This window comes from Escherichia sp. KS167_9B, assembly GCF_030295215.1.
GTDB classification, from domain to species: Bacteria; Pseudomonadota; Gammaproteobacteria; order Enterobacterales; family Enterobacteriaceae; genus Escherichia; species Escherichia coli_F.
Genome location: NZ_AP025754.1, coordinates 1,664,152 through 1,721,822 on the forward strand (window position 1 = coordinate 1,664,152; position 57,671 = coordinate 1,721,822).

Sequence of the window (57,671 nt, forward strand, 5' to 3'; positions counted from 1 at the left end):
TTGCTGGCAACACCGGTTACCAGAATGCGCTTACCGGAAAGAAAACCCATAGCTTTAATCCTTATTGTTGATGCTTGTTGTGCCTGAAAATCAGGCGATTCGTCGTTTTAGTAAACAGTACGAACAGATAAACGGTTATTATAATCAACCTGGCTGTGGGTGGCTATAGTTGCGCTTTCTGTAGCGGAGAGAAGCTGCGGTACAGAGCATTTTGCGTTATCTACTCCTGACGCCTGCAAGGGGGAGGTTGGGGAAATATCTTATAGAATCTGACTTTGAAACTATTCGTATTAGCTCCGATAAGTTTGATGATGAAAACAGAACTGGTGGATTTGCCCCTATATTTCCAGACATCTGTTATCACTTAACCCATTACAAGCCCGCTGCCGCAGATATTCCCGTGGCGAGCGATAACCCAGCGCACTATGCGGATGCCATTCGTTATAATGCTCGAACGCCTCTGCAAGGTTCTTTGCTGCCGTTAACCCGTCTGGTTTGGGCATGATACTGATGTAGTCACGCTTTATCGTTTTCACGAAGCTCTCTGCTATTCCGTTACTCTCCGGACTCCGCACCGCCGTGTTCTTCGGTTCAAGTCCCAACATCCGGGCGAACTGGCGTGTTTCATTAGCCCGGTAGCATGAACCATTATCCGTCAGCCACTCCACTGGAGACGACGGAAGATCGTTGCCGAAGCGGCGTTCCACCGCTCCCAGCATGACGTCCTGTACTGTTTCACTGTTGAAGCCGCCAGTAGTCACCGCCCAGTGCAGTGCCTCACGATCACAGCAGTCCAGCGCGAACGTGACACGCAGTCTCTCTCCGTTATCACAGCAGAACTCGAACCCGTCAGAGCACCATCGCTGATTGCTTTCTTTCACGGCCACTCTGCCTGTATGTGCCCGTTTCGATGGCGGTACAGCAGGTTTTCGCTCAAGCAACAGCGCATTCTGGCGCATGATCCGGTAAACACGTTTGGCATTGATCGCAGGCATACCATCAAGTTCTGCCTGTCTGCGAAGCAGCGCCCATACCCGACGATAACCATACGTGGGCAGCTCTCCGATAACATGGTGTATACGGAGAAGCACATCCGTATCATCAGTGTGACGACTGCGGCGGCCATCCATCCAGTCATCGGTTCGTCTGAGAATGACGTGCAACTGCGCACGCGACACCCGGAGACAACGGCTGACTAAGCTTACTCCCCATCCCCGGGCAATAAGGGCGCGTGCGCTATCCACTTTTTTGCCCGTCCATATTCAACGGCTTCTTTGAGGAGTTCATTTTCCATCGTTTTCTTGCCGAGCAGGCGCTGGAGTTCTTTAATCTGCTTCATGGCGGCAGCAAGTTCAGAGGCAGGAACAACCTGTTCTCCGGCGGCGACAGCAGTAAGACTTCCTTCCTGGTATTGCTTACGCCAGAGAAATAACTGGCTGGCTGCTACACCATGTTGCCGGGCAACGAGGGAGACCGTCATCCCCGGTTCAAAGCTCTGCTGAACAATTGCGATCTTTTCCTGTGTGGTACGCCGTCTGCGTTTCTCCGGCCCTAAGACATCAATCATCTGTTCTCCAATGACTAGTCTAAAAACTAGTATTAAGACTATCACTTATTTAAGTGATACTGGTTGTCTGGAGATTCAGGGGGCCAGTCTAACTGGCGACAATAAGTCGCTGTCTTTCTGATGAATTGACTCCAACTTAATATTGTCAACTATCTTCACAGAATCTCCACAATCTCTTCATTATCAGAATATGCATCATGAATAAATAAAAATACTTTCCATTACTTTGGAGAAACGTATAATTAGCAAAAATGAGAATGATCATTCTCACTAAGTGATAGGCCAGGAGACAGAAATGACCAGCAAGCTGGAGATACGCCACAAACAGCGTCAGGATGAAATCATTAACGCCGCCCGTCGGTGTTTTCGTCGCTGCGGATTTCATGCCGCCAGTATGTCGCAAATTGCCAGTGAAGCTCAGCTTAGCGTGGGTCAGATATATCGTTACTTCGCCAACAAAGACGCCATTATTGAAGAGATGGTTCGCCGTATCATCGACTTTCGTATTGCCCAAATGGACATTGACGCGCGTACCGATCACTTCCCGGAAGTCCTTGCCTTGCGTAAATCCTTAAATGAGGACGACGACGCGCTGATGCTGGAAGTGGCTGCAGAAGCCACACGCAACCCGCGGGTTATGGCAATGCTTGAAGAAGCTGACGCCAGAATGTTCGCTAACGGTTGTGCACATATGAAAAGAATGCATCCCCATCTTAGCGACGAGCACATTCGTTGCTGCGTTGAAGTGTTTGCTACCATGATGGAAGGTACAGTTTATCGTCGTTTAACACCGCAAAAAAGCGATCCACAACATCTGCAGGAAATATATCAGGATATTGTTAGTATGTTGATAAATAAATAAGAACAGAATTAACCAATAGCGGGGGATATTAATCCCCCTTATTTCATTGCGAAATTCATTTTGCGATGCGGGTTCGTTATAACTGAATATCCCTGACATATCCTCATTAATTTTAATGAGGAGGGTATTTCTCACCCTGGAGAAAATAATGAAGTATATAGCAACATCTGTAGTGGCAATGCTGCTCTTATCTGGTTGTGATAATACGCAAAGTAACAATTCATCCCCGTCAGAAACAGAAGTCGGCGTTGTTACAGTCAAATCTCAACCGGTCTCGGTAGTCAGTGAATTAACCGGACGCACCAGTGCTGCGCTCAGTGCCGAAGTACGTCCGCAGGTTGGGGGAATTATCCAGAAACGCTTATTTAAGGAAGGTGATCTGGTCAAGGCTGGACAGCCGCTCTACCAGATTGATGCGGCCAGTTATCAGGCTGCATGGAATGAAGCTCGGGCAGCATTACAACAAGCACAGGCACTGGTAAAAGCCGATTGCCAGAAAGCGCAGCGTTATGCCCGACTGGTGAAAGAGAACGGTGTTTCACAACAGGATGCTGATGATGCTCAGTCTACCTGTGCACAAGATAAAGCCAGTGTAGAGGCGAAAAAAGCCGCACTGGAAACTGCGCGCATTAATCTTGACTGGACCACGGTCACTGCGCCGATTTCGGGGCGTATTGGCATTTCGTCGGTAACCCCTGGCGCACTGGTGACCGCGTCGCAAGATACAGCGTTAACGACTATTCGTGGTCTGGATACAATGTATGTCGACCTCACTCGCTCCAGTGTCGATTTATTACGTCTGCGTAAACAGTCACTGGCGACCAACAGTGACACCATGAGCGTCTCACTTATTCTGGAAGATGGCACAACCTACAGCGAAAAAGGGCGTCTGGAACTCACCGAAGTCGCGGTGGATGAGTCTACCGGTTCGGTGACATTACGGGCAATTTTCCCCAATCCACAACAGCAGTTATTACCGGGAATGTTTGTTCGCGCTCGTGTCGATGAAGGCGTGATGGAAAACGCTATTCTCGCGCCTCAACAGGGCGTCACGCGCGATGCTAAAGGCAATGCAACTGCGCTGGTGGTGAATAAAGACAATAAAGTAGAGCAGCGAACGCTCGAAACGGGAGAAACGTATGGTGATAAATGGCTGGTGCTGAACGGCCTGCACAACGGCGACCGACTGATTGTTGAAGGTTCTGCCAAAGTCACTTCAGGGCAGACCGTCAAGGCTGTTGAAGTTCAGGCTAATGGAGGCAATGCCTGATGTTTTCGCGCTTTTTTGTTCGCCGCCCGGTCTTTGCCTGGGTTATCGCCATTTTGATTATGTTGGCGGGGATTCTGGCTATTCGCACATTACCCGTCGCGCAATATCCTGACGTTGCACCGCCGACCATTAAAATTTCAGCCACTTATACTGGTGCTTCTGCCGAAACGCTGGAGAACAGCGTGACTCAGGTTATCGAGCAACAACTCACTGGGCTTGATAATTTACTCTATTTCAGCTCAACCAGTAGCTCTGATGGTTCGGTCAGTATTAATGTGACCTTTGAACAAGGTACCGATCCAGATACTGCACAGGTTCAGGTGCAGAATAAAATTCAGCAGGCGGAGTCGCGCCTACCCAGCGAAGTGCAGCAAACAGGTGTTACGGTGGAGAAATCACAAAGCAACTTTTTGCTGATTGCTGCCGTGTATGACACCACTGACAAAGCCTCCAGTTCGGATATCGCCGACTGGCTGGTCAGTAACGTTCAGGACCCCCTGGCGCGTGTTGAAGGTGTGGGGAGTCTGCAAGTCTTTGGCGCGGAATACGCTATGCGCATCTGGCTCGACCCGGCCAAACTGGCGTCTTACTCGCTGATGCCTTCAGACGTGCAAAGTGCTATTGAAGCGCAAAACGTGCAGGTTACTGCCGGGAAAATAGGGGCATTGCCTTCACCGGATACTCAGCAACTGACCGCAACGGTACGTGCGCAGTCTCGCTTGCAGACGGTGGATCAGTTCAAAAATATTATCGTGAAAAGCCAGTCAGACGGCGCAGTTGTTCGTATAAAAGATGTGGCTCGCGTTGAGATGGGCAGTGAAGATTATACCGCTATCGGCAAACTTAACGGTCACCCGTCTGCCGGGGTTGCTGTAATGCTTTCGCCCGGTGCGAATGCGCTGAATACGGCGACGCTGGTCAAGGATAAGATTGCCGAATTCCAGCGGAACATGCCGCAGGGATACGACATCGCATACCCGAAAGACAGCACTGAATTTATTAAAATCTCCGTAGAGGACGTAATTCAGACGCTGTTTGAAGCCATCGTATTGGTGGTTTGCGTGATGTATTTATTCCTGCAAAACCTGCGTGCCACACTGATTCCGGCGTTAGCTGTCCCCGTCGTTTTGCTGGGCACATTCGGCGTTCTTGCGTTGTTTGGCTATTCGATTAATACCCTGACGTTGTTTGCAATGGTGCTGGCGATCGGCTTGCTGGTGGACGATGCCATTGTGGTGGTGGAGAACGTCGAACGCATTATGCGTGACGAAGGGTTGCCCGCGCGTGAAGCCACGGAAAAATCAATGGGCGAGATTTCTGGCGCACTGGTTGCCATTGCGCTGGTGTTGTCAGCCGTATTCCTGCCGATGGCCTTCTTTGGGGGATCTACGGGCGTAATTTATCGTCAGTTCTCCATCACCATCATCTCCGCAATGCTGCTTTCCGTGGTGGTGGCATTGACCTTGACTCCCGCCCTGTGCGGTTCCGTCCTCCAGCATGTTCCGCCACATAAAAAAGGCTTTTTCGGCGCATTTAACCGCTTTTACCGCCGTACTGAAGATAAATATCAGCGAGGCGTAATTTATGTCCTGCGCCGTGCAGCCCGAACGATGGGGCTTTATGTCGTGCTGGGTGGTGGAATGGCCCTGATGATGTGGAAACTGCCGGGCAGTTTCTTACCCACTGAAGACCAGGGCGAAATCATGGTGCAGTACACGCTGCCGGCCGGGGCGACCGCTGCCCGTACAGCAGAAGTGAATCGCCAGATTGTTGACTGGTTCCTGATTAACGAGAAAGCAAATACCGATGTCATCTTTACCGTTGATGGTTTCAGTTTTAGCGGCAGCGGACAGAACACCGGGATGGCGTTTGTTTCGTTGAAAAACTGGTCTCAACGTAAAGGGGCAGAAAACACCGCCCAGGCTATCGCCCTACGGGCTACCAAAGAGCTGGGCACAATTCGTGATGCCACGGTATTTGCGATGACGCCGCCAGCCGTTGATGGGCTGGGCCAAAGCAATGGTTTTACGTTTGAATTGTTAGCTAACGGTGGAACCGATCGTGAAACACTGCTGCAAATGCGTAATCAGTTGATAGAAAAAGCGAATCAAAGTCCGGAGTTACATTCTGTACGCGCCAATGATTTGCCACAAATGCCGCAATTGCAGGTAGATATTGATAGCAATAAAGCGGTGTCATTAGGGTTGAGTTTGAATGATGTCACCGACACCCTGTCCAGTGCGTGGGGCGGTACTTATGTGAATGACTTTATTGACCGTGGTCGTGTGAAAAAAGTCTACATTCAGGGCGACAGCGAATTTCGTTCCGCGCCGTCAGACTTAGGTAAATGGTTTGTGCGCGGTAGCGATAACGCCATGACACCATTCTCTGCTTTTGCGACCACCCGCTGGCTGTATGGACCGGAAAGACTGGTGCGCTACAACGGCTCGGCAGCCTATGAAATTCAGGGCGAAAACGCGACTGGCTTTAGTTCCGGCGATGCAATGACAAAAATGGAGGAACTGGCAAACAGTCTTCCTGCGGGAACAACATGGGCCTGGAGTGGTTTGTCATTGCAGGAGAAACTGGCCAGCGGTCAGGCATTAAGTCTGTATGCAGTTTCTATTCTGGTGGTTTTCCTCTGCCTTGCAGCACTGTACGAAAGCTGGTCAGTCCCGTTCTCGGTCATTCTGGTGATCCCTCTGGGGCTTCTTGGCGCGGCGCTGGCGGCCTGGATGCGTGATTTAAACAACGACGTTTACTTCCAGGTAGCGCTATTAACTACTATCGGCTTGTCGTCGAAAAACGCCATTCTGATTGTGGAATTTGCTGAAGCGGCGGTTGCAGAGGGCTATTCCTTGAGTCGTGCGGCATTACGCGCGGCGCAGACTCGTTTACGCCCAATCATCATGACCTCGCTGGCGTTTATTGCGGGGGTAATGCCGCTGGCGATAGCAACCGGCGCAGGGGCGAACAGCCGCATCGCCATTGGTACGGGCATTATTGGCGGCACGCTGACCGCTACATTACTGGCCATTTTCTTCGTTCCTCTGTTTTTTGTACTGGTGAAACGTTTGTTTGCCGGTAAACCGCGCCGTCAGGAGTAAGTTATGTTGCGTCGTTCTCTTATTTTTCTGGTGTTGTTGAGTGCGGGATGTGTCTCGCTCGATCCTCACTACAGTACGCCTGAATCCCCAATCCCGGCGACCTTGCCGGGAGCACAGGGCCAGGGGAAGGCAATCAGCCATGACTGGCAGCAGGTGATCCACGATCCCCGATTGCAGCAGGTAGTAACCATTGCACTGAACAGTAACCGCGATGTGCAAAAAGCGATTGCTGATATTGACTCAGCACGGGCGCTCTATGGGCAAACTAATGCGTCGTTATTTCCGACGGTGAATGCGGCCTTAAGTTCGACTCGCAGTCGTTCGCTGGCGAATGGTACGGGAACAACTGCCGAGGCTGACGGCACGGTGTCCAGTTATACGTTAGATCTGTTTGGTCGTAATCAGAGTTTATCTCGGGCGGCGCGGGAAACCTGGCTTGCCAGTGAATTTACAGCCCAGAACACTCGTTTAACGCTGATTGCTGAAATCAGCACCGCCTGGCTGACACTGGCGGCTGATAACAGCAACCTGGCCCTGGCAAAAGAAACGATGGCCAGTGCAGAAAACTCATTGAAAATTATCCAGCGCCAGCAACAGGTTGGCACGGCGGCAGCGACAGATGTCAGTGAGGCGATGAGTGTTTATCAGCAAGCGCGCGCCAGCGTTGCCAGCTATCAGACACAAGTGATGCAGGATAAAAATGCGCTGAACTTACTGGCAGGTACAACGCTTGCGGAAAATCTGCTACCGGGAACACTGGAAAGCCTGCCGGAACAAATGATAAGTCTGGTTCCTGCGGGAGTATCATCTGATGTTCTGCTGCGTCGCCCGGATATCCAGGAAGCGGAACATAATTTGAAGAGCGCCAATGCAGATATTGGCGCGGCGCGGGCTAACTTTTTCCCGACGATTTCGCTGACTGCCAGTGCCGGTGTGGGCAGTGACGCATTGTCGTCGTTGTTCAGCCACGGAATGCAGATCTGGTCATTTGCGCCATCGGTCACATTACCGCTGTTCACTGGCGGGAGTAATCTGGCGCAGCTTCGTTACGCAGAAGCACAAAAGCGTGGGCTCATTGCCACCTATGAAAAAACCGTTCAGAGCGCATTTAAAGATGTCGCTAACGCACTGGCGCGGCGGACCACGCTTGAAGAGCAACTGGATGCACAGCGCCAGTATGTTAAAGCTGAGCAACAAACGGTCGATGTTGGCTTGCGTCGCTATCAGGCGGGTGTTGGTGATTACCTGACCGTGTTGACGGCGCAGCGCAGCTTGTGGAGCGCACAGCAGGAGCTGCTGGCACTGCAACTGACTGATTTTACAAACCGAATCACGCTCTGGCAGTCGCTGGGCGGCGGCATGTCATCACTCAAGTAAGGAATAATATGGCTAGAGTCTCTCTTTCATGGGCATTGATTCTTGGTCTTTTAGCCGGTATCGGCCCGATGTGTACCGATCTTTATTTGCCGGCTTTGCCGGAGATGTCTGAGCAACTGGCGGCAACCACGACCATAACGCAATTAACCCTGACTGCATCACTGATCGGTCTTGGCGTCGGACAACTGTTATTTGGCCCTCTGAGCGACAAAATAGGGCGTAAACGTCCGTTAATCTTGTCGTTGCTATTGTTTATTGTTTCTTCCATTTTGTGCGCGACAACGAACAATATTTACTGGCTGGTGGTCTGGCGTTTTATTCAAGGGATCGCGGGGGCGGGTGGTTCGGTGCTCTCTCGTTCTATTGCTCGTGACAAATATCAGGGAGTAACGTTGACCCAGTTTTTTGCGCTGTTAATGACGGTGAATGGCCTGGCACCGGTGTTGTCGCCAGTGCTGGGCGGGTACATTGTTAGCACTTTTGACTGGCGCACTTTATTCTGGGTAATGGCTGAAATTAGCACCGTACTGTTGCTGGGCTGCCTGTTATTTATTAATGAGACCTTGCCAGAAAATAAAAGGGGCTCATCATTGCTATTAACCGGACGAAGCGTGGTGCAGAACCGCCTTTTTATGCGCTTTTGCCTGATTCAAAGTTTTATGCTGGCCGGTTTGTTTGCGTATATCGGCTCTTCGTCGTTCGTGTTGCAGAAGGAATTTGGCTTTAGTCCAATGCAATTTAGCCTGGTGTTTGGCCTTAACGGCATCGGACTTATCATTGCTTCATGGATCTTCTCGCGCCTGGCGCGACGGATTAACGCGATGACATTGTTGCGAGGTGGCCTGATAGCGGCAATTTTGTGTGCATTGCTCACGGTCTTATGCGCATGGGTACAATTGCCCATTCCGGCACTGGTGGCATTATTTTTCACCATCGCATTTTGTAGCGGCATCGGCACTGTTGGCGGGGCAGAGGCTATGAGTGCAGTAGGGACGCAGGAATCTGGAACGGCGTCTGCGTTGATGGGGATGAGCATGTTTGTCTTCGGCGGTATAGCCGCGCCATTGTCGGGAATTGGCGGAGAAACACTGTTAAAAATGAGTCTGGCAATTACGGTGTGTTATACGCTGGCATTGCTGGTTGCTCTCACCAGAATCGACAATCAAAAGTAATGAACACCTCATCCTGAGGGGGGCCCTGTCAGGATGAGGTGCAAAACACTAACGGTCCTTACGCCACGCATCCGCCGTCAATGCCTCGCCAAAATGACCGGCAATCAGTCGTTTAGTGAGGTCGTGCAGCGGAGAGGCGAGCACATCCGCAGTACTACCTCGCTCGACAACCTCGCCCTGATGCATCACCAGTACCTGGTCGCTAATGTGCTTCATCATCCCAATATGCTGGGTAACATAAATATACGAAATGCCCTGTTTTTCCTGTAACTCCAGCATCAGATTAATCAACTGCGAACGCATCGACATATCCAGTGAGGCGAGGGCTTCATCGGCAATAATGACTTTTGGGCGCAATATCAGCGCGCGCGCCAGACCCAGACGCTGTTTTTGCCCGGGTGCTAACATATGCGGATAGTAACTGACGTGATCCGGTAGCAGCCCAACCATCCGCATCGTTTCAATAATCTGTTTGCGACGCTGTTCAGGTTCCAGATCGGTGTTCAGACGCAGTGGAAAATCCAGAATTTGCGAGATACGTTGACGGGGATTCAACGAGGTCGAAGGATCCTGAAAAATCATGCGAATACGCTGACTGCGGAAGGAATAATCGCCAAAATGCAGCGGATGATCGTCAATCAATAACTCGCCGCTGGTAGGTTCTATCATTCCCGCCAGCATTTTTGCCAGCGTGGATTTACCAGAACCATTCTCGCCAATGATCGCCAGTGTCTGGCCTTCACGTAGCGTAAAGCTCAAAGGTTTTACCGCTTCTACGGTCTGACGACGAAACCAGCCGGTCCGATAACGGAACGTTTTACTTAAATTACGCACTTCAAGCAGCGTTTCGATCATCTCACTCTTTCTCCATGTTCAGCGGGAAGTGACAGGCATAGAGATGATTTTTCGCCCCCGTCAAACGTGGCGTCACAATGCATTCTCGTTGTGCATACGGGCAACGCGGCCCCAGACGACACCCAATCGGTAACTGTTCCAGCAGTGGGATAGCGCCGGGCAGCGTATTGAGGCGACTTTTATGCGGCATCGCGCTGCCGAAGTCTGGTATCGCGCGGATCAGCGCCTGGGTATAGGGATGATGTGGCATTGTCACCAACTCCTTACTCGGCGCGGTTTCCACCGTTTGACCGCAGTAAAGCACGTTAATTTTATCCGCCCATTGGCTAAGCATTTGTAAGTCATGGCTGATAAGCAAAATAGTGGTATTGCTGTTTTGGTTGAGACGCGTCAGCAGGCGAAAGATTTGCGCCTGGGTTGTTGGCTCCATTGAGTTTGTCGGTTCGTCAGCAATCAGCAGACGCGGTTGATTCGCCAGTGCAATGGCTATCATCACTTTCTGACATTCACCTTCGGTCAACTCATAGGGAAAACTGCGCATCGCATCTTTGTGATCTTTAATCCCCACACGGTGCAGTAGTTCAATGGCACGGCGTTTGCGCCAGCCAAAACGCTGCCACCAACGGCCTTTATACGTCCAGGCTGGGATGTTTTGCATCAACTGGCGACCCACACGTTCTGAAGGGTCAAGACACGACTGCGGTTCCTGGAAAATCATCGACACGTTGTGACCAACCAGCTTGCGCCGTTCGCGTGCGGAGAGACGCAGCAAATCGATATCATCAAAACGCATACGGTCAGCAGTAACACGCCAGTTATCTTTATTCACCCCACAAATTGCTTTTGCAATCAAACTTTTGCCGGAACCGGATTCGCCAACAAGACCGCGGATTTCACCTTCGGTTAAGGTCATACTTACGCGGTCGACGGCTTTAACCCACTCATCACCGGTTTTAAATTCAATGGTCAGGTTACGAATATCGAGTAATGGCATTATTCCACCCCCGCAATAATTGCACGACGAACACCGTCGCCAAGGAGGTTAACCAACAGCACGCTAATCATAATTGCCGCACCTGGCAGCATGACAGTCCACGGGGCGACATAAATCAGTTCCAGCGCATCACCGAGCATCGCTCCCCATTCAGGCGAGGGGAGTTGTGCGCCGAGATCGAGAAAGCCCAGCGCGGCGATATCGAGAATTGCCATCGACAGTGCGCGGGTGATCTCGGTGACCAGCCCGGCGGTGATGTTTGGCATCACAGCAAACCAGAGAATATTCAGCGTTGATGCGCCATCCAGACGGGCGGCGATAACGTACTCTTTTTCCAGTTCGTCATGCACCATGCTGTAAATCGAACGTACCATACGAGGCAGCAGCGCCAGCCAGACGGCAAACATGGCGTGCGACAAACTCGGTCCGGCAAACGCTACAACGATAATTGCCAGCAGCAGGGAAGGGATCGCCAGTAAGGTATCCAGAATATGGTTAAGCACCGCTGAGCGTAGACCGTGCGTCGACCCGGCAAAGGTGCCAAGTACCAGGCCACAGATTGTCGCTGCAAGCGTCACCACAAATGCCCCCCCCACGGTTGGTGCAGCTCCACTCAGTAAACGACTTAAAACATCGCGTCCGAGGTCGTCAGTCCCCAGGAAGAAAGAAACTTCGCCATAGCGTGACCATGAAGGCGGCAATAATTGATAGCCGAGAAATTGCTGATCGATGCCGTAAGGCGCAAACCAGCCGCCAAAAATACACAGTACAGCCAGTCCCGCGCAGCCGTACAGACCGACCATCGCAGAGGCATCACTATAAAATTTGCGCCAGGCGGTACGCAGCGTGCCCGGCGGGCGCTTTTCGCTGTATACGCTATCGTAAGGCATACCATTCCTTATGTTTCAGAGGGTTAGCCATGGCACCCAAAATATCAGAAATCACGTTAACAATAATGACCAGTGAGCCACACACCATCACTCCGGCGGAAATGGCCGCGTAATCTTGCTGGCGGATGGCGTTAATTAACCAGCGCCCTAAACCCGGCCAGCTAAAGACCATTTCGGTGATCATCGCCAGCGTCAGCATGGTAGAAAACTGTAAGCCCAGGCGAGGAATAACCGGAGGTAACGCGTTATGCAGAACATGGCGACGCAAAATAGTAAAGCGCGACAAACCGCGGGTCGCCGCCGCTTTAACATAGTTCTGGTCATACACTTCGATTGTGCTGATACGCATCAGTCGGATCACTTCAGTTGTTGGCGCAACCGACAGGGTGATCACGGGCAATATCATATGGCGGATTGCGCTCATGACCATTTCATCCCGCCACGGTGAGTCCGAAAGCCAGGCATCAATCAACGCAAAACCGGTAATCGGTTTCACTTCGTAGAGCAGATCGAAACGCCCTGAAACGGGCAACCAACCTAGCGTGAGTGAACAAAATAGCGTCAACAGAAGCGCCAGCCAGAACACCGGGATGGAAAAGCCCAGTAAGGCGATGGCGTTGATCAAGTTATCCTGCCACTTATGGCGCGTAATCCCGGCAATCATCCCTACGGGGATGCCAACAATCAGCGCAAAACCGAAGGCGAGGATGCACAGTTCCATCGTCGCCGGGAAGACCTCTTTTAACTGTTCGGCAATCGGTTGACCGTTAATGCTGGAAACACCAAAATCCCAGTGGATCAGACCATTAAACCAGAACACCCAGGCATTCCACAGTGACGCGCCTTGTAACGGCGCATGTGGGGTGAAATAGCTCAAGCTGAAGCCAACGAAGGTCAGCAGGAACAAGGTGACAATCAATAACAAAATGCGGCGTAAGGTGAAGATAATCATGGTTTTTTCACCTCATCCTGTTTCTCGCGATACACACCAGCAAAGGAGGCGTTACCAAACGGGCTAAGAACCAGCCCTTTGATATCGTAACGGTAGGCTTGCAAGCGCAATGACGACGCCAGCGGCAAAATGGGCAATTCCTGCGCCAGAATACTTTGCGCTTCGTCATAGGCTTCAATACGCGCCGCTAGCTGCTGCGAGGAGAGCGCCTTACGCAACACGCTGTCGAATTTCGGATCGCACCAGTGGGCGAGGTTGGTCTGGGAATGTATTGCTGCGCAGCTCAGTAGCGGACGAAAGAAACTGTCCGGATCGTTACTGTCTGTCGCCCAACCGGATAACGTCAGATCATGGCTCATATCCATCAACCGCGCCTCCTGAAAACGACCTTCTACCGGCACAATCACCACTTTTACGCCAACCTGCGCCATATCCGCCTGAATCAGTTCGGCGGTTTTCAGTGGACTGGGGTTCCACGCCTGCGAACGTGTTGGCACCCACAGTTTCAGCGTTAAGTTTTCCAGCCCCAACGCCTTCAACTGTTCGCGCGATTTCGCCGGATTGTATTCAGTAATTTTAGCCTCGTTGTCATAGGCCCACGAGGCGCGCGGTAAAATAGAGGCTGCCGTTTCAGCCGTACCATAATAGATGGATTGCATCAGACGCTGGTTATTGATCGCCAGTGCCAGCGCATGGCGGACAGCGGGATTATTTAGCGGCGGTTTAGCAGTGTTAAATGCCAGATAGGCGACATTCATCCCCGGGCGCAGCGTTAAACGCAAGCGTGGGTCGTCACGCAAAATGGATAGCTGACTGGCAGCAGGCCAGGCCAGAACGTCGCATTCACCTGTCAGAAGTTTCGAAAGACGTCCGGTGCCGCCGGAGCCTAAATCCACCACCACCTGCGGCATTAACGGTTTGCCGCGCCAGAAGTCATCATGACGTTGTAGGCGAATAAATTGCCCGGCGCGGTATTCCGATAACTGATACGGTCCAGTGCCGACCGGCTGACGGTCGAGTTGTTCCTGGCGATCTTCTTTCTCTAACTTCTGGGCATATTCTGCCGACATGACCGATGCATAATGGGTCGCCAGGTGCCACAAAAAAGAAGCATCTGGCTGGGCGAGTCGGAACTCAACGGTATGATTATCCAGTTTGCGGACGCTTTTAACGTTATCGGCAAATTGCAGGCTGTCGAAGTAGGGAAAGTTGCTGCCGTTGACGTTATGCCACGGGTTGTTACGGTCAAAAATTCGCTGGAAGGTAAACACCACATCGTCGGCATTCATTTTACGAGTGGGAGTAAACCAGTCGGTTTTTTGAAACGGAACATCGCGACGCAGGTGGAAGCGATAGGTCGCGCCGTTGTCGAGCACTTCCCAGCTTTCGGCAAGTTCCGGCATCAGGCGATAGGTATAGGGATCGACATCCAGGAGTCGATCATAAAACTGGGCGGCAAGGGTATCGACAATTAACCCACTGCTCGCTTTGGATGGGTTAAAGGTGTTGACTTGCCCGCTGACGCAATAGACAAAACCGCTGTCGCGGATATCAGCATGCGGGGGGGATTCAGGCGCGGCGATTGCCTGACCACTCACAAGTCCAGCAATCACCAAAAGAGACGATAATACCTGGCGCATAATATTAAGAGATTTTATGTAAAGAGGCTATCTTACTAATATTTAATGACATTTGCCATTACCGTTTGTGTTCAGGGGTCGTAATGAGGGCCGTGTGGTTGGTCGTTGAACAGGTGACGTCGCCATCTGTTCAACATTCGTACCCGTGATTTCTCTATAACTATAACTCACAGAACAACTTAGCGAGGAGCAGAGCGGTACGATCGTGAGAAACCCATTAAAGCACGCTGCAGTGCGTGTCATTTTTAGCCGGATGCGGCGTGAACGCTTTATCCGGGCAACGATACTGACCGAGCGTCTGCAATGAAATAATTACTCATTACCCCATTGATTCAAAAACTCTGCGATCTCATCAATGCGTACGGGATTAATCCCCGCTTCAGCAGCCATTTCATGTTGGGCTTCTTCGCTGATCTCTTCATTGTTCATCAAACGGGTGAGCAGTAACTGGAAGTAGTGGGCCAGCGGTGTGCGTTCAGCGTCTGCGACAGGCTCTGCGCATTCGGTCGCGTACTCATCGGCAATATCAAAATATTTTAGCGGGATATCGTGGTTCATTATTTGCCCCTGGGGTTAATGCGCTAAGCATAAGGGCGGATGATAGCACTCGTGATCCGGGTCATACATCTTTTTATAGTTAATGGCGCGGCGCATTACCCTCAGGCAGGATAATGCGCCGCGCATCCGACTATTACGTTTCGCTCACCGGCGTTCTGTCACCATCATACAACGGCACTTTGCGATAGCGGCGGATCAGATACCACAAATATGCGCCGCCTAATGAAGCCCATACCAGACCGAGTGTCAGTGACGTTGACTCGAGGTTAACCCACAGCACACCCACCGTCAGCGCGCCAACCAGCGGCATCAGCAAATAGTGGAAGTGATCCTTCCAGCTTTTATTCATTCCTTTACGCCGCCAGAAATGATTAAACACCGACAGGTTAACGAAGGTAAACGCCACCAGAGCACCGAAGTTAATCAATGCTGTCGCGGTGACTAAATCAAAGAACAGCGCTGACAACGCGACAATCCCGACCATAATGACATTCAGTGCCGGAGTTCGCCATTTCGGGTGCACATAGCCAAACACGCGTTCCGGAAACACATTGTCGCGCCCCATCACATACAGCAGACGCGACACGCTGGCATGTGACGCCAGGCCAGACGCTAACGTGTTCACAAACGTCGTGCAGAGGAAAATCGACTGGAACAACTTGCCGCCAACGTACAGTGCGATTTCCGGCAGTGCGGCGTCCGGATCTTTAAAGCGGCTGATATCCGGGAAGAACAGCTGCATAAAGAACGACGCCGCGATAAAGATAATGCCGCCGTATACCGCCGTCAGGAAGATGGCTTTCGGGATCACGCGTGCGGCGTCCGGCGTCTCTTCCGAAAGCGTGGTCACCGCATCGAAACCGAGGAACGAGAAACAGACAATCGTCGCCCCGGTAATAATCGGGATCAGATGTGCGTTCTCGCTGATAAACGGCTGAAGCGACCAGACGGTGCCAACGCCTTCTCCTTTATGCAGCCCCTGAACCACCAGGAAGATAAACACCAACATGATGGAAATCTGCACCAGCACAAACAGGGTATTGAAGTTAGCCACCAGGTTGACGCTCTTCAGATTCGCGGCGGTTAAAATGGCGACGAAGGTTACCACCCACACCCACGGCGGCACTTCCGGGAAGAGGGCGGAGAGATAGATTTTCGCCAACAAAACGTTGATCATCGGCAAAAAGAGATAATCCAGCAGCGATGACCAGCCGACCATAAATCCGACGTGCGGGTTAATCGACTTTTGCGCGTAGGTATAGGCCGAACCGGCCTCCGGAAACTGGCGAACCAGTTTGCCGTAGCTGATCGCGGTAAACAGCACACCCGCCAGCGCCAGCAAATAGGACGCCGGAACGTGACCGTCGCTAATGCCGGAAACAATGCCAAAGGTATCGAACACAGTCATCGGCGTGAGATAGGCCAGACCCATCATCACCACCTGCCACAATTTCAGTGATTTTCGCAGACGGGTTTTGCCGGGTTGCGCAGCAATATTCAGTGGTGAATTAATAGCCATAATTGCTGCCTCCCCTGCGTAATAAGGTTTGCGGTCGTGTCGACCTGAAATCAAACCTGTTTAGCAAGGGAAGCAAAGGGGGCGGAGTCCAGTCAGTCGCAGGAGGGGCGCATACGCAGCCTCCCTCGCCATGCGGGGATTTAATCATCGGCATCATCTCATTTCCTCGTCACAGTCTTAATCGTTAACGGAAGCCCGTTGCCGCCTGCGCTCCATAACGCGACATCCGGGAAATGTCTGGATTACCAGCAAATGTCAGGCCTGGCTCCGCTCAGGCCGCTGAAACAACCCCGCAAGGGGTATTACGCGTTTTTCAACATCCACTCAATTTCTGTTTCTGTGATGAGGCGCTCAAACTGCAACAGCTCATCATTTTTACAGGCGTGATACACATGGCAGAAGCGTTCGCCTAAATAGCGGCGCAGGTGATCATTCTCGATAAACTCACCCAGGGCATCGCTCTGGCGAATCGGGAAGGGTAAGCCTTCCTGTTCCAGCCCGTTGCCTTCGACTTCTTCCTGTAATGGCAGTTCGTTATCAAGACCGTGCAAAATACCGGCAAAAATCGCTGCCATCACCAAATACGGGTTGGCATCGGCACCCGCCACGCGATATTCCACGCGGTGATTATGGCGATCGCCGCAGGGAATACGCAGGGCGACGGTGCGGTTGTTATGGCCCCACGACGCCTGCGTCGGTACATACATCCCCGGCTGGAAGCGGCGATACGAGTTCACGTTTGGTGCCAGCAACGCCATTGATGACGGCATCAGGTCAATCATCCCGGCAAGCATCTTTTTCAGCAGCGGCGAATCTTCGCCTTCCGCGTCAGAAAGCACGTTCTCGCCACGATTATTTTGCATACTGATATGGATATGCATCCCGCTGCCCGCGTGCTCTTCATACGGCTTCGCCATAAAAGTGGCGTGCATCTTATGCTTTTCTGCCATCAGACGCACCAGGCGTTTTAGTGCCAGCGCATCATCGCAAGCTTCCAGCACGTTATCGGTATGGTAAAGATTGATTTCAAACTGACCTGGCGAGGCCTCGGCGACCGCGCCATCTGCCGGAATCAGCTGTAACTGCGCCAGCTCATCAATATCATTGAGCACGTCGGCGAAGTGGTTGAGGTTATCAACGGAGTAAACCTGACTTTGTGTATTGCGGTCATCGGTGCCGGGCGCGCAGGGCGGTTGCAGATACCCTTCAGCGTCGCGCTGGCGATCCAGTAAATAGAACTCCAGCTCTACCGCTACGACCGGGAACAAGCCGCGCTGGCGTAGCTGCTGCCACAGGCGGTTGAGAACGTTCCGCGGCTCAACGTCAAAGGGAGCGCCATCTTCATCGACCATGGTCAGGAGCATCTGACCGATAAACTCAGGATCTGCAGCAGAAGGGGTTAAGGAACCGAGAACAGGAACACAGGTACGATCCGGCTCGCCCATTTCCTGACCCAGGCCCGCTTCTTCTACGACGTTGCCCAGAATATCCATTGCAAACACCGAGGCCGGGAAATAACACCCTTTCTCCAGCTTCTTCAGACTTGAAACAGGAATACGTTTTCCACGAAAACAACCATTCAAATCGGTAAGTAAAACATCAACATATTGCGTATTCGGGTAGCGCTCCAGGTAGCGTTTCACTTCCTGCGTAAAGGCGCTACCCCGCCTCTCTTCTGACTGCTGAACAAAGTTCTCTACTTCAACGATATTGGTTTCCATGATTCTTCGCCTTTGGTTTGTTTTCCGCTCGTTATCAAAGCGTAAAATATAATGACCACCATTCGAATCTGTATGCAAACTAAATGTTTGTCAAATGTTAAATTTGGTTTGCAAAAATGAAAACCCGCTGCTAGATTGAAAAAATATTGAACATAAAGGTCATTTAAAGCGCAGTAATGGCGATAATTTAGTCCACTTTGTGAGATTGAGCATGGAAAATATAATGAACAATCCGGTTATCGGTGTCGTAATGTGCAGGAACAGGCTTAAGGGTCATGCGACCCAGACTCTGCAAGAAAAGTACCTGAATGCCATCATCCACGCAGGCGGCTTGCCAATTGCGCTGCCACATGCGCTGGCGGAACCGTCATTACTTGAACAACTTTTGCCGAAACTCGATGGTATTTATCTTCCTGGTAGTCCCAGCAATGTGCAGCCGCACCTATATGGTGAAAACGGCGATGAGCCTGACGCCGATCCCGGGCGTGATCTTCTGAGCATGGCGTTAATTAATGCCGCACTCGAAAGGCGCATCCCCATTTTCGCCATCTGCCGGGGTTTACAGGAACTGGTGGTGGCAACCGGTGGTTCGTTGCATCGCAAGCTGTGCGAACAGCCTGAATTGCTGGAACATCGGGAAGATCCCGAACTGCCGGTGGAACAGCAATATGCACCGTCGCATGAAGTTCAGGTTGAAGAGGGGGGATTGCTGTCTGCGTTGTTACCTGAATGTAGCAACTTTTGGGTAAACTCTCTGCATGGACAAGGGGCGAAGGTCGTTAGCCCACGGTTGCGTGTTGAAGCTCGCTCGCCGGATGGCTTAGTTGAGGCGGTTAGCGTCATCAATCATCCTTTTGCGCTGGGCGTACAGTGGCACCCGGAATGGAACAGTAGCGAGTACGCGCTTTCGCGTATATTGTTCGAGGGCTTTATCACCGCTTGTCAGCACCATATCGCTGAAAAACAGCGACTCTGACCACTACAGTTTAAGGAAATGCAAATATGAGTGATGAGGGACTGGCGCCAGGAAAACGCTTGTCGGAAATCCGCCAGCAGCAGGGGCTTTCACAACGTCGTGCCGCCGAACTCTCCGGGCTGACTCACAGTGCTATCAGTACGATAGAACAAGATAAAGTCAGCCCTGCCATCAGTACGCTGCAAAAGCTGCTGAAGGTGTATGGTCTGTCACTCTCGGAATTCTTTTCCGAGCCGGAAAAACCTGATGAGCCACAGGTCGTCATTAATCAGGACGACTTAATTGAGATGGGCAGTCAGGGTGTGTCAATGAAGCTGGTTCATAACGGTAACCCGAATCGCACGCTGGCGATGATCTTTGAAACTTACCAGCCGGGCACAACCACTGGGGAAAGAATTAAGCATCAGGGTGAGGAAATAGGCACTGTACTGGAAGGTGAAATTGTTCTGACGATTAATGGTCAGGATTACCACCTCGTCGCGGGGCAAAGTTATGCCATTAATACCGGCATCCCGCACAGTTTCAGTAATACGTCGGCAGGTGTTTGCCGAATTATCAGCGCCCATACGCCCACCACGTTTTAATCTTTTTGTTCTGTAAGCCGGGTAAGCGCAATGCGCCCGGCAATCCATAAAGAATGTCGCCAGAAATAAACGGGCATACGGCCCGGGGATCTCTGCGCCCTGACGTTCACAAACTGCATATATCTGATACACGTGAAACAGGAGTCATAATGAATTTTCATCATCTGGCTTACTGGCAGGATAAAGCGTTAAGTCTCGCCATTGAAACCCGCTTATTTATTAACGGTGAATATACTGCTGCGGCGGAAAATGAAACTTTTGAAACCGTTGATCCGGCCACCCAGGCACCGCTGGCGAAAATTGCCCGCGGCAAGAGCGTCGATATCGACCGTGCGGTGAGCGCAGCACGCGGCGTATTTGAACGCGGCGACTGGTCACACTCTTCTCCGGCAAAACGTAAAGCGGTACTGAATAAACTCGCCGATTTAATGGAAGCCAACGCCGAAGAGCTGGCGCTGCTGGAAACGCTCGACACCGGCAAACCGATTCGTCACAGCCTGCGTGATGATATTCCCGGCGCGGCGCGCGCCATTCGATGGTACGCCGAAGCGATCGATAAAGTGTATGGCGAAGTGGCGACCACCAGTAGCCATGACCTGGCGATGATCGTGCGTGAACCGGTCGGCGTAATTGCCGCCATTGTACCGTGGAACTTCCCGTTGCTGCTGACCTGCTGGAAACTTGGCCCGGCGCTGGCGTCAGGGAACAGCGTCGTCCTGAAGCCGTCGGAAAAATCACCGCTTAGCGCGATTCGTCTCGCCGGGCTGGCGAAAGAGGCCGGTCTGCCGGATGGTGTGCTGAACGTGGTGACCGGTTTTGGTCATGAAGCGGGCCAGGCGCTGTCGCGTCATGATGATATTGACGTTATCGCCTTTACTGGATCAACCCGTACCGGGAAACAACTGCTGAAAGATGCGGGCGACAGCAACATGAAACGCGTCTGGCTGGAAGCGGGCGGCAAAAGCGCCAACATCGTTTTCGCTGACTGCCCGGATCTGCAAAAAGCCGCGAGCGCGACAGCCGCAGGTATCTTCTACAACCAGGGCCAGGTGTGCATCGCCGGAACGCGTTTGTTGCTGGAAGAGAGCATCGCCGATGAGTTCTTAGCCCTGTTAAAACAGCAGGCGCAAAACTGGCAGCCGGGCCATCCACTTGATCCCGCGACCACCATGGGCACCTTAATCGACTGCGCCCACGCCGACTCGGTGCATAGCTTTATTCGCGAAGGCGAAGGTAAAGGGCAACTGCTGCTGGATGGTCGTAATGCCAAACTGGCTGCGGCCATCGGCCCGACCATCTTTGTGGATGTAGACCCGAATGCGTCCTTAAGCCGCGAAGAGATTTTCGGCCCGGTGCTGGTGGTCACGCGTTTCACATCAGAAGAGCAGGCGCTACAGCTTGCCAACGACAGCCAGTACGGACTTGGCGCGGCGGTATGGACACGCGACCTCTCCCGCGCGCACCACATGAGTCGCCGCCTGAAAGCCGGTTCCGTCTTCGTCAATAACTACAACGACGGTGATATGACCGTGCCGTTTGGCGGCTATAAGCAGAGCGGCAACGGTCGCGACAAATCCCTGCACGCCCTTGAAAAATTCACCGAACTGAAAACCATCTGGATAAGCCTGGAGGCCTGAAATGACCGAACATACCAGCAGTTATTACGCCGCCAGTGCGAATAAATACGCGCCATTCGACACGCTGAATGAGTCGATTTCCTGCGACGTTTGCGTGGTCGGCGGCGGCTATACCGGGCTTTCCTCCGCGCTGCATCTGGCGGAAGCGGGCTTTGACGTGGTGGTTCTTGAAGCCTCACGCATCGGCTTCGGCGCAAGCGGACGCAACGGCGGGCAGCTTGTGAACTCCTACAGCCGCGACATCGACGTTATCGAAAAAAGCTACGGCATGGATACCGCCCGTATGCTCGGCAGCATGATGTTCGAGGGTGGCGAGATCATCCGCGAACGTATCAAACGTTATCAGATTGACTGCGACTATCGCCCCGGCGGCCTGTTTGTGGCGATGAATGATAAACAACTCGCCACACTCGAAGAGCAGAAAGAGAACTGGGAACGCTACGGTAATAAACAGCTTGAATTGCTGGACGCCAACGCCATTCGTCGCGAAGTCGCCAGCGATCGCTACACGGGTGCGCTGCTGGATCACAGCGGTGGACATATTCATCCGCTGAACCTCGCCATTGGTGAAGCCGATGCCATCCGCCTGAACGGCGGGCGCGTGTATGAGCTTTCCGCCGTGACGCAGATCCAGCACACCACGCCAGCCGTTGTGCGCACTGCCCAAGGGCAGGTGACGGCGAAGTATGTGATTGTCGCAGGCAACGCGTATCTGGGCGATAAAGTAGAGCCGGAACTGGCGAAACGCAGCATGCCGTGCGGCACGCAGGTGATCACCACCGAGCGGCTGTCGGAAGATTTAGCCCGTTCGCTGATCCCGAAAAACTACTGTGTGGAAGACTGTAACTATCTTCTTGATTACTACCGCCTGACTGCCGATAACCGCCTGCTGTACGGTGGCGGCGTGGTCTACGGCGCGCGCGACCCGGATGACGTTGAGCGTCTTGTTGTGCCGAAACTGCTGAAAACCTTCCCGCAGCTGAAGGGCATGAAAATTGATTACCGCTGGACGGGCAACTTCCTGCTGACCTTGTCGCGCATGCCGCAGTTCGGTCGCCTTGATACCAACATCTATTACATGCAGGGTTACAGCGGCCACGGCGTCACCTGTACCCATCTTGCCGGGCGTTTGATTGCTGAACTGCTGCGCGGTGACGCCGAACGCTTCGACGCCTTCGCCAATCTGCCGCATTACCCGTTCCCCGGCGGGCGCACGCTGCGCGTGCCATTTACCGCGATGGGCGCGGCTTATTACAGCCTGCGCGATCGTCTGGGCGTTTAATTTCCGATTAACAGTGAAGAGTCAAAAGGTGTGAAACATGAGCAACAATGAATTCCATCAGCGTCGTCTTTCTGCTACCCCACGCGGGGTTGGCGTGATGTGTAACTTCTTCGCCCAGTCGGCAGAAAACGCCACGCTGAAGGATGTAGAGGGCAACGAATATATCGATTTCGCCGCAGGCATTGCGGTGCTGAATACCGGGCATCGCCACCCTGATCTGGTCGCGGCGGTGGAGCAGCAATTGCAACAGTTTACCCATACGGCGTATCAGATTGTGCCGTACGAAAGCTACGTCACCCTGGCGGAGAAAATCAACGCCCTTGCCCCGGTGAGCGGGCAGGCTAAAACTGCGTTCTTCACCACCGGTGCGGAAGCGGTGGAGAACGCGGTGAAAATCGCCCGCGCCCATACCGGACGCCCTGGCGTGATTGCGTTTAGCGGCGGCTTCCACGGTCGTACATATATGACCATGGCGCTGACCGGAAAGGTCGCGCCGTACAAAATCGGCTTCGGCCCGTTCCCCGGTTCGGTGTATCACGTACCTTATCCATCAGATTTACATGGCGTTTCAACGCAGGACTCCCTCGATGCCATCGAACGCTTGTTTAAATCGGACATTGAAGCGAAGCAGGTGGCGGCGATTATTTTCGAACCGGTGCAGGGCGAAGGCGGTTTCAACGTTGCGCCAAAAGAGCTGGTTGCCGCCATTCGCCGCCTGTGCGACGAGCACGGTATTGTGATGATTGCCGATGAAGTGCAAAGCGGCTTTGCGCGTACCGGTAAACTGTTTGCCATGGATCACTACGCCGATAAGCCGGACTTAATGACGATGGCGAAAAGCCTCGCGGGCGGGATGCCGCTTTCGGGCGTGGTCGGTAACGCGAATATCATGGACGCGCCCGCGCCGGGCGGGCTTGGTGGTACCTACGCCGGGAACCCGCTGGCGGTGGCTGCCGCGCACGCGGTGCTCAACATTATCGACAAAGAATCACTCTGTGAACGCGCTAATCAACTGGGCCAGCGTCTGACAAATACGTTGATTGATGCCAAAGAAAGCGTTCCGGCCATCGCGGCGGTACGCGGTCTGGGGTCGATGATTGCGGCAGAGTTTAACGATCCGCAAACGGGCGAGCCGTCAGCGGCGATTGCACAGAAAATCCAGCAACGCGCGCTGGCGCAGGGGCTGCTCCTGCTGACCTGTGGCGCATACGGCAACGTGATTCGTTTCCTGTACCCGCTGACCATCCCGGATGCGCAATTCGATGCGGCAATGAAAATATTGCAGGATGCGCTGAGCGATTAATAGCCCAACGCAATAATGTCTGATGCGCTGCGCTTATCAGGCCTGCAAACGACGTATTGATTATGTATGCCGGATAAGGCGTTCACGCCGCATCCGGCAAGTTGTATTGCCCAACTTCGCTAAATCTGGTGCTTTTTCAACAACGCGCGGAACTGATGATAGGTTAACCCCAGTAATTCAGCCGCGCGCTTCTGGTTATATTTCCCTTGTTGCAAACTGAGTAGCAGCAACTCTTTTTCCTGCTGCATCTGAAACTCACGTAAATCCAGTGGCAGCGTCGGAAGTGAAGTGTTTTCTGGAACGGCGATGGGTTCTTCAGGTGGACGCCGTTTAAAGGGATCAATAATGATGTCATCAAGCGGATAATCGCTGGTGCCGTGGCGATACACCGAACGTTCCACCACGTTTTTCAATTCACGAATATTTCCCGGCCAGCGATAATTCAGCAATGTTTCTCTGGCGCGCTCGGTAAAACCCGGGAACAGAGGCAGCTTGATTTCCCGACACATCTGAATGGCAAAGTGTTCTGCCATCAGCATAATGTCGCTTTCGCGCTCGCGCAGGGGCGGCAGTTGCACTACATCGAAAGCCAGCCGGTCGAGCAGGTCAGCGCGAAAAGTCCCTTCATTGACCATCGCCGGGAGATCGGCATTCGTCGCGCATACCAACCGCACATTCACCTGCAATGGCTGGCTGCCGCCAACGCGCTCCAGTTCACCGTACTCAATCACGCGCAATAATTTCTCCTGTACCATCATCGGTGCCGTAGCGAGTTCATCAAGAAATAGCGTACCGCCGTCGGCACGTTCAAATCTCCCTGGATGACGTTTTTGCGCACCGGTAAACGCGCCCGCTTCGTGACCAAACAGTTCGGAATCCAGCAGATTTTCATTTAACGCCGCGCAGTTAAGGGAAATAAACGGCCCCTGCCAACGGGAGGAGAGATAATGCAGACGGCTGGCAATCAGCTCTTTACCTGTGCCGCGCTCGCCGATGATGAGCACCGGTTTGTCCAGCGGTGCGAGATGCGAAACCTGTTCCAGCACTTCGAGAAAGCTGTTCGCCTCACCGAGTAAATTATCTTTGTATTCTGCCATGATGAAATTCGCCACTTGTTAGTGTAATTCGCTAACTCATCCTGGCATGTTGCTGTTGATTCTTCAATCAGATCTTTATAAATCAAAAAGATAAAAAATTGGCACGCAAATTGTATTAATAGTTCAGCAGGACAATCCTGAACGCAGAAATCAAGAGGACAACATTATGGGTATTTTTTCTCGCTTTGCCGACATCGTGAATGCCAACATCAACGCTCTGTTAGAGAAAGCGGAAGATCCACAGAAACTGGTGCGTCTGATGATCCAGGAGATGGAAGATACACTGGTTGAAGTACGTTCTACTTCGGCGCGTGCGCTGGCAGAAAAGAAACAGCTGACTCGCCGTATTGAACAAGCGTCGGCGCGTGAAGTTGAATGGCAGGAAAAAGCCGAACTGGCGCTGCTGAAAGAGAGAGAAGATCTGGCGCGTGCGGCGTTAATTGAAAAACAGAAACTGACCGATCTGATTAAGAGCCTGGAACATGAAGTGACGCTGGTGGACGATACGCTGGTGCGTATGAAGAAAGAGATCGGCGAGCTGGAAAACAAATTGAGTGAAACACGCGCTCGCCAGCAGGCATTGATGTTACGCCATCAGGCGGCAAACTCGTCGCGCGATGTGCGTCGTCAGCTGGACAGTGGCAAACTGGATGAAGCAATGGCTCGTTTCGAATCTTTCGAACGTCGAATTGACCAGATGGAAGCGGAAGCAGAAAGCCACAGCTTCGGTAAACAAAAATCGCTGGACGATCAGTTTGCCGAACTGAAAGCCGATGATGCAATCAGCGAGCAACTGGCACAATTAAAAGCCAAAATGAAGCAAGACAATCAATAATAACATCCTGGCGGCGTCTGAACGCGCCGCCGCTCATCGTCTAAGGAGTACTTATGAGCGCGCTATTTCTGGCTATTCCGTTAACCATTTTTGTGCTGTTTGTTTTACCGATCTGGTTATGGCTGCATTACAGCAATCGTTCCGGTCGCGGTGAATTGTCGCAAAGTGAGCAGCAGCGATTAGCGCAACTGGCTGATGAAGCAAAACGGATGCGCGAACGTATTCAGGCGCTGGAATCCATTCTTGATGCAGAACATCCGAACTGGAGGGATCGCTAATGGCGGGCATTAATCTCAATAAAAAATTATGGCGTATTCCACAGCGGGGCATGGTACGCGGCGTCTGCGCCGGGATTGCCAACTATTTTGATGTACCGGTAAAACTGGCGCGTATCCTGGTGGTGCTGTCGATTTTCTTCGGTCTGGCGCTGTTTACCCTGGTTGCTTACATCATTTTGTCATTTGCGCTTGATCCAATGCCTGACAACATGGCGTTTGGTGAACAACTGCCTTCCAGCAGCGAATTGTTAGATGAAGTCGATCGTGAACTGGCGGCCAGTGAAACGCGTTTACGCGAGATGGAACGTTATGTCACTTCCGATACTTTCACGTTACGTAGCCGTTTCCGTCAACTGTGAGGAAAGTTATGAATACTCGCTGGCAACAGGCCGGGCAAAAGGTGAAGCCTGGTTTCAAATTAGCAGGCAAGCTGGTACTTCTTACCGCACTGCGCTATGGCCCGGCGGGTGTGGCTGGTTGGGCGATAAAATCAGTTGCTCGCCGACCGCTGAAAATGTTGCTGGCTGTGGCGCTGGAACCGCTATTAAGTCGGGCTGCCAATAAGCTGGCGCAGCGTTATAAAAGGTGAGGGGAGTTTCGCAAAAATTGTTAAAGCTAAGGCGTATTATGGATGGCAATTTTCATCCATAGAAGGACGCTTACATGTTTAAAAAAGGCTTACTTGCTCTGACACTGGTGTTTTCACTGCCCGTTTTCGCCGCTGAACACTGGATCGATGTTCGTGTTCCAGAGCAGTATCAGCAAGAGCACGTTCAGGGAGCCATCAATATTCCCCTGAAGGAAGTGAAAGAGCGCATTGCCACCGCCGTTCCGGATAAAAACGACACCGTGAAAGTGTATTGCAATGCCGGACGCCAGTCAGGGCAGGCAAAAGAGATCCTTAGCGAGATGGGATATACCCACGTTGAGAACGCTGGCGGCCTGAAAGACATCGCAATGCCGAAGGTCAAAGGTTAAAAGAATCCACCCTAAGCGGCGCTTATGCGCCGTTTACTTTTTCTGTCACACCTTATTTACATCCCCATAGATTATTTGCGTCAGCTCACAAATACGCTTTTTCCCTGGTAAAAAATGATTTCCTGCGTGACTAAAACCCTTGTGCTCAATTGACAGTTTATTTTCTGCGGAGTAGTCTCTCGCTTCATGGGACCGCTACCACGGAAAGGCAACATGAAACAGAAAATTACGGATTACCTGGACGAAATCTACGGTGGAACATTTACCGCGACTCATTTACAGAAACTTGTAACGCGTCTTGAGAGTGCGAAAAGATTAATTACACAGCGACGTAAAAAACACTGGGATGAAAGTGATGTCGTGTTAATTACCTATGCCGATCAATTTCACAGTAATGATTTAAAACCACTACCCACATTTAATCAGTTTTACCATCACTGGCTGCAAAGCATTTTTTCACATGTCCATTTGTTGCCATTTTACCCATGGACATCTGATGATGGATTTTCGGTAATTGATTATCATCAGGTCGCCAGTGAAGCAGGGGAGTGGCAGGATATTCAGCAGCTCGGTGAATGCAGCCATTTGATGTTTGATTTAGTCTGCAACCACATGTCGGCTAAAAGTGAATGGTTTAAAAACTATTTACAACAGCAGCCAGGTTTTGAAGATTTTTTTATTGCCGTTGACCCGCAAACCGATCTCAGCGCCGTCACTCGCCCGCGTGCGTTACCGTTATTAACGTCGTTTCAAATGAACGATAATTCAACGCGCCATTTATGGACGACATTTAGCGACGATCAAATTGACCTCAATTATCGCAGCCCAGATGTATTACTGGCGATGGTAGATGTGCTGTTGTGTTACCTGGAAAAAGGCGCAGAGTATGTCCGTCTGGATGCCGTTGGCTTTATGTGGAAAGAGCCGGGAACAAGCTGCATCCATCTGGAAAAAACACATCTGATTATCAAGCTGTTACGGTCGATTATTGATGACGTAGCACCAGGTACTGTGATCATTACCGAGACCAATGTTCCTCACAAAGACAACATTGCTTACTTTGGAAACGGTGATGACGAAGCGCATATGGTGTACCAGTTCTCACTGCCGCCGCTGGTGTTACATGCGGTGCAAAAACAGAACGTCGAGGCGCTGTGCCAGTGGGCGCAAAGTCTGACGTTGCCTTCCAGTAAAACCACCTGGTTTAACTTCCTCGCGTCTCATGATGGTATTGGGCTTAACCCACTGCGAGGCTTGTTGCCTGAAAGCGAGATATTAGCGCTAGTCGAGGCGTTACAGCAGGAAGGGGCATTAGTAAACTGGAAAAATAATCCCGATGGTACGCGCAGTCCGTATGAAATGAATGTCACTTATATGGATGCGTTAAGCCGCCGCGAGAGTAGCGATGAAGAACGTTGCGCCAGGTTTATCCTTGCCCATGCGATTTTGTTAATTTTCCCCGGTGTGCCAGCGATATATATTCAAAGTATTCTGGGATCGCGTAATGATTACGCAGGTGTCGAAAAACTGGGATATAACCGTGCGATTAACCGTAAAAAATACACCAGCGAAGAGATCACGACCGAACTGAACAATAAAGCGACGTTAAGGCACGCGGTATATCATGAATTGTCGCGACTAATTAAAATTCGTCGCAGTCATAACGAGTTTCATCCAGATAATGATTTTACCATCGATACGGTTAATTCATCCGTAATGCGTATTCAAAGAAGCAACGCGGATGGTAATTGTCTGACAGGATTGTTTAATGTCAGTGAAAATATTCAGCATATAAATATTACTGACCTGCACGGTCGGGATCTGATTAGTGAAGTTGATATAGTGGGTAATGAAATAACGCTGCGCCCCTGGCAGGTTATGTGGATTAAATAAAAAGGAACATCTCATGATTAAATCTAAAATCGTGCTGTTATCAGCACTGGTTTCCTGCGCCCTGATTTCAGGTTGTAAAGAAGAAAATAAAACGAATGTCTCCATCGAGTTTATGCATTCTTCGGTGGAACAGGAACGCCAGGCGGTTATAAGTCAGTTAATTGCGCGTTTTGAAAAAGAAAACCCAGGCATCACTGTTAAACAAGTGCCGGTGGAAGAAGATGCCTATAACACCAAAGTCATCACCCTTTCCCGTAGCGGCTCGCTGCCGGAAGTGATCGAAACCAGCCATGACTACGCGAAAGTGATGGACAAAGAACAGCTTATCGATCGCAAAGCGGTTGCTACGGTCATCAGTAATGTCGGTGAAGGCGCGTTTTATGACGGCGTTCTGCGGATTGTGCGCACCGAAGATGGTAGCGCCTGGACCGGTGTTCCTGTCAGCGCATGGATTGGCGGTATCTGGTATCGCAAAGATGTGCTGGCAAAAGCCGGGCTGGATGAGCCGAAAAACTGGCAACAGTTGCTGGATGTCGCACAGAAACTGAACGATCCGGCGAATAAAAAATACGGTATTGCACTGCCGACGGCAGAAAGCGTACTGACGGAACAATCGTTCTCTCAGTTTGCGTTATCCAATCAGGCCAACGTTTTTAACGCCGAAGGCAAAATCACCCTTGATACGCCGGAGATGATGCAGGCGCTGACCTATTACCGCGACCTTGCTGCCAACACCATGCCGGGCTCTAACGACATTATGGAAGTGAAAGACGCCTTTATGAACGGCACTGCGCCGATGGCGATTTACTCCACCTATATCCTTCCGGCTGTGATTAAAGAAGGTGACCCGAAAAATGTCGGTTTCGTGGTGCCAACCGAGAAAAACTCGGCGGTCTACGGCATGTTGACCTCGCTGACCATTACCGCCGGGCAAAAAAGCGAAGAGACGGAAGCGGCAGAAAAATTTGTCACCTTTATGGAGCAGGCAGACAACATTGCCGACTGGGTGATGATGTCGCCAGGCGCGGCGCTGCCGGTGAACAAAGCGGTTGTGACTACTGCCACCTGGAAAGATAACGACGTGATTAAGGCGCTGGGAGACTTGCCGAATCAGTTGATTAGCGAACTGCCAAACATTCAGGTCTTTGGTGCGGTAGGGGACAAAAACTTTACCCGCATGGGCGATGTCACGGGCTCTGGTGTGGTGAGTTCAATGGTGCATAACGTCACCGTGGGGAAAGCCGATCTCTCAACCACGCTGCAAGCGAGCCAGAAAAAGCTGGATGAACTGATCGAACAGCACTAATCCCAGAACAGGAATCCGCAATGAACAGGCTTTTTTCAGGTCGTTCCGATATGCCCTTTGCGCTGTTGCTTCTCGCGCCCAGCTTATTACTGCTGGGCGGTCTGGTGGCGTGGCCGATGGTGTCGAATATCGAAATCAGTTTTTTACGTCTGCCGCTTAATCCCAACATCGAGTCAACGTTTGTTGGGGTGAGCAACTATGTGCGTATTCTCTCCGATCCCGGCTTCTGGCACTCGCTGTGGATGACGGTCTGGTATACCGCGCTGGTGGTGGCGGGCAGCACCGTGCTCGGGCTGGCAGTGGCGATGTTTTTCAACCGCGAGTTTCGCCTGCGCAAGACCGCGCGTTCGTTGGTGATCCTCTCCTACGTAACGCCATCCATTTCACTGGTGTTCGCCTGGAAATACATGTTCAACAACGGCTACGGCATTGTGAACTACCTCGGCGTCGATCTTCTGCATCTCTATGAGCAGGCGCCGCTGTGGTTCGATAACCCGGGCAGTAGTTTTGTGCTGGTGGTGCTGTTCGCCATCTGGCGCTACTTCCCGTATGCCTTTATCTCGTTTCTGGCGATTTTGCAGACCATTGATAAATCGTTGTACGAAGCGGCAGAGATGGACGGCGCGAATGCCTGGCAACGGTTTCGCATCGTCACGCTGCCCGCGATTATGCCGGTCCTGGCGACGGTGGTGACTCTGCGTACCATCTGGATGTTCTACATGTTCGCGGACGTTTATTTGCTGACGACCAAGGTCGATATTCTCGGCGTCTATCTCTACAAAACCGCCTTTGCCTTTAATGACTTAGGGAAAGCGGCGGCGATCTCGGTGGTGCTCTTCATCATTATTTTCGCTGTCATTCTGCTGACCAGAAAACGGGTGAACCTCAATGGCAACAAATAAACGCACACTCAGTCGCATCGGTTTTTACTGCGGGCTGGCGCTGTTTCTCATCATCACGCTGTTTCCCTTTTTTGTGATGCTGATGACCTCGTTCAAAAGCGCGAAAGAGGCGATCTCGCTGCATCCTACGCTGCTGCCACAGCAGTGGACGCTGGAGCATTACGTCGACATTTTTAACCCGGTGATTTTCCCGTTTGTCGATTATTTCCGTAACAGCCTGGTGGTGTCGGTAGTTTCATCCGTGATAGCAGTATTTCTCGGCATTCTCGGGGCTTACGCGCTTTCCCGCCTGCGCTTTAAAGGGCGAATGACCATCAACGCCAGCTTTTACACGGTGTACATGTTCTCCGGCATTTTGCTGGTGGTGCCGCTGTTCAAAATCATCACTGCGCTTGGCATTTACGACACCGAGATGGCGCTGATCATCACCATGGTGACGCAAACCCTGCCCACCGCCGTGTTTATGCTGAAAAGCTACTTCGACACCATCCCTGATGAAATCGAAGAAGCGGCGATGATGGATGGCCTCAACCGTCTGCAAATCATCTTCCGTATCACAGTGCCCCTGGCGATGTCGGGCCTGATATCCGTGTTCGTCTACTGCTTTATGGTGGCGTGGAACGACTATCTGTTTGCCTCGATTTTCCTCTCCAGCGCCAGCAATTTCACTTTACCGGTAGGCCTGAACGCGCTGTTCAGTACCCCTGATTACATCTGGGGCCGAATGATGGCGGCCTCGCTGGTGACCGCATTGCCGGTGGTGATTATGTATGCACTTTCGGAACGTTTTATTAAGAGTGGTTTGACCGCCGGTGGCGTGAAGGGCTAAAGCGGCCAGTTTCTTGACAAGGAGTTTTACATGAAAAAGTTAGTAGCCACAGCACCGCGCGTTGCCGCGTTGGTGGAGTATGAAGACAGGGCGATTTCAGCCAATGAAGTGAAGATCCGCGTGCGGTTCGGCGCGCCGAAACACGGGACGGAAGTGGTCGATTTCCGCGCCGCCAGCCCGTTTATTAATGAAGACTTTAATGGCGAATGGCAGATGTTCACCCCCGTCCGGCAGATGCGCCGCGCGGCATTGAGTTTGGCAAGTTCCAGCTTGGCAACATGGTGGTTGGCGACATTATCGAGTGCGGCAGCGAGGTTACCGACTACGCGGTGGGCGACAGCGTATGCGGCTACGGCCCGCTTTCCGAAACGGTCATCATTAACGCGGTGAATAACTACAAACTGCGCAAAATGCCGCAAGGTAGCTCGTGGAAAAACGCCGTCTGTTACGACCCGGCGCAGTTTGCCATGAGCGGCGTGCGCGATGCCAACGTGCGCGTGGGCGATTTTGTGGTGGTGGTAGGGCTTGGCGCGATTGGTCAAATTGCCATTCAACTGGCAAAACGCGCTGGCGCGTCGGTGGTGATTGGTGTCGATCCTATCGCTCATCGCTGTGATATTGCCCGTCGCCACGGGGCGGATTTCTGCCTTAACCCCATTGGCACGGATGTAGGCAAAGAGATTAAAACGCTGACCGGCAAGCAGGGTGCCGATGTGATTATCGAAACCAGCGGCTACGCCGACGCGCTGCAATCGGCACTGCGCGGCCTGGCTTATGGCGGCACCATCTCCTATGTTGCGTTTGCCAAACCGTTTGCTGAAGGTTTTAACCTCGGACGTGAAGCGCATTTCAACAACGCCAAAATTGTCTTCTCTCGTGCGTGCAGTGAACCGAACCCGGATTATCCGCGCTGGAGCCGCAAGCGTATTGAAGAAACCTGCTGGGAACTGCTGATGAACGGTTATCTCAATTGTGAAGATTTAATCGACCCGGTGGTGACCTTTGCTAACAGCCCGGAAAGCTACATGCAGTATGTCGACCAGCATCCGGAACAGAGCATCAAAATGGGCGTAACTTTTTAATTCTAAGGACGGAAAAATGAAAATCGGCACACAGAATCAGGCCTTCTTTCCGGAAAATATTCTGGAGAAATTTCGTTATATCAAAGAGATGGGTTTTGATGGTTTTGAGATTGACGGCAAACTGCTGGTCAACAATCTCGAAGAAGTCAAAGCAGCGATCAAAGAAACCGGTTTACCGGTGACCACCGCCTGCGGCGGCTATGACGGCTGGATTGGCGACTTTATCGAAGAGCGTCGTCTTAATGGTTTAAAGCAGATCGAGCGCATTCTTGAGGCGCTGGCGGAAGTGGGCGGCAAAGGTATTGTCGTTCCAGCAGCGTGGGGCATGTTTACCTTTCGCTTACCGCCGATGACCTCGCCGCGCAGCCTGGACGGCGATCGTCAAATGGTGAGCGATTCCCTGCGTTTCCTGGAGAAGGTAGCCGCGCGTACCGGAACGGTGGTGTATCTCGAACCGCTAAACCGCTATCAGGACCACATGATCAACACGCTCGCCGATGCTCGTCGTTACATCGTCGAAAACAACCTTAAACATGTGCAGATTATCGGCGATTTCTATCACATGAACATCGAAGAGGATAACCTGGCGCAGGCGCTGCATGACAACCGTGACCTGCTTGGTCATGTGCATATTGCCGATAACCATCGCTATCAGCCGGGCAGCGGCACCCTCGATTTCCACGCGCTGTTTGAACAGTTGCGCGCCGATAACTATCAGGGCTATGTGGTGTATGAAGGGCGTATCCGGGCAGAAGATCCTGCTCAGGCGTACCGTGATTCTTTGGCCTGGTTGCGCACCTGCTAAGAGGTCTTTGTGAAAAGTGCAATGACAAGCTCTCCGCTGCGGGTCGCGATAATAGGCGCGGGCCAGGTGGCGGATAAGGTTCATGCTTCGTACTACTGCACCCGCAACGATCTGGAACTGGTGGCTGTCTGTGACAGCCGCCTTTCCCAGGCGCAGGCGCTGGCAGAGAAATACGGGAACGCATCCGTGTGGGACGATCCGCAGGCCATGCTGCTGGCGGTAAAACCTGACGTGATAAGCGTCTGTTCACCTAACCGTTTTCATTACGAGCATACCCTGATGGCGCTGGAGGCAGGCTGCCATGTGATGTGCGAGAAACCGCCCGCCATGACGCCAGAACAGGCGCGGGAAATGTGCGATACCGCGCGCAAACAGGGCAAGGTGCTGGCCTACGACTTTCACCATCGTTTTGCCCTTGATACGCAACAACTGCGTGAACAGGTGACCAACGGCGTTTTGGGTGAGATTTACGTGACGACCGCTCGCGCCCTGCGTCGCTGCGGCGTTCCCGGTTGGGGTGTCTTTACCAATAAAGAACTGCAGGGCGGTGGCCCGCTGATCGACATCGGCATTCATATGCTGGATGCCGCGATGTATGTGCTGGGCTTTCCGGCGGTGAAAAGCGTGAATGCGCATAGCTTTCAAAAGATCGGCCCGCAAAAGAGCTGTGGTCAATTTGGCGAGTGGGACCCGGCAACCTACAGCGTCGAAGATTCGCTGTTTGGCACCATTGAATTTCATAACGGCGGCATTCTTTGGCTGGAGACATCATTTGCACTCAACATCCGCGAACAGTCGATTATGAACGTCAGCTTTTGCGGCGATAAAGCGGGAGCCACGCTATTTCCGGCGCATATCTATACCGACAACAACGGTGAATTAATGACGTTGATGCAACGGGAACTGGCCGACGACAACCGTCATTTGCGCAGCATGGAAGCCTTTATCAATCACGTACAGGGCAAGCCAGTGATGATTGCCGACGCCGAGCAAGGGTACATCATCCAGCAACTGGTGGCGGCGCTGTATCAATCCGCAGAAACAGGGACGCGTGTGGAATTATGACCAGGCCAGTAACATTAACGGAACCCCATTTCAGCCAGCATACCCTGAATAAATATGCCTCATTAATGGCGCAGGGAAACGGCTATCTTGGGCTTCGTGCCAGCCATGAAGAAGATTACACGCGGCAGACGCGCGGCATGTATCTGGCAGGGCTTTATCATCGAGCCGGGAAAGGTGAAATCAACGAACTGGTGAATCTGCCAGACGTGGTGGGAATGGAAATTACCCTAAACGGCGAGATTTTTTCGTTATCCCGCGAAGCGTGGCAGCGTGAGCTTGACTTTGCCAGTGGAGAATTACGCCGCAGTGTTATCTGGCGCACGAGCGACGGCGCAGGGTTCACCCTTGCAAGTCGTCGCTTTGTTTCGACAGATCAACTGCCGTTGATCGCGCTGGAAATCAGTATTACCCCGCTGGACGCCGAGGCATCAGTGCTGATCTCAACAGGCATTAACGCCACGCAAACCAACCACGGTCGCCAGCATCTTGACGAAACCCAGGTGCGGGTGTTTGGTCAGCATTTGATGCAGGGGATCTACACCACCCAGGATGGGCGCAGTGATGTGGCCATCAGTTGTCACTGTCAGGCGGATGGTGACGTTCAGCAGTGCTATACCGCAAAAGAGCGCCGTTTGCTGCAACATACCAGCACGCAACTTCGCACAGGTGAAACACTGACCCTGCAAAAGCGGGTGTGGATTGACTGGCGGGACGACCGACAAGCCGCTTTAGACGAGTGGGGCAGTGGGTCGCTTCGCCAGCTCGAAATGTCTACACAACAGAGTTATGACCAACTTCTTGCAGCATCGACAGAAAACTGGCAGCAATGGTGGCAGAAACGTCGTATCACGGTAAAGAGTTGCGATACGCACGATCAGCGGGCGTTAGACTATGCGCTTTATCATTTGCGTATTATGACGCCCGCCCACGACGAGCGTAGCAGCATTGCGGCAAAAGCCTTAACCGGGGAAGGCTACAAAGGCCATGTTTTCTGGGATACGGAAGTGTTCATGCTGCCGTTCCATCTGTTTAGCGAACCGACGATTGCCCGGAGTTTGCTGCGCTATCGCTGGCACAACTTACCAGGGGCGCAGGAGAAAGCGCGACGCAATGGCTGGCAGGGCGCGCTGTTTCCGTGGGAGAGCGCACGTAGCGGCGAAGAAGAAACGCCGGAATTTGCCGCCATTAACATTCGTACCGGGCTGCGGCAAAAAGTGGCCTCAGCGCAGGCAGAACATCATCTGGTTGCCGATATCGCCTGGGCGGTTATTCAATACTGGCAGGTAACGGGAGATGAAAGCTTCATCGCTCACGAAGGCATGGCGCTACTGCTGGAGACCGCAAAGTTCTGGATTAGCCGTGCGGTAAGGGTTAACGACCGCCTGGAAATTCATGATGTTATTGGGCCAGACGAATATACCGAACACGTTAATAATAACGCATACACCAGTTATATGGCCTGCTACAACGTCCAACAGGCGCTGAATATTGCTCGCCAGTTTGGCTGTAGCGACGACGCGTTTATTCATCGTGCCGACATGTTCCTCAAAGAGCTGTGGATGCCAGAAATTCAGCCCGACGGCGTTTTGCCGCAGGATGATTCGTTTATGGCGAAACCGGCGATAGATCTGGCGAAATACAAAGCGGCGGCCGGGAAGCAAACCATTCTGCTGGATTATTCACGCGCAGAAGTGAACGAGATGCAGATCCTCAAGCAGGCCGATGTAGTGATGCTCAATTACATGCTACCGGAACAATTTTCAGCGGCCTCTTGTCTCGCCAATCTGCAATTTTATGAACCGCGCACCATTCACGACTCGTCATTGAGTAAAGCGATCCACGGCATTGTTGCCGCGCGTTGTGGCTTGCTTGCGCAGAGTTACCCGTTCTGGCGCGAGGGGAGTGAAATCGATCTCGGTGCTGATCCGCATAGCTGTGATGACGGTATCCACGCTGCCGCAACTGGCGCTATCTGGCTGGGCGCGATTCAGGGTTTTGCCGGAGTCAGCGTGCGCGACGGCGAATTACTTCTCAATCCGGCGTTACCTGAGCAGTGGCAACAGTTGTCTTTCCCTCTGTTCTGGCAGGGCTGCGAATTACAGGTCACTCTCGACGCGCAGCGTATTGCGATTCGAACTTCTGCGCCCGTTTCACTGCGGTTGAACGGTCAGCTTATTTCCGTGACTGAAGAGTCTGTTTTCTGTTTGGGTGATTTTATTTTGCCCTTCAATGGGACCGCTACCACGCATCAGGAGGATGAATGAAACTACAAGGGGTAATTTTCGATCTGGATGGCGTGATCACCGACACCGCACATCTGCACTTCCAGGCATGGCAGCAGATTGCTGCCGAAATCGGCATCGGCATCGATGTGCAATTTAACGAGACGTTAAAAGGGATCAGCCGCGATGAGTCCCTGCGACGCATTCTGCAACACGGGGGCAAAGAGGGCGACTTTAACGTGCAAGAGCGGGCGCAACTGGCGTATCGCAAAAATCTGCTCTACGTCCACTCACTGCGCGAACTGACGGTTAACGCTGTTCTGCCGGGAATTCGGCCTTTGCTGGCAGATCTTCGGGCGCAAGGCATCCCGGTAGGGCTGGCCTCCGTCTCCCTGAATGCCCCAACAATTTTAGCGGCGCTGGAGCTGCGCGAGTTTTTCACCTTCTGCGCGGACGCTTCCCAACTTAAACACTCGAAACCGGACCCGGAAATCTTTCTCGCCGCCTGTGCAGGGCTGGGCGTGCCTCCACAGGCCTGCATTGGCATTGAAGATGCGCAGGCGGGTATTGACGCCATTAACGCCAGCGGTATGCGCTCGGTGGGGATCGGCACGAGCTTAACCGGGGCGCAACTGTTGCTGCCCTCAACGGAATCTCTGACCTGGCCGCGGTTATCGGCCTTCTGGCAAAACGTATAGCAAAGGAATCAACATGGCACAGCTTTCGTTACAACATATTCAAAAAATCTACGATAACCAGGTGCATGTGGTGAAGGACTTCAACCTGGAAATTGCCGATAAAGAGTTCATTGTATTTGTCGGCCCGTCGGGCTGTGGTAAATCGACGACGCTGCGTATGATTGCCGGGCTTGAGGAGATTAGCGGCGGCGATCTGTTGATCGACGGCAAACGAATGAACGACGTTCCGGCCAAAGCGCGCAATATTGCGATGGTGTTCCAGAACTACGCGCTGTATCCGCATATGACGGTCTACGACAACATGGCGTTTGGCCTGAAGATGCAAAAAATCGCCAAAGAGGTGATAGATGAGCGGGTTAACTGGGCGGCGCAAATCCTTGGCCTGCGTGAGTACCTGAAACGCAAGCCGGGTGCGCTTTCCGGCGGGCAACGCCAGCGTGTGGCGCTTGGACGGGCGATTGTGCGCGAAGCGGGCGTGTTTTTAATGGATGAACCGCTCTCTAACCTGGATGCCAAGCTGCGCGTACAAATGCGCGCGGAAATCAGCAAGCTGCATCAGAAACTGAACACCACCATGATCTACGTGACCCACGATCAGACCGAAGCGATGACCATGGCGACGCGGATTGTCATTATGAAGGATGGGATTGTTCAGCAGGTCGGTGCGCCGAAAACGGTCTATAACCAACCGGCGAATATGTTTGTTGCCGGCTTTATTGGGTCACCAGCAATGAATTTTATTCGCGGCACGATCGATGGCGATAAATTCGTTACGGAAACGCTTAAATTAACCATTCCCGAAGATAAATTAGCGGTTCTGAAAACGCAGGAAAGCTTGCATAAGCCCATCGTGATGGGAATACGCCCGGAAGATATTCATCCGGATGCGCAAGAGGAAAATAACATTTCCGCCAAAATTAGCGTGGCAGAATTAACCGGTGCGGAATTTATGCTCTACACCACGGTTGGGGGGCACGAGTTAGTGGTCCGTGCTGGTGCGTTAAATGATTATCATGCAGGAGAAAATATCACTATTCATTTTGATATGACCAAATGTCATTTCTTTGATGCAGAAACGGAAATAGCAATTCGCTAAATACAGGGGGGAAGGCATTCCCCCAGGATAATACAAGGAACAATAATGAAAAAGTTATTACCCTGTACCGCACTGGTGATGTGTGCGGGAATGGCCTGCGCACAGGCTGAGGAAAAAAACGACTGGCACTTTAATATCGGCGCGATGTACGAAATAGAAAACGTCGAGGGTTATGGCGAAGATATGGACGGGCTGGCGGAGCCTTCCGTCTATTTTAATGCTGCCAATGGGCCGTGGAGAATATCGCTGGCTTATTACCAGGAAGGGCCGGTAGATTATAGCGCGGGTAAACGTGGAAACTGGTTTGATCGCCCGGAACTCGAAGTGCATTATCAGTTTCTCGAAAGCGATGATTTCAGTTTCGGCCTGACCGGTGGTTTCCGTAACTATGGTTATCACTATGTTGATGAACCGGGTAAAGACACGGCAAATATGCAGCGCTGGAAAATCGCGCCAGACTGGGATGTGAAACTGACTGACGATTTACGTTTCAACGGATGGCTGTCGATGTATAAATTTGCCAACGATCTGAATACAACCGGTTATGCTGATACCCGTGTCGAAACGGAAACGGGTCTGCAATATACCTTCAACGAAACGGTTGCCTTGCGAGTGAACTATTATCTCGAGCGCGGCTTCAATATGGACGACAGCCGCAATAACGGTGAATTCTCCACGCAAGAAATTCGCGCCTATTTACCGCTGACGCTCGGCAATCACTCGGTAACACCGTATACGCGCATTGGGTTGGATCGCTGGAGTAACTGGGACTGGCAGGATGATATCGAACGTGAAGGCCATGATTTTAACCGTCTTGGTTTGTTTTACGGTTATGATTTCCAGAATGGTCTTTCCGTTTCGCTGGAATACGCGTTTGAGTGGCAGGATCACGATGAAGGCGACAGCGATAAATTCCATTATGCAGGTGTCGGTGTGAATTACGCGTTCTGATAATGTGCTAAATTGCCGGATGCGGCGCGAGTACTTTATCCGGTTTATAAATGTAGGCCGGATAAGATGCGCCAGCATCGCATCCGGCATTCAGGCAACGTAGCTGGCATTTATTTCAACGACATATGCGTGGCAACGGTAATATTTTGTGGTGACGGTTTTCCGGCAATTAAGCGGAATAATAACTCGCAGCTTTGTTGACCTAACTCCTGCGTCGGAACATCGATGCCGCCCGGTGCAGGCGTTAATATAAACGACAGCGTTTCATTACTATAACCCACCACCGCTAACTGCTGCGGAATAGCAATGTTTTTCTCTGCCGCCGCACGATAAATGCTCATTAATTTCAGGCTGTCAGTAGCAAACACTGCCTCAGGCAACGGTGACTGGCTTAATAATTCCCGCGCGGCTTGCAGTGCTGTCTCATGGGTATAACCGCCGTCAACGATCCACTCATTGCGCACTGCAATATTATGATCTTCCAGACTTTGCTTATAACCATTAACGCGGTCAACCGAAACATGGACATCAAGCGGAGCATGTAGGCAGGCAATATTTTTATGTCCACTTTCAATTAATGCATCGGTCAGCGCAATACTGTCGCCAAAATTATCGGTATCGACAGAATAAACATGGGCATATTCACCTTCAACTTTGCCAATTACTACCACCGGAATATCGTATTTATCGAGTTGGGCGAAAAAAGACTCATCTGCTGGCGAACTTAGCATAATAATGCCTTTAATCATTTTCTGCTTAATTTTGCTTTCACATTTTTGTAAGTCTTCAGCTGGGTTGTGCGACGTCTGCAATATCACGTCGAAACCCTCATCTTCCGCTTTGGCGGTAATGGCATGCAAAACTTCGGAGAAAAACGGGTTACCCGCCGTAGTTTTGGTCGAGCGGGTAGAAATCACCATAATGGCATCAAAGCCCGAAGAGGTCAGCGCGCGGGCCAGTTTATTTGGCTGATACTGTAATTCTTCAATGGCCCGTAACACTTTTTCGCGCGCTTCCGGGGAGATATTGGTTTGCTTATTCAGCACGCGTGATACGGTGGATTTTGATACGCCGGCAACCCTGGCAATATCATAAATAGTAGGGGACATAGGTCAGGAACTCCGTCCGAACGTGAATGCTGCACATCTTATGGAGTTCGCCTCAAGATGACAACACGGGCAGTTGATAATCAAGGGCATGGCCCCCACATTCATATCCTTACGAATGATTTTTTTCTGGTCCACAGGACAGCAATGAAGCGACTTAAAAATGAACTTAATGCGCTGGTGAATCGGGGTGTCGACAGACATCTGCGCCTCGCTGTAACCGGACTTAGCCGCAGCGGCAAAACCGCGTTTATCACTGCGATGGTCAATCAGTTGCTCAATATTCATGCCGGAGCACGCTTGCCGCTATTAAGTGCGGTGCGTGAAGAGCGCCTGCTGGGCGTAAAACGCATTCCCCAGCGTGACTTTGGCATTCCACGCTTCACCTACGATGAAGGGCTGGCGCAGTTATATGGCGATCCTCCCGCCTGGCCGACCCCAACACGCGGCGTCAGTGAGATTCGCCTGGCGCTACGCTATAAATCGAACGATTCGCTGTTGCGTCACTTCAAAGACACTTCCACGTTGTATCTGGAGATAGTGGATTATCCCGGCGAATGGTTACTCGACTTGCCGATGTTGGCGCAGGACTATTTAAGCTGGTCGCGCCAGATGACGGGCTTACTCAATGGTCAGCGCGGCGAATGGTCGGCAAAATGGCGAATGATGTGCGAAGGGCTGGACCCACTAGCACCTGCCGACGAAAACCGTCTTGCAGACATTGCTGCCGCATGGACCGATTATCTCCACCACTGTAAACAGCAGGGGCTGCACTTTATTCAGCCTGGGCGTTTTGTCTTGCCGGGGGATATGGCAGGTGCGCCCGCGTTGCAATTCTTCCCGTGGCCGGATGTCGATGCCTGGGGCGAATCAAAACTTGCACAGGCCGACAAGCACACCAATGCCGGAATGCTGCGCGAACGATTTAATTATTACTGCGAGAAAGTGGTGAAGGGGTTCTATAAAAATCATTTTCTGCGCTTTGATCGGCAGATTGTGCTGGTGGATTGCCTGCAACCTCTCAACAGTGGACCACAAGCATTCAATGATATGCGTCTGGCGCTGACGCAGCTGATGCAAAGCTTCCACTACGGGCAGCGTACCTTGTTCCGGCGCTTGTTTTCGCCGGTTATCGATAAGCTATTGTTTGCTGCCACTAAAGCGGATCATGTGACCATCGATCAGCACGCCAATATGGTTTCATTACTGCAACAACTGATTCAGGATGCCTGGCAAAATGCGGCGTTCGAAGGGATCAGTATGGACTGCCTGGGGCTGGCGTCAGTTCAGGCGACCACCAGCGGCATTATTGATGTTAACGGTGAGAAAATCCCGGCGCTGCGCGGTAATCGACTCAGTGATGGCGCACCGCTCACTGTTTATCCTGGCGAAGTTCCCGCACGTTTGCCTGGTCAGGCGTTCTGGGATAAGCAAGGCTTCCAGTTTGAGGCGTTTCGTCCGCAGGTGATGGATGTCGACAAACCGCTGCCGCATATTCGTCTTGATGCTGCGCTGGAATTTTTAATAGGAGATAAATTGCGATGACCGAACCGTTAAAACCACGTATTGATTTCGACGGTCCGCTGGAGGTCGATCAGAATCCAAAATTCAGGGCGCAGCAGACCTTTGACGAAAATCAGGCGCAAAATTTTGCCCCGGCCACGCTCGACGAAGCGCAGGAAGAAGAGGGGCAAGTTGAAGCGGTGATGGACGCAGCGTTACGTCCGAAACGCAGCCTGTGGCGCAAAATGGTGATGGGCGGGTTGGCTCTGTTTGGTGCAAGCGTTGTCGGACAGGGCGTGCAGTGGACGATGAATGCCTGGCAAACTCAGGATTGGGTAGCGCTGGGTGGATGTGCCGCTGGGGCATTGATTATCGGCGCTGGCGTAGGTTCTGTGGTAACAGAGTGGCGGCGCTTATGGCGCTTGCGACAGCGCGCCCATGAACGCGACGAAGCGCGTGATTTATTGCACAGCCACGGCACGGGCAAAGGCCGCGCATTTTGTGAAAAACTGGCGCAGCAGGCGGGTATTGATCAGTCCCATCCGGCGCTGCAACGCTGGTATGCGTCAATCCATGAAACGCAGAACGATCGTGAAGTGGTCAGCCTGTATGCTCATCTGGTCCAGCCGGTTTTAGATGCTCAGGCGCGGCGCGAAATCAGTCGCTCAGCGGCGGAATCAACGTTAATGATTGCCGTTAGCCCACTGGCGCTGGTGGATATGGCATTTATCGCCTGGCGCAATCTGCGTTTGATTAATCGCATCGCCACGTTGTATGGCATTGAACTGGGATATTACAGCCGTTTGCGCCTGTTTAAGCTGGTATTGCTGAATATCGCTTTTGCCGGAGCCAGCGAACTGGTGCGCGAAGTGGGGATGGACTGGATGTCGCAAGATCTCGCTGCGCGTTTGTCTACCCGCGCAGCTCAGGGGATTGGTGCTGGACTTCTGACGGCACGACTGGGGATTAAAGCTATGGAGCTTTGCCGCCCGCTGCCGTGGATTGACGATGACAAACCTCGCCTCGGGGATTTCCGTCGCCAGCTTATTGGTCAGGTGAAAGAGACGCTGCAAAAAGGCAAAACTCCTGCCGAAAAATAATGCAATATCGGGTGCTGACCGGATATCTTTACGCCGAAGTGCCCGTTTTTCCGTCTTTGTGTCAATTATTGTTGACAGAAACCTTCCTGCTATCCAAATAGTGTCATATCATCATATTAATTGTTCTTTTTTCAGGTGAAGGTTCCCATGCGTCTGGAAGTCTTTTGTGAAGACCGACTCGGTCTGACCCGCGAATTACTCGATCTACTCGTGCTAAGAGGCATTGATTTACGCGGTATTGAGATTGACCCCATTGGGCGAATCTACCTCAATTTTGCTGAACTGGAGTTTGAGAGCTTCAGCAGTCTGATGGCCGAAATACGCCGTATTGCAGGTGTTACCGATGTGCGTACTGTCCCGTGGATGCCTTCCGAACGTGAGCATCTGGCGTTGAGCGCGTTACTGGAGGCGTTGCCTGAACCTGTGCTTTCTGTTGATATGAAAAGCAAAGTGGATATGGCGAACCCGGCGAGCTGTCAGCTTTTTGGGCAAAAATTGGATCGCCTGCGCAACCATACCGCCGCGCAATTAATTAACGGCTTTAATTTTTTACGCTGGCTGGAAAGCGAACCGCAAGACTCGCATAACGAGCATGTCGTTATTAATGGGCAGAATTTCCTGATGGAGATTACGCCTGTTTATCTTCAGGATGAAAATGATCAACACGTTCTGACCGGTGCGGTGGTGATGTTGCGCTCGACGATTCGTATGGGCCGTCAGTTGCAGAATGTCGCTGCACAGGACGTCAGTGCCTTCAGTCAAATTGTCGCCGTCAGCCCGAAAATGAAGCATGTTGTCGAACAGGCGCAGAAACTGGCGATGCTAAGCGCGCCGTTGCTGATTACGGGTGACACCGGTACAGGTAAAGATCTCTTTGCCTACGCCTGCCATCAGGCAAGCCCCAGAGCGAGCAAACCTTACCTGGCGCTGAACTGTGCGTCTATACCGGAAGATGCGGTCGAGAGTGAGCTCTTTGGTCATGCTCCGGAAGGGAAGAAAGGATTCTTTGAGCAGGCGAACGGTGGTTCGGTGCTGCTGGATGAAATAGGTGAGATGTCACCACGGATGCAGGCGAAATTACTGCGTTTCCTTAATGATGGTACTTTCCGTCGAGTTGGTGAAGATCATGAAGTGCATGTCGATGTAAGGGTTATTTGCGCTACGCAGAAGAATTTGGTCGAACTGGTGCAAAAAGGCGTGTTCCGTGAAGATCTCTATTATCGTCTGAACGTGTTGACGCTCAATCTGCCGCCGCTACGTGATTGTCCGCAGGACATCATGCCGTTAACCGAGCTGTTCGTCGCCCGCTTTGCCGACGAGCAGGGCGTGCCGCGTCCGAAACTGGCCGCTGACCTGAATACTGTACTTACGCGTTATGCGTGGCCGGGAAATGTGCGGCAGTTAAAGAACGCTATCTATCGCGCACTGACACAACTGGACGGCTATGAGCTGCGTCCACAGGATATTTTGTTACCGGATTATGACGCCGCAACGGTAGCCGTGGGCGAAGATGCGATGGAAGGTTCGCTGGACGAAATCACCAGCCGTTTTGAACGCTCGGTATTAACCCAGCTTTATCGCAATTATCCCAGCACACGCAAACTGGCAAAACGTCTCGGTGTTTCGCATACCGCGATTGCCAATAAGTTGCGGGAATATGGCTTAAACCAGAAGAAAAGCGAAGAGTGATTGTGCTGGCTGCGCCGTTAAGGCGCAGCGGCAACGTTCATTTGATGCCAAACTTTTTATGCCAGGCTTCCACATGGCGCGCCGTTTGACGCAGCGGCGCATTCACTAAATAGTTCTGAATCCAGGGTGTTTCCATCCAGTAGCGGACTTTTTCCGGCGCGTGCGCGAGGCAGTGCATCACGACGGCATGATGAAATGAATTTGCTGAATTATCATAACCATCATAGGCACCTTCACCGATCCCACGCACTAATACGCCATGTTCCAGCATGGTCGCCAGAACGGGAATTTGTTCTGGAATATGCACAAAGAAATTTAAAAGTTGACCGCCTTTTGCCAAAGCATAGTGTTCCAGCCCCTGAAGGTACCAATTAACCTGCGGCATATAGTTTGAGTAGATGTGCAGGTTGTAACGCAGGAGGGCCGTTGCTAGCGCATGTGAAAATCGCGGCTGATTTTTACCAAACTCAGCGATGGTAAGGACGCTGTCGAGCGATAACCTCGAACTGAAAGCCAGTGCCATTATTTCCGGTAGTTCCGGTTGTCCAAAGTGCGCGGCGGCCGCGCTACGGCAATCAGCGCGGTCAAACGTGGCGAGCATGGCGTAAATAGGGTCAGCAACGTCATGCGGCTCGTGGGCCAGTTGTTTGAAAATGTCGCCAGCATGTCCGCATTTCATAGCCATCCAGCAGAGATTAACAAATTCACCCGCCATATTGTCATTTACGAAATAGGCATCCGGATACTGATGTAATTCAAAGGACAACCCGGCAACCCATATGAAACGCATCGGAAAGACAAACGGTTCCGCAATCAGTTGTATAAACTCTGCGGCATCAAAGCATTTTCCTTCCTGGCGCTCAAACAAATAACGGGCAATATCTGGGTGAGAAAGTGAACCCCGACGAGGCCATTGGGCGGCAAATTCATGCCACTGATAACTATCATTATGATGCCGGTGGGCGATATTATTTAGCTCAGATGTCTGAAAGGCCGCTTTCGCTGCAATATATTCCACACTATCCAAATGACGATATTCATAAACCGCTTCGCCGGGCGAGATTAATTTTCGACTAATCGCGCAGCGCTTTCGGGACTTTCCGCCAAGAACCTTTTCATAAACTGACATGAAGGGACCAGAATGCACAACATCATGTCCGACGGTGAGATATTTATCCTGCAACGCCTGAAACTCTGCGCTGTGCAAGAGATTATTCAGCAAGGTACTAAGTTCAGGCTTTATTCGGCGCTCTTTGCCAGTTGAAACGAAAAGATCACAGAAATGACCATCATTGTTGTGGATTAACTGTTTTATCCAGGTCAGCGCTTCATTTAGCTGACTAGTATAAGAAAATAAACCAATCGCATACAGATAAAAGTCTGAGTAGGTATGGATATGATTTAACGGTTCTATTTTACTGCGTACAAAAGAGAGCGCATCGGCAAACTGTGCATTGTGGATCAAATGGCGCAAGTGGCGGGTATATTGCTTCCAGGTATTGCAGGTTCGCTCATCCAGAACGCCCGCATTAATTAACCACGCTTGTTTTGCCAGCAACCAGGTTTCATCATAATAAGCAGGCCCTAACGGGTGGTAATCCGCGATAAACGCTTTCAGCGCATAAGGGGTAAAATTTGGGGCGACAGGGTTATCTTCCGGGACATCGCTGGCATGGAAAAGCGATTCAAGAACAGCGGATGCTTTATTCCAGTCTTCCATTGCGCAAGCGGCGTTAAATAACACCATTCTTAATGCCGGGTAACGCGATATTGCTGTAAAAACAGGCGTACTGCCTCTCCATGAACTATATCCATTTGGATTAAGGAAATGGTAATCAGTAATGGCTGCTTCGAGCCAGGTTTCTGCACCACTAGCCTCGCCGCAGTGAACCATCGCCGCTGCGCCAAGAAAAATACCGGCTGCAGCTGTCGGCGGTAAACATGAACTACCTTGTTCAATAGGATCTGGCGCTAGCTCTAAAAGCCATTCTGCATGGTTCGTTAGTGCCTCGGCAATGGCAGGAATGTCCGTTGAACAGCAATTGTGTTTAAGCCAGACCGTAATTTGTTTATCATCCATAATAGTCATCACTCCGCTGGGCCAATAATGGCAAAGAGCAATCTTAATGCACAACGGTTAGGGGGAATAGTGGCAGGAACTCTGGAAAATAGTGGGACTGGTAGATCAAAAAACTGCCGTTCACCGGTGGTGATTCAGTGAACGGCACAGTTGTTTAGCGCAGTACAGCCAGAGCTGCTTCGTAATCCGGCTCGGTGGTGATTTCATCCACCAGCTGGCTGAAAATCACATTGTCATTTTCATCAATAACCACAACGGCACGCGCTGCCAGACCTTTCAGTGGGCCATCAGCAATTGCCACACCGTAGGCTTGCAGGAATTCAGCGTTACGGAAAGTGGAGAGGGTGATAACGTTGTTCAGACCTTCTGCGCCGCAGAAACGAGACTGGGCGAACGGCAGATCGGCAGAGATACACAGCACAACGGTGTTGTCGATCTCGGTTGCCAGTTGGTTAAACTTACGTACTGATGCGGCGCAAACACCGGTATCAATACTCGGGAAAATGTTCAGCACTTTGCGTTTACCCGCAAACTGACCGAGGGTGACGTCAGACAGATCTTTTGCCACGAGAGTAAAAGTCTGCGCTTTGCTACCCGCCAGCGGGATGGAATTGGCGACTGTAACCGGGTTGCCCTGGAAATGAACGGTTTGTGACATGATTATCTTTCCTGTTTACATATAGTTAACGTCACACCTAGTTTATGCTAACTGTCAATAACACAGCAAACGCTATTTGCGCTTAATCCGCAGACCACCGCGACAACAAGGAGTAAAGATGAGAACCGTTAAGGTATTTGAGGAAGCCTGGCCCTTACATACCCCGTTTGTGATTGCTCGGGGAAGTCGTAGTGAAGCGCGCGTGGTGGTGGTTGAACTGGAAGAAGAAGGTATTAAAGGCACCGGTGAATGCACGCCGTATCCGCGTTATGGAGAAAGTGATGCCTCGGTAATGGCGCAAATTATGAGCGTCGTGCCGCAATTAGAGAAAGGGCTGACACGGGAGGAGTTGCAAAAAATTCTCCCTGCCGGCGCAGCACGTAATGCGCTGGATTGTGCATTGTGGGATCTGGCGGCGCGAAAACAGCAGCAATCGCTGGCTGATTTGATCGGCATAACGCTTCCCGAGACAGTCACCACTGCCCAGACGGTAGTCATCGGTACGCCTGATCAGATGGCCAATAGTGCATCAACACTCTGGCAGGCAGGCGCGAAATTACTGAAAGTGAAGCTGGATAACCATCTTATTAGTGAGCGGATGGTGGCAATTCGCACGGCTGTGCCCGATGCGACGTTGATCGTTGATGCAAATGAATCCTGGCGTGCAGAAGGGTTGGCGGCGCGTTGCCAGCTGTTGGCGGATTTAGGCGTTGCGATGCTTGAACAACCGCTTCCTGCGCAGGACGATGCGGCGCTGGAGAATTTTATTCATCCGTTACCGATTTGTGCTGATGAAAGTTGTCATACTCGTAGCAATCTGAAGGCGCTGAAAGGGCGCTATGAGATGGTTAACATTAAGCTCGATAAAACGGGTGGCCTGACGGAAGCGCTGGCGCTGGCGACTGAAGCACGTGCACAAGGTTTTAGTCTGATGCTGGGCTGCATGTTGTGTACCTCTCGTGCCATTAGCGCCGCTTTACCGCTGGTGCCGCAGGTCAGTTTCGCCGATCTTGACGGACCGACCTGGCTGGCGGTAGATGTGGAACCGGCGCTTCAGTTCACAACGGGCGAATTGCATCTTTAGGATGCCAGCGCAGCAAGTTTGCCATCGCAAAGAGATATTTTTCGCTGGCTTCGTCGGAGGAGATGGGCGGAAACTCTGCGGTGATGCAATGCAGGTTGAGATCCGCACACCAACTGCCGAAAGAGCCAGGTGTTTCATAACCGACGCTGGTTACCAGAGGCAATTCAAACGCCTGGGCCAGCCATTCGCCTAATTCGCTGTGTCTGGGGTCTTCAATACAGGCCAGTGGATCGTGGAATGAGACCACCCAGGCAGGTTGAATGCGATGTATAAGCTGGCACAGCGCCTGAGTTTCAGGTTCGGAGCCAGGTTTGTCACCTGTCAGTAAAACGACATCACGTTCTTCAGCGGCGCTGTTCCAGCGATAAACCGTTTCACCTTCCTTCCAGTTTGCTGCCGGAAAGTTTCTATTTAAATCCACGCCATTAGCATTGGCCCGTAACCCTAACTGGCAACCGTCAGGATTCACACACAGCACCACATGATGGCGGCGCAAAGAAGGTGTCAATGTCCGCAGAGCACAGGAGAGGGTCACGACCGAAGAGTTTTCATCACCGTGGGTGCCAGCCAGAATCAAACCACTTTCGTGACTGGCGGCTGGGGCCGGAAACCAGATCAAAGGCGCGCCCAATAATGAACGTCCGTAATGTTCTGTTCCGGGCGGAAATGCGCCGCGTTCGGCGCGTGGGCGGGTTACGGTCATAATCGTCTCTGGTTCAGGAAGTATTACAGGCAGTGTTGTGCAAATTTTGCGGATTATCAAATCCTTTTCTTCAACGCTATGTTATCGATCTTGTATCACTTTTTTGCCGGAAGTTGTTTGCATTTCTTTAAGGCGAAACAAATAATTACGCATGATTATTAACGCAGGTTTGAGGGAAACTTATGAAGCACTCTGTTTCAGTCACGTGTTGTGCGCTGTTGGTCAGCAGCATTTCTCTTTCGTATGCTGCAGAAGTTCCGAGCGGCACAGTACTGGCAGAGAAGCAGGAGCTGGTGCGCCACATTAAAGATGAGCCTGCGTCGCTGGATCCCGCTAAAGCCGTGGGCCTGCCAGAGATTCAGGTCATTCGCGATCTATTTGAAGGACTGGTGAATCAGAACGAGAAAGGGGAGATTGTCCCTGGCGTTGCGACTCAGTGGAAAAGTAATGACAACCGTATCTGGACTTTTACCCTGCGCGATAACGCAAAATGGGCGGATGGCACACCGGTAACGGCGCAAGATTTTGTCTACAGCTGGCAGCGTCTGGTGGACCCGAAAACACTTTCGCCATTTGCATGGTTTGCCGCGCTGGCGGGAATCAACAACGCACAGGCGATTATTGATGGTAAAGCCACGCCTGACCAGCTTGGCGTCACCGCAGTTGATGCCCATACTTTGAAAATCCAGCTTGATAAACCATTGCCGTGGTTTGTGAATTTAACCGCTAACTTTGCCTTCTTCCCGGTGCAAAAAGCCAACGTAGAAAGCAGTAAAGAGTGGACGAAACCCGGAAATCTGATCGGCAATGGCGCTTATGTTCTTAAAGAGCGCGTAGTCAATGAAAAACTGGTCGTGGTGCCGAATACCCATTATTGGGATAACGCCAAAACGGTACTGCAAAAAGTGACCTTCCTGCCAATTAATCAGGAATCCGCTGCCACTAAGCGTTATCTCGCGGGGGATATTGATATCACCGAATCCTTCCCGAAAAATATGTATCAGAAGCTGTTGAAGGATATTCCGGGGCAGGTTTATACGCCGCCGCAGCTCGGGACCTATTATTATGCGTTTAACACGCAAAAAGGGCCGACGGCAGATCAGCGCGTTCGCCTGGCATTAAGTATGACGATAGATCGCCGCCTGATGACCGAAAAAGTGTTGGGGACGGGCGAAAAACCAGCGTGGCATTTTACGCCAGATGTTACTGCCGGATTCACGCCGGAGCCTTCGCCGTTTGAACAAATGAGTCAGGAAGAACTGAATGCGCAGGCAAAAACTTTGTTGAGCGCAGCCGGTTATGGTCCGCAAAAACCGCTGAAGCTGACGCTTTTGTATAATACTTCAGAAAACCATCAAAAAATTGCGATTGCTGTGGCATCGATGTGGAAAAAGAACCTTGGTGTAGATGTCAAACTGCAAAATCAGGAATGGAAAACCTATATCGATAGTCGTAATACAGGTAATTTTGATGTTATCCGCGCCTCGTGGGTGGGGGATTATAATGAACCCTCCACCTTCCTGACATTATTAACGTCAACGCATTCAGGCAACATTTCACGCTTTAACAACCCGGCCTACGACAAAGTTTTGGCCCAGGCATCGACGGAAAATACCGTTAAAGCGCGTAATGCCGATTACAACGCGGCAGAAAAAATCCTCATGGAGCAAGCACCGATTGCACCAATTTATCAATATACCAATGGACGATTAATCAAACCGTGGCTGAAAGGTTATCCCATTAATAACCCGGAAGATGTGGCGTATAGCCGGACTATGTATATTGTGAAACATTGATGTGAACTGGCGTTACCCTTGTGGGTAACGCCAGTGATGTCTGAATTAACGACCCTGGTCTGGTGGTGTAATGTTATCCATATACAGCGTCTGGCTTGGGAACGCGAAATCCGCGCCGTGTGACTGTACAATATCGATAATCTTCAAATAAACATCCTGCTGGGCGGCAAGCCATTCAGCCCATACCGTGGTTTTGGTAAAGCAATAAACCATAATATTCAATGAGGAGTCAGCAAACTGGTTGAAATAAACCAGTAAGGTTTGTCGCTGGTCGATGGCCAGGTGATTTTTCAGCATCTCACGTACGGCTTCGACAATAACGCCCACTTTTGCCGCATCCTCATAACGTAAACCAATGGTCGTGGTAATGCGCCGGTTGGTCATTCGTCCAGGGTTTTCTACGCTGATTGACGAAAACAGCGAGTTCGGTACGTACAATGGACGATTATCAAAGGTCGTAATTTTGGTAATTCGCCAGCCAATTTCCGCTACTGTACCTTCGATATTTCTGTCCGGTGAACGGATCCAGTCGCCAATACTAAAAGGACGGTCGAAATAGAGCATAATCCCGGAAAAGAAGTTACTCAAAATATCTTTACCGGCCATACCGACAGCCAGACCACCAATACCACCAAAGGTCAACAAGCCAGAAAGGCTCATGCCGAAATGTTCGCCATAAAGCAAAACAAGTACCACAATAATGGTGATTTTGATGATACGCGACATAATCCGCGCACTGGTGATATCGCGACCTTTTTTAATCTGCTGTTTTTCAAACTGATTTATCAGCAGAAATAGTTTAATCGTCAGAATAACCGCAATCAGGGACGTACAGATAAAATCGATAACGCCTGGGGTGATAAATTTGAGTTTATAGTTTTCTATAACATAATTAATGATGCTACCAACAGCACTGATAATTATGGTGTAGATGAAAAATTGCACCGCATGGAATAAAAACCCTTTTCTTTTACGATTTCCACGGCGAAACCAAAAGCTCATCAGAATCAATGCTGCGCAGCTACCGAAAATAATGACCAGATTAAGCGCATTATTTGTAAACAGTTCAGCGATCATTGTTTTATCAGGCTCCTCCAGATAATTGTCGTCATGCCGGAAACCCCTGGCGGGGATATTTTACCGCGACAATTCATTCAGATCATCAATAGTCAGGGAAGTAAGTAGCAACATTAGCTAACAAATCAATGCATTGATTGTAAATCCGGCTAAGAGGTGAGGTTTTCAGAGCAGACAAGAGTGAAATGTCATGGTATTGTTGCATAGAGGTAACAAAAAATTTGTCTGCACAAGGATTACATCATGATTATGGCGAAACTGAAGTCAGCGAAAGGGAAGAAATTTCTCTTTGGTTTGTTGGCGGTTTTCATTATTGCGGCGTCGGTTGTGACTCGCGCGACCATCGGCGGCGTGATAGAACAGTACAATATTCCGCTGTCTGAGTGGACGACATCAATGTATGTGATTCAGTCATCAATGATTTTTGTTTATAGCCTGGTCTTTACTGTGTTGCTGGCAATCCCGTTGGGCATTTATTTCCTTGGCGGCGAAGAGCAGTAAGTAAAAAATAGGCCCGATAACTCGGGCCTTGTCAGTTATTGAAGAGTCGTTAATCGTCTTCTTCGTCATCCAGTTCAACGGGTGTCTGATACTGGTCAGGTTTAATGACCAGCAGGTCGCAGCGAAGATGATCAATCACCTGTTCCGCCGTGTTGCCGAGGAATGCTGCTGAAATACCGGTGCGTCCGACCGTTCCCAGAACCACAATCCCCGCCTGTAAGTGCTCCGCCAAATCAGGAATCACCTCTTCTGGTAGACCTTTTTCAACGTGTGTCATGTTTTCATTAATGCCGAATTTCTGCCGCAGGGCTTTCATAGCCAGCAAATGTTGCCCACGAATGGCATCGTTATAAACGCTCGGATCAAATTCCGGCAGTTCAATCGCGATATTAATTGGCGTTACCGGATAAGCGCCAACCAGATGAACTTCGGTATGATTAACTTGTTCCGCCAGTTCGATCGTCTCTTTAACCAGTTTTTCATTGAGCGCATTATGGTACGGCTCTTCACTGGCGAGATTCACCGCCACCAGCGCCTTACCCCCTTCCGGCCACGGCTGGTCTTTCACCATCCACACCGGGCTTGGGCATTTGCGTAACAGATGCCAGTCCGTTGGCGTAAAAATCACCGCTTCCAGACGGTCATGTTGGTGCGCCATTTTTAGCACCAAATCGTGTCCGCCGCTGATCACTTCCTGAATGATGGCTTCGAATGGACGGTTATGCCAGACCACTTTAATTTCAATGGGAACGCCAGCATTGAGATAATATTTTGCCTGCTCGTGGATCCAGGCTGTTCGCTGGCTGATGACGCCCTGACGCATAGCGGTACGTTCGTCCGGGGAGAGCAGGGTGGTCATTTCGTATGAGAAGTCATAGATCGGCAAAAAGGCTTTAATTTTGCCACCAATCCGTTGATGTAAATAAACAGCTCGCCGCAATGCTGGTTGGTCGTCCTGGTTAGGATCGATAACAACGAGCATGTTCTGATACATAGCCATACAGGGTCTCCTTACAACAACTGTCAACGCAGTTTGTAATTAAAAGATTAACCCATATCTGGTGAATGAAACAGTGATGAACCTTCTGTCAGATCAATAAATCAGAAAAATTTAATGATATGACAGAAGGATAGTGAGTTATGCGGAAAAATCAGGCAACGTTACGCGTATGACCAGCAAGCTGGGCCAGCGCATCGTTATTTTCGATGGTGATGTATTTACCTTTGACTGCCAGCATACCGCTTTTCTGGAAGCGACCCAGCAGACGGCTGATGGTTTCTACCGTCAGGCCCAGATAGTTACCGATATCGCCACGAGTCATCGTCAGGCGGAATTCACGAGGGGAGAAGCCGCGTTGGGCAAAACGACGGGACAGGTTGTAGATGAATGCAGCCAGACGCTCCTCGGCATTTTTCTTCGACAACAGCAGGATCATATCCTGATCGCCTTTGATTTCACCGCTCATCAGACGCATCATCTGCTGACGCAGATTCGGCATTTTACCGGACAAATCGTCCAGCGTTTCGAACGGGATTTCACATACCATCGAGGTTTCCAGCGCCTGCGCGAAGCTTGGGTGATGACCACTGCCGATGGCATCAAATCCCACCAGGTCGCCTGCTAAATGGAAACCAGTGATTTGCTCGTCGCCTTGCTCAGTGATGGTATAACTTTTAATCGTACCGGAGCGGATGGCATAAAGCGATTTAAGTTCATCACCAGCCTTAAACAGCGTCTGGCCTTTCTGAATAGGCTTCTTTCGCTCAATGATATTATCAAGCTGATCAAGCTCATGTTCGTTGAGTGTGAACGGGATGCAAAGCTGGCTGATGCTGCAATCCTGGCAATGGATAGCACAACCGCCAGACTGAATGCGCCGTATAATTCGCTTTTCCGGGATCATAGGTCTGCTCAAGCCGTAATTGATATTTGTCAATTTTAACATCTTTTTAGGGAGCAAGTAAGTCTAAGCAAACCTTAACAGCAGAGAATTCCGATATTAGATGTAAATATATGTCTATCTATTTGAAAACCCTTAAGTTGTTAAGGGTAACTTTACATAAAAGTGTGAACAAGCTGGCACAAATTGTTTAATGTTTACAGCAAAAGATAACCTTCGTGGCGCAATAACCACTCTTTTCGCTGAACTCCGCCTGCATATCCGGTCATGGTACCGTTTCTGCCAATGACCCGATGACAAGGCACAACAATGCTGATGGGATTCGATCCATTTGCCGCACCTACGGCACGCGCCGCGCCGGGGCGGCCCAATTGTTCAGCCAGTTGGCCGTAATGCATTACCTGCCCGCAGGGGATTGTGCGTAATGTTTTCCAGACTTCGCGCTGAAATGGCGTCCCCCCCGTGGCAGTGGGAAGCGTATCAATAATGCTAAGATTACCGGCAAAATATTCACGAAGCTTGTCGCTTAAACCACCTGGGTTGGTGGCAGAAATGCGTTCATAGCCTTCTTTGCGGTAATGGATGTCCAGCAGTTGCACCATGCGTTCGCTGTACTCTTCCCATTCAACCGCCCGCAGGCGAAATTGCTCATCGCAAATCACCCACAGTGGACCCAGTGGCGTGGCAATTTTTTCTTCAAGTAATCTCAGCATCCGTTCTCTCTTAAGACAAACGAGGGTAAATCCCCGGACCTATCGGCAGACCAACAAGATACCACGCCAGCAACATCAGCAGCCATACCACCAAAAAGATAAGTGGATAGGGCAAAACTAACGAATAGTAAGTACCCAGTTTCGCGTCTGGTTTGTAGCGTTGCAGGAATCCAAGAAACAGTGGAACAAAAGGAGATACCGGCGCTAAAGGCAATACGGATGAGTCGGCAATACGAAAGAGGATTTGCGCAAATGCCGGGTGAAAGCCAAGTAGCATAAACATTGGTACGAAAATGGGGGCCAGAATCGACCAGATTGCGGAACCGCTAGCGATAAACATGCATAAGAAAGAGGAAAGCAACGCCAGACCGACAAACGCCGGGATGCCGCTAAGCCCTGAACTTTCGAGTATATCGGTCAGCCCCACAGCGATGAATTTCCCCATGTTGCTCCAGTTAAACATGGCGACAAACTGGGCCAGGGGAAAAACCATCACGATAAATCCCGCCATCTCTTTCATCGGTTCAATCATTAAATGCGGTAAATCCGCCTGACGTCGAATTGTGCGGGTAGCGATGCCATAAGCCAGCGAGACCACAAAGAAAAAAAGAATGATCAGTGGCACGATACCTTTAATAAAGGGGGATGGCATCACGGTGTGATTAATCGGATCGCGCAATATACCGTTTACCGGGATTACCATCAGCGCAATCGCAGCAATAAAAAGTAGCGATACGACACCTGCTATGCGTAAACCAAAACGCTGACTTTCGGTCAAGGTTTGCAGTTTCTCATCGCTGTTTCCCTGCCATTGACCTAACCGTGGCTCAATGATTTTGTCGGTTATCAGGCCGCCAACAACCGTCAGTACGACTACGGAGCTGGCCATAAAATACCAGTTATCAATTACACTGACGTGCATTTGCGGATTGAATGCAGCCGCAGCTTCCGTGCTGATCCCCGACAGCAACACGTCGGTTGTGACAATCAGTAAATTAGCCGTAAAGCCGCAACCTACGCCTGCAATGGCGGCCAGTAAACCTGCAACTGGATGCCTGCCCACCGCCAGAAAAATTAGCGCACCCATCGGTGGCATGATCACTAACGCCGCATCGGAAGAAATGTGGCTGAAAAAAGCAATAAACAGCACCATATAACTGGCGTAGCGAGCATTCACATGCGATGCCATTTTAACCATCAACGCTGGCAGTAAGCCGACGCGCTCCGCCAGACCAGCACCTAAAACCAGCGCCAGGATCGCGCCTAGTGGGGCAAAACCGCTAAAGTTTTTAATCACATTGGGTAAAAACCAGTGTAATCCTTCCACACTGAGCAGGTTTTTCACGACCACTGGCGTACCATCGGTCGGGTTTTTCGCACTGACGCCAAAGGCCGACAAAATTGCCGTCGTCACCATGAGTACGATAATCAAATAGATAAAGAGCAAAAAAGGATGG

The 57,671-nt window shown here is 51.3% G+C and carries 52 protein-coding genes and 1 pseudogene (2 of these 53 only partly in view); 32 read left to right on the plus strand and 21 right to left on the minus strand.

The genetic code is table 11. From position 1 onward, the window contains the following. Together fabI and QUE34_RS08405 are read right to left on the minus strand one after the other, a co-directional pair. Nucleotides 1–50 carry the 5' portion of an enoyl-ACP reductase FabI gene (gene fabI / locus QUE34_RS08400; RefSeq protein WP_000506490.1) on the minus strand. The gene continues 739 nt to the left of window position 1, outside the view, so 50 of the gene's 789 nt are visible here — the first part of the coding sequence; its start codon is at nucleotides 48–50; its stop codon lies beyond the left edge, outside the window. A 288-nt stretch (nucleotides 51–338) separates the two neighbouring features. After that, nucleotides 339–1,567, minus strand: a protein-coding gene (locus tag QUE34_RS08405; protein ID WP_088895425.1) for an IS3-like element IS2 family transposase whose coding sequence is annotated in 2 segments (ribosomal slippage) — nucleotides 339–1,252 and nucleotides 1,252–1,567 — 1,230 coding nt in all. Because the reading frame shifts where the segments join, the coding sequence is not laid out codon by codon here. 295 nt (nucleotides 1,568–1,862) lie between these two features. Here QUE34_RS08405 and QUE34_RS08410 point away from each other — a divergent pair. From QUE34_RS08410 to QUE34_RS08430, 5 genes are all read left to right on the plus strand, one after another. Next, nucleotides 1,863–2,429, plus strand: coding sequence for a TetR/AcrR family transcriptional regulator (locus tag QUE34_RS08410; RefSeq protein WP_000202113.1), 567 nt, complete (start codon nucleotides 1,863–1,865; stop codon nucleotides 2,427–2,429). A gap of 148 nt (nucleotides 2,430–2,577) precedes the next feature. Continuing rightward, on the plus strand, nucleotides 2,578–3,699 hold the full coding sequence (locus QUE34_RS08415) for an efflux RND transporter periplasmic adaptor subunit (protein WP_103253889.1): 1,122 nt from the start codon (nucleotides 2,578–2,580) through the stop codon (nucleotides 3,697–3,699). Further along, entirely contained in the window at nucleotides 3,699–6,806 is a 3,108-nt protein-coding gene (locus QUE34_RS08420; protein WP_000492807.1) for an efflux RND transporter permease subunit, read from the plus strand. Before QUE34_RS08415 ends, QUE34_RS08420 begins: the two co-directional genes overlap by 1 nt. A gap of 3 nt (nucleotides 6,807–6,809) precedes the next feature. Next, nucleotides 6,810–8,183 (plus strand): efflux transporter outer membrane subunit, encoded by a 1,374-nt coding sequence (locus QUE34_RS08425; protein ID WP_000946226.1) that lies wholly within the window; start codon nucleotides 6,810–6,812, stop codon nucleotides 8,181–8,183. Between the two features lie 8 nt (nucleotides 8,184–8,191). Next, nucleotides 8,192–9,355: a multidrug effflux MFS transporter gene (locus QUE34_RS08430; RefSeq protein ID WP_032302935.1), complete on the plus strand. Its 1,164-nt coding sequence runs from the start codon at nucleotides 8,192–8,194 to the stop codon at nucleotides 9,353–9,355. Nucleotides 9,356–9,403: 48 nt separating this feature from the next. On the opposite strand, the gene sapF is transcribed toward QUE34_RS08430, so the two are convergent. The 9 genes from sapF to puuA all read right to left on the minus strand — a co-directional run bounded on the left by sapF (nucleotide 9,404) and on the right by puuA (nucleotide 18,484). Beyond that, nucleotides 9,404–10,210: a peptide ABC transporter ATP-binding protein SapF gene (gene sapF, locus QUE34_RS08435; protein ID WP_000573406.1), complete on the minus strand. Its 807-nt coding sequence runs from the start codon at nucleotides 10,208–10,210 to the stop codon at nucleotides 9,404–9,406. Nucleotide 10,211: 1 nt separating this feature from the next. Beyond that, on the minus strand, nucleotides 10,212–11,204 hold the full coding sequence (gene sapD, locus QUE34_RS08440; protein WP_001128858.1) for a peptide ABC transporter ATP-binding protein SapD: 993 nt from the start codon (nucleotides 11,202–11,204) through the stop codon (nucleotides 10,212–10,214). Then, entirely contained in the window at nucleotides 11,204–12,094 is an 891-nt protein-coding gene (gene sapC / locus QUE34_RS08445) for a peptide ABC transporter permease SapC (RefSeq protein WP_001146166.1), read from the minus strand. Before sapC ends, sapD begins: the two co-directional genes overlap by 1 nt. Continuing rightward, entirely contained in the window at nucleotides 12,081–13,046 is a 966-nt protein-coding gene (gene sapB / locus QUE34_RS08450) for a putrescine export ABC transporter permease SapB (protein ID WP_000583281.1), read from the minus strand. Before sapB ends, sapC begins: the two co-directional genes overlap by 14 nt. After that, the gene (sapA, locus tag QUE34_RS08455) at nucleotides 13,043–14,686 is read right to left on the minus strand and encodes an ABC transporter substrate-binding protein SapA (RefSeq protein WP_032184026.1); all 1,644 of its coding nucleotides are present in this window, start codon (nucleotides 14,684–14,686) and stop codon (nucleotides 13,043–13,045) included. The genes sapB and sapA overlap by 4 nt, the downstream gene beginning before the upstream one ends. A gap of 312 nt (nucleotides 14,687–14,998) precedes the next feature. Beyond that, nucleotides 14,999–15,244, minus strand: a complete 246-nt coding sequence (locus tag QUE34_RS08460; protein WP_001015099.1) for a YmjA family protein — start codon at nucleotides 15,242–15,244, stop codon at nucleotides 14,999–15,001. 133 nt (nucleotides 15,245–15,377) lie between these two features. Next, a complete protein-coding gene (gene puuP / locus QUE34_RS08465; protein WP_103253891.1) occupies nucleotides 15,378–16,763 on the minus strand; it encodes a putrescine/proton symporter PuuP in 1,386 nt (461 codons plus the stop codon). Continuing rightward, nucleotides 16,753–16,917 carry a YmjE family protein gene (locus QUE34_RS08470; RefSeq protein ID WP_120795382.1) on the minus strand — a complete coding sequence of 55 codons (165 nt, stop codon included), beginning with the start codon at nucleotides 16,915–16,917 and terminating at the stop codon, nucleotides 16,753–16,755. Before QUE34_RS08470 ends, puuP begins: the two co-directional genes overlap by 11 nt. A gap of 148 nt (nucleotides 16,918–17,065) precedes the next feature. Next, nucleotides 17,066–18,484 carry a glutamate-putrescine ligase gene (gene puuA / locus QUE34_RS08475; RefSeq protein ID WP_001296746.1) on the minus strand — a complete coding sequence of 473 codons (1,419 nt, stop codon included), beginning with the start codon at nucleotides 18,482–18,484 and terminating at the stop codon, nucleotides 17,066–17,068. A 211-nt stretch (nucleotides 18,485–18,695) separates the two neighbouring features. On the opposite strand from puuA, the gene puuD reads away from it, so the two are divergent. The 5 genes from puuD to puuE all read left to right on the plus strand — a co-directional run bounded on the left by puuD (nucleotide 18,696) and on the right by puuE (nucleotide 24,266). After that, nucleotides 18,696–19,460 (plus strand): gamma-glutamyl-gamma-aminobutyrate hydrolase, encoded by a 765-nt coding sequence (gene puuD / locus QUE34_RS08480; RefSeq protein WP_001307158.1) that lies wholly within the window; start codon nucleotides 18,696–18,698, stop codon nucleotides 19,458–19,460. Nucleotides 19,461–19,486: 26 nt separating this feature from the next. Then, on the plus strand, nucleotides 19,487–20,044 hold the full coding sequence (gene puuR, locus QUE34_RS08485) for an HTH-type transcriptional regulator PuuR (RefSeq protein ID WP_032184029.1): 558 nt from the start codon (nucleotides 19,487–19,489) through the stop codon (nucleotides 20,042–20,044). A gap of 149 nt (nucleotides 20,045–20,193) precedes the next feature. After that, a complete protein-coding gene (puuC, locus tag QUE34_RS08490; protein WP_032302940.1) occupies nucleotides 20,194–21,681 on the plus strand; it encodes an aldehyde dehydrogenase PuuC in 1,488 nt (495 codons plus the stop codon). A 1-nt stretch (nucleotide 21,682) separates the two neighbouring features. Next, a complete protein-coding gene (gene puuB, locus QUE34_RS08495) occupies nucleotides 21,683–22,963 on the plus strand; it encodes a gamma-glutamylputrescine oxidase (RefSeq protein ID WP_032302941.1) in 1,281 nt (426 codons plus the stop codon). 37 nt (nucleotides 22,964–23,000) lie between these two features. Continuing rightward, nucleotides 23,001–24,266, plus strand: a complete 1,266-nt coding sequence (gene puuE, locus QUE34_RS08500) for a 4-aminobutyrate transaminase (RefSeq protein WP_000069238.1) — start codon at nucleotides 23,001–23,003, stop codon at nucleotides 24,264–24,266. A 119-nt stretch (nucleotides 24,267–24,385) separates the two neighbouring features. On the opposite strand, the gene pspF is transcribed toward puuE, so the two are convergent. Beyond that, complete coding sequence (gene pspF / locus QUE34_RS08505) at nucleotides 24,386–25,363, minus strand: phage shock protein operon transcriptional activator (RefSeq protein WP_032302985.1); 978 nt, start codon at nucleotides 25,361–25,363, stop codon at nucleotides 24,386–24,388. A 166-nt stretch (nucleotides 25,364–25,529) separates the two neighbouring features. Between pspF and pspA the strand changes: the two genes are divergently transcribed. From pspA to ompG, 16 genes and pseudogenes are all read left to right on the plus strand, one after another. Further along, nucleotides 25,530–26,198: a phage shock protein PspA gene (gene pspA / locus QUE34_RS08510; RefSeq protein ID WP_000511033.1), complete on the plus strand. Its 669-nt coding sequence runs from the start codon at nucleotides 25,530–25,532 to the stop codon at nucleotides 26,196–26,198. A gap of 53 nt (nucleotides 26,199–26,251) precedes the next feature. Then, a complete protein-coding gene (pspB, locus tag QUE34_RS08515; RefSeq protein WP_001274958.1) occupies nucleotides 26,252–26,476 on the plus strand; it encodes an envelope stress response membrane protein PspB in 225 nt (74 codons plus the stop codon). Next, nucleotides 26,476–26,835 (plus strand): envelope stress response membrane protein PspC, encoded by a 360-nt coding sequence (gene pspC, locus QUE34_RS08520; RefSeq protein WP_032302942.1) that lies wholly within the window; start codon nucleotides 26,476–26,478, stop codon nucleotides 26,833–26,835. The genes pspB and pspC overlap by 1 nt, the downstream gene beginning before the upstream one ends. Before the next feature lie 8 nt (nucleotides 26,836–26,843). Next, entirely contained in the window at nucleotides 26,844–27,065 is a 222-nt protein-coding gene (pspD, locus tag QUE34_RS08525; protein ID WP_001295585.1) for a phage shock protein PspD, read from the plus strand. Nucleotides 27,066–27,139: 74 nt separating this feature from the next. Next, a complete protein-coding gene (pspE, locus tag QUE34_RS08530; RefSeq protein WP_000473128.1) occupies nucleotides 27,140–27,454 on the plus strand; it encodes a thiosulfate sulfurtransferase PspE in 315 nt (104 codons plus the stop codon). 213 nt (nucleotides 27,455–27,667) lie between these two features. After that, nucleotides 27,668–29,347 carry a glucosylglycerate phosphorylase gene (ycjM, locus tag QUE34_RS08535; RefSeq protein ID WP_105268610.1) on the plus strand — a complete coding sequence of 560 codons (1,680 nt, stop codon included), beginning with the start codon at nucleotides 27,668–27,670 and terminating at the stop codon, nucleotides 29,345–29,347. A 13-nt stretch (nucleotides 29,348–29,360) separates the two neighbouring features. Next, a complete protein-coding gene (locus QUE34_RS08540; RefSeq protein WP_000597475.1) occupies nucleotides 29,361–30,653 on the plus strand; it encodes an ABC transporter substrate-binding protein in 1,293 nt (430 codons plus the stop codon). 20 nt (nucleotides 30,654–30,673) lie between these two features. Continuing rightward, nucleotides 30,674–31,555, plus strand: a complete 882-nt coding sequence (locus QUE34_RS08545) for a carbohydrate ABC transporter permease (RefSeq protein WP_001080790.1) — start codon at nucleotides 30,674–30,676, stop codon at nucleotides 31,553–31,555. After that, nucleotides 31,542–32,384 (plus strand): carbohydrate ABC transporter permease, encoded by an 843-nt coding sequence (locus tag QUE34_RS08550; RefSeq protein WP_032302944.1) that lies wholly within the window; start codon nucleotides 31,542–31,544, stop codon nucleotides 32,382–32,384. The genes QUE34_RS08545 and QUE34_RS08550 overlap by 14 nt, the downstream gene beginning before the upstream one ends. Before the next feature lie 30 nt (nucleotides 32,385–32,414). Next, nucleotides 32,415–33,466, plus strand: a pseudogene (gene ycjQ / locus QUE34_RS08555) (D-guloside 3-dehydrogenase). A gap of 16 nt (nucleotides 33,467–33,482) precedes the next feature. Then, on the plus strand, nucleotides 33,483–34,271 hold the full coding sequence (gene ycjR / locus QUE34_RS08560; protein WP_000690245.1) for a 3-dehydro-D-guloside 4-epimerase: 789 nt from the start codon (nucleotides 33,483–33,485) through the stop codon (nucleotides 34,269–34,271). Between the two features lie 9 nt (nucleotides 34,272–34,280). Then, entirely contained in the window at nucleotides 34,281–35,336 is a 1,056-nt protein-coding gene (ycjS, locus tag QUE34_RS08565) for a D-glucoside 3-dehydrogenase (protein WP_105268609.1), read from the plus strand. After that, on the plus strand, nucleotides 35,333–37,600 hold the full coding sequence (locus QUE34_RS08570; protein ID WP_032302946.1) for a glycoside hydrolase family 65 protein: 2,268 nt from the start codon (nucleotides 35,333–35,335) through the stop codon (nucleotides 37,598–37,600). Before ycjS ends, QUE34_RS08570 begins: the two co-directional genes overlap by 4 nt. Continuing rightward, nucleotides 37,597–38,256, plus strand: a complete 660-nt coding sequence (gene pgmB / locus QUE34_RS08575) for a beta-phosphoglucomutase (protein WP_032302947.1) — start codon at nucleotides 37,597–37,599, stop codon at nucleotides 38,254–38,256. Before QUE34_RS08570 ends, pgmB begins: the two co-directional genes overlap by 4 nt. A gap of 13 nt (nucleotides 38,257–38,269) precedes the next feature. Next, on the plus strand, nucleotides 38,270–39,352 hold the full coding sequence (locus tag QUE34_RS08580; protein WP_032302948.1) for an ABC transporter ATP-binding protein: 1,083 nt from the start codon (nucleotides 38,270–38,272) through the stop codon (nucleotides 39,350–39,352). A gap of 45 nt (nucleotides 39,353–39,397) precedes the next feature. Further along, nucleotides 39,398–40,303, plus strand: coding sequence for a monomeric porin OmpG (ompG, locus tag QUE34_RS08585; protein WP_032302949.1), 906 nt, complete (start codon nucleotides 39,398–39,400; stop codon nucleotides 40,301–40,303). A gap of 110 nt (nucleotides 40,304–40,413) precedes the next feature. Here ompG and QUE34_RS08590 read toward each other — a convergent pair whose 3' ends face one another. After that, a complete protein-coding gene (locus QUE34_RS08590; protein WP_032302950.1) occupies nucleotides 40,414–41,412 on the minus strand; it encodes a LacI family DNA-binding transcriptional regulator in 999 nt (332 codons plus the stop codon). 144 nt (nucleotides 41,413–41,556) lie between these two features. On the opposite strand from QUE34_RS08590, the gene QUE34_RS08595 reads away from it, so the two are divergent. The 3 genes from QUE34_RS08595 to tyrR all read left to right on the plus strand — a co-directional run bounded on the left by QUE34_RS08595 (nucleotide 41,557) and on the right by tyrR (nucleotide 45,701). Further along, nucleotides 41,557–42,954, plus strand: coding sequence for a YcjX family GTP-binding protein (locus QUE34_RS08595; protein ID WP_000825801.1), 1,398 nt, complete (start codon nucleotides 41,557–41,559; stop codon nucleotides 42,952–42,954). Further along, entirely contained in the window at nucleotides 42,951–44,012 is a 1,062-nt protein-coding gene (locus tag QUE34_RS08600; protein WP_000138727.1) for a YcjF family protein, read from the plus strand. The genes QUE34_RS08595 and QUE34_RS08600 overlap by 4 nt, the downstream gene beginning before the upstream one ends. Nucleotides 44,013–44,159: 147 nt before the next feature. Continuing rightward, nucleotides 44,160–45,701 carry a transcriptional regulator TyrR gene (gene tyrR / locus QUE34_RS08605; protein ID WP_032302953.1) on the plus strand — a complete coding sequence of 514 codons (1,542 nt, stop codon included), beginning with the start codon at nucleotides 44,160–44,162 and terminating at the stop codon, nucleotides 45,699–45,701. A 37-nt stretch (nucleotides 45,702–45,738) separates the two neighbouring features. Here the strand turns inward: tyrR and QUE34_RS08610 are convergent, their stop codons facing one another. After that, the gene (locus tag QUE34_RS08610) at nucleotides 45,739–47,781 is read right to left on the minus strand and encodes a hypothetical protein (RefSeq protein WP_103253635.1); all 2,043 of its coding nucleotides are present in this window, start codon (nucleotides 47,779–47,781) and stop codon (nucleotides 45,739–45,741) included. Nucleotides 47,782–47,935: 154 nt separating this feature from the next. Then, nucleotides 47,936–48,439 (minus strand): thiol peroxidase, encoded by a 504-nt coding sequence (gene tpx, locus QUE34_RS08615; RefSeq protein WP_032184040.1) that lies wholly within the window; start codon nucleotides 48,437–48,439, stop codon nucleotides 47,936–47,938. Nucleotides 48,440–48,557: 118 nt separating this feature from the next. Between tpx and ycjG the strand changes: the two genes are divergently transcribed. Continuing rightward, nucleotides 48,558–49,523 (plus strand): L-Ala-D/L-Glu epimerase, encoded by a 966-nt coding sequence (gene ycjG / locus QUE34_RS08620; protein WP_032184041.1) that lies wholly within the window; start codon nucleotides 48,558–48,560, stop codon nucleotides 49,521–49,523. Here the strand turns inward: ycjG and mpaA are convergent. Then, nucleotides 49,498–50,226 carry a murein tripeptide amidase MpaA gene (mpaA, locus tag QUE34_RS08625; RefSeq protein ID WP_032184042.1) on the minus strand — a complete coding sequence of 243 codons (729 nt, stop codon included), beginning with the start codon at nucleotides 50,224–50,226 and terminating at the stop codon, nucleotides 49,498–49,500. The genes ycjG and mpaA overlap by 26 nt on opposite strands. 182 nt (nucleotides 50,227–50,408) lie before the next feature. Between mpaA and mppA the strand changes: the two genes are divergently transcribed. Then, nucleotides 50,409–52,022, plus strand: a complete 1,614-nt coding sequence (mppA, locus tag QUE34_RS08630; RefSeq protein ID WP_000683029.1) for a murein tripeptide ABC transporter substrate-binding protein MppA — start codon at nucleotides 50,409–50,411, stop codon at nucleotides 52,020–52,022. A 45-nt stretch (nucleotides 52,023–52,067) separates the two neighbouring features. On the opposite strand, the gene ynaI is transcribed toward mppA, so the two are convergent. Next, nucleotides 52,068–53,099 carry a low conductance mechanosensitive channel YnaI gene (gene ynaI / locus QUE34_RS08635; protein WP_105268607.1) on the minus strand — a complete coding sequence of 344 codons (1,032 nt, stop codon included), beginning with the start codon at nucleotides 53,097–53,099 and terminating at the stop codon, nucleotides 52,068–52,070. A gap of 243 nt (nucleotides 53,100–53,342) precedes the next feature. On the opposite strand from ynaI, the gene QUE34_RS08640 reads away from it, so the two are divergent. Beyond that, a complete protein-coding gene (locus QUE34_RS08640) occupies nucleotides 53,343–53,600 on the plus strand; it encodes a DUF2534 family protein (RefSeq protein WP_000605090.1) in 258 nt (85 codons plus the stop codon). Nucleotides 53,601–53,649: 49 nt separating this feature from the next. On the opposite strand, the gene uspE is transcribed toward QUE34_RS08640, so the two are convergent. The 4 genes from uspE to abgT form a co-directional block, all read right to left on the minus strand. Next, entirely contained in the window at nucleotides 53,650–54,600 is a 951-nt protein-coding gene (gene uspE, locus QUE34_RS08645; protein WP_001262123.1) for a universal stress protein UspE, read from the minus strand. A 151-nt stretch (nucleotides 54,601–54,751) separates the two neighbouring features. Beyond that, a complete protein-coding gene (fnr, locus tag QUE34_RS08650; protein WP_000611911.1) occupies nucleotides 54,752–55,504 on the minus strand; it encodes a fumarate/nitrate reduction transcriptional regulator Fnr in 753 nt (250 codons plus the stop codon). Nucleotides 55,505–55,698: 194 nt separating this feature from the next. Further along, nucleotides 55,699–56,214, minus strand: coding sequence for a methylated-DNA--[protein]-cysteine S-methyltransferase (ogt, locus tag QUE34_RS08655; protein ID WP_000945011.1), 516 nt, complete (start codon nucleotides 56,212–56,214; stop codon nucleotides 55,699–55,701). Nucleotides 56,215–56,224: 10 nt separating this feature from the next. Next, nucleotides 56,225–57,671, minus strand: the 3' portion of a protein-coding gene (abgT, locus tag QUE34_RS08660; RefSeq protein WP_000062976.1) for a p-aminobenzoyl-glutamate transporter. It continues 80 nt past the right edge of the window; the window shows 1,447 of its 1,527 coding nt (coding positions 81–1,527); its start codon lies off the right edge, out of view; the stop codon is at nucleotides 56,225–56,227.

Coding starts and splice junctions, on each gene's coding strand:
- QUE34_RS08410 (WP_000202113.1), top strand. CDS start 1,863: ATGACCAGCAAGCTGGAGATACGCCACAAACAGCGTCAGGATGAAATC.
- QUE34_RS08415 (WP_103253889.1), top strand. CDS start 2,578: ATGAAGTATATAGCAACATCTGTAGTGGCAATGCTGCTCTTATCTGGT.
- QUE34_RS08420 (WP_000492807.1), top strand. CDS start 3,699: ATGTTTTCGCGCTTTTTTGTTCGCCGCCCGGTCTTTGCCTGGGTTATC.
- QUE34_RS08425 (WP_000946226.1), top strand. CDS start 6,810: ATGTTGCGTCGTTCTCTTATTTTTCTGGTGTTGTTGAGTGCGGGATGT.
- QUE34_RS08430 (WP_032302935.1), top strand. CDS start 8,192: ATGGCTAGAGTCTCTCTTTCATGGGCATTGATTCTTGGTCTTTTAGCC.
- sapF (WP_000573406.1), bottom strand. CDS start 10,210: ATGATCGAAACGCTGCTTGAAGTGCGTAATTTAAGTAAAACGTTCCGT.
- sapD (WP_001128858.1), bottom strand. CDS start 11,204: ATGCCATTACTCGATATTCGTAACCTGACCATTGAATTTAAAACCGGT.
- sapC (WP_001146166.1), bottom strand. CDS start 12,094: ATGCCTTACGATAGCGTATACAGCGAAAAGCGCCCGCCGGGCACGCTG.
- sapB (WP_000583281.1), bottom strand. CDS start 13,046: ATGATTATCTTCACCTTACGCCGCATTTTGTTATTGATTGTCACCTTG.
- sapA (WP_032184026.1), bottom strand. CDS start 14,686: ATGCGCCAGGTATTATCGTCTCTTTTGGTGATTGCTGGACTTGTGAGT.
- QUE34_RS08460 (WP_001015099.1), bottom strand. CDS start 15,244: ATGAACCACGATATCCCGCTAAAATATTTTGATATTGCCGATGAGTAC.
- puuP (WP_103253891.1), bottom strand. CDS start 16,763: ATGGCTATTAATTCACCACTGAATATTGCTGCGCAACCCGGCAAAACC.
- QUE34_RS08470 (WP_120795382.1), bottom strand. CDS start 16,917: ATGCCGATGATTAAATCCCCGCATGGCGAGGGAGGCTGCGTATGCGCC.
- puuA (WP_001296746.1), bottom strand. CDS start 18,484: ATGGAAACCAATATCGTTGAAGTAGAGAACTTTGTTCAGCAGTCAGAA.
- puuD (WP_001307158.1), top strand. CDS start 18,696: ATGGAAAATATAATGAACAATCCGGTTATCGGTGTCGTAATGTGCAGG.
- puuR (WP_032184029.1), top strand. CDS start 19,487: ATGAGTGATGAGGGACTGGCGCCAGGAAAACGCTTGTCGGAAATCCGC.
- puuC (WP_032302940.1), top strand. CDS start 20,194: ATGAATTTTCATCATCTGGCTTACTGGCAGGATAAAGCGTTAAGTCTC.
- puuB (WP_032302941.1), top strand. CDS start 21,683: ATGACCGAACATACCAGCAGTTATTACGCCGCCAGTGCGAATAAATAC.
- puuE (WP_000069238.1), top strand. CDS start 23,001: ATGAGCAACAATGAATTCCATCAGCGTCGTCTTTCTGCTACCCCACGC.
- pspF (WP_032302985.1), bottom strand. CDS start 25,363: ATGGCAGAATACAAAGATAATTTACTCGGTGAGGCGAACAGCTTTCTC.
- pspA (WP_000511033.1), top strand. CDS start 25,530: ATGGGTATTTTTTCTCGCTTTGCCGACATCGTGAATGCCAACATCAAC.
- pspB (WP_001274958.1), top strand. CDS start 26,252: ATGAGCGCGCTATTTCTGGCTATTCCGTTAACCATTTTTGTGCTGTTT.
- pspC (WP_032302942.1), top strand. CDS start 26,476: ATGGCGGGCATTAATCTCAATAAAAAATTATGGCGTATTCCACAGCGG.
- pspD (WP_001295585.1), top strand. CDS start 26,844: ATGAATACTCGCTGGCAACAGGCCGGGCAAAAGGTGAAGCCTGGTTTC.
- pspE (WP_000473128.1), top strand. CDS start 27,140: ATGTTTAAAAAAGGCTTACTTGCTCTGACACTGGTGTTTTCACTGCCC.
- ycjM (WP_105268610.1), top strand. CDS start 27,668: ATGAAACAGAAAATTACGGATTACCTGGACGAAATCTACGGTGGAACA.
- QUE34_RS08540 (WP_000597475.1), top strand. CDS start 29,361: ATGATTAAATCTAAAATCGTGCTGTTATCAGCACTGGTTTCCTGCGCC.
- QUE34_RS08545 (WP_001080790.1), top strand. CDS start 30,674: ATGAACAGGCTTTTTTCAGGTCGTTCCGATATGCCCTTTGCGCTGTTG.
- QUE34_RS08550 (WP_032302944.1), top strand. CDS start 31,542: ATGGCAACAAATAAACGCACACTCAGTCGCATCGGTTTTTACTGCGGG.
- ycjR (WP_000690245.1), top strand. CDS start 33,483: ATGAAAATCGGCACACAGAATCAGGCCTTCTTTCCGGAAAATATTCTG.
- QUE34_RS08570 (WP_032302946.1), top strand. CDS start 35,333: ATGACCAGGCCAGTAACATTAACGGAACCCCATTTCAGCCAGCATACC.
- pgmB (WP_032302947.1), top strand. CDS start 37,597: ATGAAACTACAAGGGGTAATTTTCGATCTGGATGGCGTGATCACCGAC.
- QUE34_RS08580 (WP_032302948.1), top strand. CDS start 38,270: ATGGCACAGCTTTCGTTACAACATATTCAAAAAATCTACGATAACCAG.
- ompG (WP_032302949.1), top strand. CDS start 39,398: ATGAAAAAGTTATTACCCTGTACCGCACTGGTGATGTGTGCGGGAATG.
- QUE34_RS08590 (WP_032302950.1), bottom strand. CDS start 41,412: ATGTCCCCTACTATTTATGATATTGCCAGGGTTGCCGGCGTATCAAAA.
- QUE34_RS08595 (WP_000825801.1), top strand. CDS start 41,557: ATGAAGCGACTTAAAAATGAACTTAATGCGCTGGTGAATCGGGGTGTC.
- QUE34_RS08600 (WP_000138727.1), top strand. CDS start 42,951: ATGACCGAACCGTTAAAACCACGTATTGATTTCGACGGTCCGCTGGAG.
- tyrR (WP_032302953.1), top strand. CDS start 44,160: ATGCGTCTGGAAGTCTTTTGTGAAGACCGACTCGGTCTGACCCGCGAA.
- QUE34_RS08610 (WP_103253635.1), bottom strand. CDS start 47,781: ATGGATGATAAACAAATTACGGTCTGGCTTAAACACAATTGCTGTTCA.
- tpx (WP_032184040.1), bottom strand. CDS start 48,439: ATGTCACAAACCGTTCATTTCCAGGGCAACCCGGTTACAGTCGCCAAT.
- ycjG (WP_032184041.1), top strand. CDS start 48,558: ATGAGAACCGTTAAGGTATTTGAGGAAGCCTGGCCCTTACATACCCCG.
- mpaA (WP_032184042.1), bottom strand. CDS start 50,226: ATGACCGTAACCCGCCCACGCGCCGAACGCGGCGCATTTCCGCCCGGA.
- mppA (WP_000683029.1), top strand. CDS start 50,409: ATGAAGCACTCTGTTTCAGTCACGTGTTGTGCGCTGTTGGTCAGCAGC.
- ynaI (WP_105268607.1), bottom strand. CDS start 53,099: ATGATCGCTGAACTGTTTACAAATAATGCGCTTAATCTGGTCATTATT.
- QUE34_RS08640 (WP_000605090.1), top strand. CDS start 53,343: ATGATTATGGCGAAACTGAAGTCAGCGAAAGGGAAGAAATTTCTCTTT.
- uspE (WP_001262123.1), bottom strand. CDS start 54,600: ATGGCTATGTATCAGAACATGCTCGTTGTTATCGATCCTAACCAGGAC.
- fnr (WP_000611911.1), bottom strand. CDS start 55,504: ATGATCCCGGAAAAGCGAATTATACGGCGCATTCAGTCTGGCGGTTGT.
- ogt (WP_000945011.1), bottom strand. CDS start 56,214: ATGCTGAGATTACTTGAAGAAAAAATTGCCACGCCACTGGGTCCACTG.